49 protein-coding genes and 1 tRNA gene (1 of these 50 running past the window's edge) are annotated in these 56623 nt (G+C 73.0%); 14 read left to right on the top strand and 36 right to left on the bottom strand.

The window, feature by feature from the left end; all coding sequences use genetic code 11:
* Positions 1-6: 6 nt before the first annotated feature.
* Positions 7-1284, bottom strand: a complete 1278-nt coding sequence (locus tag ACZ5WK_RS05450; RefSeq protein WP_465545164.1) for an extracellular solute-binding protein — start codon at positions 1282-1284, stop codon at positions 7-9.
* A 308-nt stretch (positions 1285-1592) separates the two neighbouring features.
* On the opposite strand from ACZ5WK_RS05450, the gene ACZ5WK_RS05445 reads away from it, so the two are divergent.
* Positions 1593-2156 carry a GNAT family N-acetyltransferase gene (locus tag ACZ5WK_RS05445; RefSeq protein ID WP_465545162.1) on the top strand — a complete coding sequence of 188 codons (564 nt, stop codon included), beginning with the start codon at positions 1593-1595 and terminating at the stop codon, positions 2154-2156.
* On the opposite strand, the gene ACZ5WK_RS05440 is transcribed toward ACZ5WK_RS05445, so the two are convergent.
* Positions 2149-3231: an aldose epimerase family protein gene (locus ACZ5WK_RS05440; protein WP_465545160.1), complete on the bottom strand. Its 1083-nt coding sequence runs from the start codon at positions 3229-3231 to the stop codon at positions 2149-2151. The genes ACZ5WK_RS05445 and ACZ5WK_RS05440 overlap by 8 nt on opposite strands.
* 172 nt (positions 3232-3403) lie before the next feature.
* Positions 3404-6499 (bottom strand): ATP-binding protein, encoded by a 3096-nt coding sequence (locus tag ACZ5WK_RS05435; RefSeq protein ID WP_465545158.1) that lies wholly within the window; start codon positions 6497-6499, stop codon positions 3404-3406.
* Between the two features lie 291 nt (positions 6500-6790).
* Here ACZ5WK_RS05435 and ACZ5WK_RS05430 point away from each other — a divergent pair, with 291 nt between their 5' ends.
* Both ACZ5WK_RS05430 and exaC read left to right on the top strand, forming a co-directional pair.
* On the top strand, positions 6791-7738 hold the full coding sequence (locus ACZ5WK_RS05430; RefSeq protein WP_465545156.1) for a terpene synthase family protein: 948 nt from the start codon (positions 6791-6793) through the stop codon (positions 7736-7738).
* A gap of 383 nt (positions 7739-8121) precedes the next feature.
* Entirely contained in the window at positions 8122-9645 is a 1524-nt protein-coding gene (gene exaC, locus ACZ5WK_RS05425; protein WP_465545154.1) for an acetaldehyde dehydrogenase ExaC, read from the top strand.
* A 162-nt stretch (positions 9646-9807) separates the two neighbouring features.
* Here the strand turns inward: exaC and ACZ5WK_RS05420 are convergent, their stop codons facing one another.
* The gene (locus tag ACZ5WK_RS05420; RefSeq protein WP_465545152.1) at positions 9808-9948 is read right to left on the bottom strand and encodes an SHOCT domain-containing protein; all 141 of its coding nucleotides are present in this window, start codon (positions 9946-9948) and stop codon (positions 9808-9810) included.
* 144 nt (positions 9949-10092) lie between these two features.
* On the bottom strand, positions 10093-10521 hold the full coding sequence (locus ACZ5WK_RS05415; RefSeq protein ID WP_465545150.1) for a DUF6325 family protein: 429 nt from the start codon (positions 10519-10521) through the stop codon (positions 10093-10095).
* A 149-nt stretch (positions 10522-10670) separates the two neighbouring features.
* Between ACZ5WK_RS05415 and ACZ5WK_RS05410 the strand changes: the two genes are divergently transcribed.
* Positions 10671-10994: a nuclear transport factor 2-like protein gene (locus tag ACZ5WK_RS05410; RefSeq protein WP_465545148.1), complete on the top strand. Its 324-nt coding sequence runs from the start codon at positions 10671-10673 to the stop codon at positions 10992-10994.
* 84 nt (positions 10995-11078) lie between these two features.
* On the opposite strand, the gene ACZ5WK_RS05405 is transcribed toward ACZ5WK_RS05410, so the two are convergent.
* A complete protein-coding gene (locus ACZ5WK_RS05405; protein WP_465545146.1) occupies positions 11079-12332 on the bottom strand; it encodes a serine hydrolase domain-containing protein in 1254 nt (417 codons plus the stop codon).
* A 70-nt stretch (positions 12333-12402) separates the two neighbouring features.
* Here ACZ5WK_RS05405 and ACZ5WK_RS05400 point away from each other — a divergent pair, with 70 nt between their 5' ends.
* The 4 genes from ACZ5WK_RS05400 (at position 12403) to ACZ5WK_RS05385 (ending at position 18628) form a co-directional block, all read left to right on the top strand.
* Positions 12403-12909, top strand: a complete 507-nt coding sequence (locus tag ACZ5WK_RS05400; RefSeq protein ID WP_465545144.1) for an NUDIX hydrolase — start codon at positions 12403-12405, stop codon at positions 12907-12909.
* A gap of 23 nt (positions 12910-12932) precedes the next feature.
* Entirely contained in the window at positions 12933-13832 is a 900-nt protein-coding gene (locus ACZ5WK_RS05395; protein WP_465545142.1) for a TetR/AcrR family transcriptional regulator, read from the top strand.
* A gap of 141 nt (positions 13833-13973) precedes the next feature.
* On the top strand, positions 13974-16001 hold the full coding sequence (locus ACZ5WK_RS05390) for a hypothetical protein (RefSeq protein ID WP_465545140.1): 2028 nt from the start codon (positions 13974-13976) through the stop codon (positions 15999-16001).
* Between the two features lie 356 nt (positions 16002-16357).
* Positions 16358-18628 (top strand): glycosyl hydrolase family 18 protein, encoded by a 2271-nt coding sequence (locus ACZ5WK_RS05385; RefSeq protein WP_465545138.1) that lies wholly within the window; start codon positions 16358-16360, stop codon positions 18626-18628.
* 42 nt (positions 18629-18670) lie between these two features.
* Here ACZ5WK_RS05385 and ACZ5WK_RS05380 read toward each other — a convergent pair whose 3' ends face one another.
* The 11 genes from ACZ5WK_RS05380 to ACZ5WK_RS05330 form a co-directional block, all read right to left on the bottom strand.
* Positions 18671-19381 carry a spermidine synthase family protein gene (locus ACZ5WK_RS05380; protein WP_465545136.1) on the bottom strand — a complete coding sequence of 237 codons (711 nt, stop codon included), beginning with the start codon at positions 19379-19381 and terminating at the stop codon, positions 18671-18673.
* Between the two features lie 70 nt (positions 19382-19451).
* Entirely contained in the window at positions 19452-20507 is a 1056-nt protein-coding gene (locus ACZ5WK_RS05375; RefSeq protein ID WP_465545255.1) for a YeiH family protein, read from the bottom strand.
* Positions 20508-20520: 13 nt separating this feature from the next.
* Positions 20521-21087, bottom strand: a complete 567-nt coding sequence (locus ACZ5WK_RS05370; protein ID WP_465545134.1) for a cysteine dioxygenase family protein — start codon at positions 21085-21087, stop codon at positions 20521-20523.
* A gap of 156 nt (positions 21088-21243) precedes the next feature.
* Positions 21244-22158, bottom strand: a complete 915-nt coding sequence (locus tag ACZ5WK_RS05365; RefSeq protein ID WP_405362515.1) for a LysR family transcriptional regulator — start codon at positions 22156-22158, stop codon at positions 21244-21246.
* A 180-nt stretch (positions 22159-22338) separates the two neighbouring features.
* On the bottom strand, positions 22339-23208 hold the full coding sequence (locus ACZ5WK_RS05360) for an amino acid ABC transporter permease (protein ID WP_465545132.1): 870 nt from the start codon (positions 23206-23208) through the stop codon (positions 22339-22341).
* On the bottom strand, positions 23205-23849 hold the full coding sequence (locus ACZ5WK_RS05355; protein ID WP_465545130.1) for an amino acid ABC transporter permease: 645 nt from the start codon (positions 23847-23849) through the stop codon (positions 23205-23207). Before ACZ5WK_RS05355 ends, ACZ5WK_RS05360 begins: the two co-directional genes overlap by 4 nt.
* 10 nt (positions 23850-23859) lie before the next feature.
* Positions 23860-24747: a glutamate ABC transporter substrate-binding protein gene (locus ACZ5WK_RS05350; protein WP_465545128.1), complete on the bottom strand. Its 888-nt coding sequence runs from the start codon at positions 24745-24747 to the stop codon at positions 23860-23862.
* 9 nt (positions 24748-24756) lie between these two features.
* A complete protein-coding gene (locus tag ACZ5WK_RS05345) occupies positions 24757-25485 on the bottom strand; it encodes an amino acid ABC transporter ATP-binding protein (protein WP_465545253.1) in 729 nt (242 codons plus the stop codon).
* A 56-nt stretch (positions 25486-25541) separates the two neighbouring features.
* Positions 25542-25787, bottom strand: a complete 246-nt coding sequence (locus ACZ5WK_RS05340; protein WP_465545126.1) for a LapA family protein — start codon at positions 25785-25787, stop codon at positions 25542-25544.
* Positions 25788-25903: 116 nt separating this feature from the next.
* Positions 25904-27676, bottom strand: coding sequence for an ABC transporter ATP-binding protein (locus ACZ5WK_RS05335; protein ID WP_465545124.1), 1773 nt, complete (start codon positions 27674-27676; stop codon positions 25904-25906).
* Positions 27677-27824: 148 nt separating this feature from the next.
* The gene (locus ACZ5WK_RS05330; protein ID WP_465545122.1) at positions 27825-29597 is read right to left on the bottom strand and encodes an ABC transporter transmembrane domain-containing protein; all 1773 of its coding nucleotides are present in this window, start codon (positions 29595-29597) and stop codon (positions 27825-27827) included.
* 415 nt (positions 29598-30012) lie between these two features.
* On the opposite strand from ACZ5WK_RS05330, the gene ACZ5WK_RS05325 reads away from it, so the two are divergent.
* A complete protein-coding gene (locus ACZ5WK_RS05325; RefSeq protein WP_465545120.1) occupies positions 30013-30876 on the top strand; it encodes an aldo/keto reductase in 864 nt (287 codons plus the stop codon).
* A 266-nt stretch (positions 30877-31142) separates the two neighbouring features.
* On the opposite strand, the gene ACZ5WK_RS05320 is transcribed toward ACZ5WK_RS05325, so the two are convergent.
* Positions 31143-32039 carry a MarR family winged helix-turn-helix transcriptional regulator gene (locus ACZ5WK_RS05320; RefSeq protein ID WP_405362509.1) on the bottom strand — a complete coding sequence of 299 codons (897 nt, stop codon included), beginning with the start codon at positions 32037-32039 and terminating at the stop codon, positions 31143-31145.
* Between the two features lie 434 nt (positions 32040-32473).
* Here ACZ5WK_RS05320 and fabG point away from each other — a divergent pair, with 434 nt between their 5' ends.
* Positions 32474-33241, top strand: a complete 768-nt coding sequence (gene fabG, locus ACZ5WK_RS05315) for a 3-oxoacyl-ACP reductase FabG (RefSeq protein ID WP_396320088.1) — start codon at positions 32474-32476, stop codon at positions 33239-33241.
* Positions 33242-33547: 306 nt separating this feature from the next.
* On the opposite strand, the gene ACZ5WK_RS05310 is transcribed toward fabG, so the two are convergent.
* On the bottom strand, positions 33548-33736 hold the full coding sequence (locus ACZ5WK_RS05310; protein ID WP_396320087.1) for an I78 family peptidase inhibitor: 189 nt from the start codon (positions 33734-33736) through the stop codon (positions 33548-33550).
* A gap of 101 nt (positions 33737-33837) precedes the next feature.
* On the opposite strand from ACZ5WK_RS05310, the gene ACZ5WK_RS05305 reads away from it, so the two are divergent.
* Entirely contained in the window at positions 33838-34110 is a 273-nt protein-coding gene (locus ACZ5WK_RS05305) for a DUF6343 family protein (RefSeq protein WP_396320086.1), read from the top strand.
* A 64-nt stretch (positions 34111-34174) separates the two neighbouring features.
* Here ACZ5WK_RS05305 and ACZ5WK_RS05300 read toward each other — a convergent pair whose 3' ends face one another.
* From ACZ5WK_RS05300 to ACZ5WK_RS05230, 15 genes are all read right to left on the bottom strand, one after another.
* Entirely contained in the window at positions 34175-35617 is a 1443-nt protein-coding gene (locus ACZ5WK_RS05300; RefSeq protein ID WP_465545117.1) for an aspartate aminotransferase family protein, read from the bottom strand.
* Complete coding sequence (gene dxs, locus ACZ5WK_RS05295) at positions 35607-37517, bottom strand: 1-deoxy-D-xylulose-5-phosphate synthase (protein ID WP_465545115.1); 1911 nt, start codon at positions 37515-37517, stop codon at positions 35607-35609. Before dxs ends, ACZ5WK_RS05300 begins: the two co-directional genes overlap by 11 nt.
* 91 nt (positions 37518-37608) lie before the next feature.
* Positions 37609-38634 carry an adenosyl-hopene transferase HpnH gene (gene hpnH, locus ACZ5WK_RS05290; RefSeq protein WP_396320083.1) on the bottom strand — a complete coding sequence of 342 codons (1026 nt, stop codon included), beginning with the start codon at positions 38632-38634 and terminating at the stop codon, positions 37609-37611.
* Between the two features lie 2 nt (positions 38635-38636).
* Positions 38637-39329, bottom strand: coding sequence for a phosphorylase family protein (locus tag ACZ5WK_RS05285; protein ID WP_465545112.1), 693 nt, complete (start codon positions 39327-39329; stop codon positions 38637-38639).
* The gene (shc, locus tag ACZ5WK_RS05280; protein WP_465545110.1) at positions 39326-41419 is read right to left on the bottom strand and encodes a squalene--hopene cyclase; all 2094 of its coding nucleotides are present in this window, start codon (positions 41417-41419) and stop codon (positions 39326-39328) included. Before shc ends, ACZ5WK_RS05285 begins: the two co-directional genes overlap by 4 nt.
* Before the next feature lie 7 nt (positions 41420-41426).
* Positions 41427-42515, bottom strand: a complete 1089-nt coding sequence (locus ACZ5WK_RS05275; RefSeq protein WP_465545108.1) for a polyprenyl synthetase family protein — start codon at positions 42513-42515, stop codon at positions 41427-41429.
* A gap of 125 nt (positions 42516-42640) precedes the next feature.
* Complete coding sequence (gene hpnE / locus ACZ5WK_RS05270) at positions 42641-44074, bottom strand: hydroxysqualene dehydroxylase HpnE (protein WP_465545106.1); 1434 nt, start codon at positions 44072-44074, stop codon at positions 42641-42643.
* Between the two features lie 142 nt (positions 44075-44216).
* Positions 44217-45074 carry a presqualene diphosphate synthase HpnD gene (hpnD, locus tag ACZ5WK_RS05265; protein WP_465545251.1) on the bottom strand — a complete coding sequence of 286 codons (858 nt, stop codon included), beginning with the start codon at positions 45072-45074 and terminating at the stop codon, positions 44217-44219.
* A 41-nt stretch (positions 45075-45115) separates the two neighbouring features.
* On the bottom strand, positions 45116-46069 hold the full coding sequence (gene hpnC / locus ACZ5WK_RS05260) for a squalene synthase HpnC (RefSeq protein WP_465545104.1): 954 nt from the start codon (positions 46067-46069) through the stop codon (positions 45116-45118).
* Positions 46070-46431: 362 nt separating this feature from the next.
* Positions 46432-47241, bottom strand: coding sequence for an ABC transporter ATP-binding protein (locus ACZ5WK_RS05255; protein WP_465545102.1), 810 nt, complete (start codon positions 47239-47241; stop codon positions 46432-46434).
* Positions 47234-48175, bottom strand: a complete 942-nt coding sequence (locus ACZ5WK_RS05250; protein WP_465545100.1) for an ABC transporter permease — start codon at positions 48173-48175, stop codon at positions 47234-47236. Before ACZ5WK_RS05250 ends, ACZ5WK_RS05255 begins: the two co-directional genes overlap by 8 nt.
* Before the next feature lie 190 nt (positions 48176-48365).
* The gene (locus ACZ5WK_RS05245) at positions 48366-49211 is read right to left on the bottom strand and encodes a glycosyltransferase family 2 protein (RefSeq protein WP_465545249.1); all 846 of its coding nucleotides are present in this window, start codon (positions 49209-49211) and stop codon (positions 48366-48368) included.
* A 53-nt stretch (positions 49212-49264) separates the two neighbouring features.
* On the bottom strand, positions 49265-49999 hold the full coding sequence (locus tag ACZ5WK_RS05240) for a CDP-alcohol phosphatidyltransferase family protein (RefSeq protein WP_465545247.1): 735 nt from the start codon (positions 49997-49999) through the stop codon (positions 49265-49267).
* Between the two features lie 91 nt (positions 50000-50090).
* Positions 50091-51152, bottom strand: a complete 1062-nt coding sequence (locus ACZ5WK_RS05235; protein WP_396320074.1) for an iron-containing alcohol dehydrogenase family protein — start codon at positions 51150-51152, stop codon at positions 50091-50093.
* Positions 51140-51895 carry a phosphocholine cytidylyltransferase family protein gene (locus ACZ5WK_RS05230; RefSeq protein ID WP_465545098.1) on the bottom strand — a complete coding sequence of 252 codons (756 nt, stop codon included), beginning with the start codon at positions 51893-51895 and terminating at the stop codon, positions 51140-51142. Before ACZ5WK_RS05230 ends, ACZ5WK_RS05235 begins: the two co-directional genes overlap by 13 nt.
* A gap of 474 nt (positions 51896-52369) precedes the next feature.
* Here ACZ5WK_RS05230 and idi point away from each other — a divergent pair, with 474 nt between their 5' ends.
* Positions 52370-53029 (top strand): isopentenyl-diphosphate Delta-isomerase, encoded by a 660-nt coding sequence (gene idi, locus ACZ5WK_RS05225; protein ID WP_465545096.1) that lies wholly within the window; start codon positions 52370-52372, stop codon positions 53027-53029.
* A gap of 108 nt (positions 53030-53137) precedes the next feature.
* Here the strand turns inward: idi and ACZ5WK_RS05220 are convergent, their stop codons facing one another.
* Positions 53138-53623 carry an ATP-binding protein gene (locus ACZ5WK_RS05220; RefSeq protein WP_465545245.1) on the bottom strand — a complete coding sequence of 162 codons (486 nt, stop codon included), beginning with the start codon at positions 53621-53623 and terminating at the stop codon, positions 53138-53140.
* A 336-nt stretch (positions 53624-53959) separates the two neighbouring features.
* Here ACZ5WK_RS05220 and ACZ5WK_RS05215 point away from each other — a divergent pair.
* Both ACZ5WK_RS05215 and ACZ5WK_RS05210 read left to right on the top strand, forming a co-directional pair.
* A tRNA-Leu gene (locus ACZ5WK_RS05215) sits at positions 53960-54044 on the top strand.
* Positions 54045-54423: 379 nt separating this feature from the next.
* Positions 54424-56085: an APC family permease gene (locus ACZ5WK_RS05210; RefSeq protein WP_465545094.1), complete on the top strand. Its 1662-nt coding sequence runs from the start codon at positions 54424-54426 to the stop codon at positions 56083-56085.
* 152 nt (positions 56086-56237) lie between these two features.
* On the opposite strand, the gene ACZ5WK_RS05205 is transcribed toward ACZ5WK_RS05210, so the two are convergent.
* Positions 56238-56623 carry the 3' portion of a hypothetical protein gene (locus ACZ5WK_RS05205; protein ID WP_465545092.1) on the bottom strand. Its footprint extends 58 nt past the window's final position, so 386 of the gene's 444 nt are visible here — the last part of the coding sequence; its start codon lies beyond the right edge, outside the window; the stop codon is at positions 56238-56240.

The following is a 56623-nucleotide window of genomic DNA, read 5'->3' as shown; positions in this document are numbered from 1 at the left end:
GGGGTGCTACTTCGCGAAGCCCGGGAGGAGCTTGGCGTAGTCGGTGGCGACGGTGTTCAGGCCGTCCTGGGTGCCGGTGCCCTGGACCACCTTGCCGAGGTTGGTGCCGAGCGAGGCGAACAGCGAGCTGTACTCGGGCAGTTCGGGGCGGGGCCGGGCGCTGGTGAGCACGGCCTGGAAGCCGGCGATGCCGGGGTCGGCCTTGACCTCGGGGGTGAAGGCGTCGGCGCGGGTCGGCAGGGTGGAGTTCTTCTGCGCGATGAACGACTCGCTCTCGGCAGAGGTCATGAAGGCGGCGAACTTCTCGGCCGCGGCCTTGTGGGCCTTGTCCGATCCGGCGTAGACGGAGATGTTGTGGCCGCCGGTGGGGGCGCCGGCCTTGCCCCCGGAGCCGGCCGGGACGGGGGCGATGCCGAGGTTGTTCTTGTCGGCGAACGCGGTGCCCTTGTAGATGTTGGTGATCTCCCAGGGGCCCTGGATGATCGCCGCGACCTTGCCGCTGTTGAAGGCGTCCATCATGTGCGCGTAGGCGTCGGTGGTGACGTCGGCCTTGGCGGTGCCCGGCGAGGTGAACATCGTCTTGTACGTCTCGATGCCCTTGACGGCCTCGGGCGAGGTGACGGTGATCTTCTTGCCGGCGGCGTCGACGGTGTCGGTGCCCTCGCCGAACAGGAACGGCATCGCGTAGTAGCCGTCGGCGGCCTTCAGCCAGAAGCCGTCCACGCCGGCCTTCTCCTTGACGGCGGCCGCGGCGGTCTTCAGCTCGTCCCAGGTCTTGGGGGCGGCGGTGATGCCGGCCTTGGTGAAGAGCTCCTTGTTGTAGAGCAGGCCCAGGGTGTCGGTGACCAGCGGGACGCCGTAGAGCTTGCCCTCGTACTTGGCCTGCTGGACGAGGCTGGGCTGGAAGGCGCCGGCGTCGGCGGCGGCCGCGGTGCCGTCGAGCGGCTCCAGGTAGCCGGCCTTGGCGAAGGCGGCGGTCCAGCCGACCTCGGAGCGGAACACGTCCGGAGCGCCCTTGGCCCCCATGGCGGTCTGGAGCTTGTTCTGCGCCTGGTCGAACGGCACGTTGACGAAGTCGACCTTGACGTTCGGGTTGGCCTCTTCGAACTTCTTGACGAGAGCCTGGTAGTTCGGGGCCTCGTTGGTGGCGTTCGACGTGTCCCAGTAGGTGAGGGTGACCGGCCCGTCGGCCTTGCCGTCCGAGCTGGAGCCGCTGCTGCCACAGGCAGCCATCGAGACCGCGAGGGCCACAACGAGGGCAGAGGCCGCGATGCCACGCCGCATGAGAACTCCTTGGGAGGGTGGGGGTGCCCGAGATGTTGTGAGACAGGCGCATAATGGCTGCCTCGTGCCGACCGCACCGTTGCTGCCGTCGGGCTCGGAAGGAAGTTAACAGCGGCGCAATCATCACCGAAAGTCCTTGCAGCAAGTTTCTGCAAGAAATGGGGATCGTTACGCCCGCGTGTCCTGGACGTGGCCGCACGGTAGTTCACAGGCGGCGCTTCCGCTGCGGTTTGTCCGATTCACCCCGGTGTGGGACCCCGCCATTAATACGCTGCGTTGCGGAAATGTCTTGCAGCAGACTGGTCCCCATGCGCATCAGAGTCGCCACCAGGGAAGAACTGCCGCTGCTGGGCGAGCTGGAACGGGCCGCCGGGGCACCGTTCGCCGCCATCGGGATGCCGGAGATCGCCGAGGACGCCCCGCCCACCGTCGACGAGCTGGCGCACTACCTGGACGAGGGCACCGTGCTGGTCGCCCTGGCCGAGGACGGCGGCGCGCCCGTCGGCTACCTGCTGGCCGAGCCGGTGGACGGCGCGCTCCACATCGAGCAGGTCTCCGTCCACCCCTGCCACGCCCGCCGCGGCATCGGCCGGGCGCTGATCGAGCACCTGGCGGCGGGCACCGACGCGCCCGCCCTCACCCTCACCACCTTCGCCGACGTCCCCTGGAACGCCCCCTACTACGCCCGCTTGGGCTTCCGGCCGCTCGACGGCGCCGAGGTCACCCCCGGCCTGCGGGAGATCCGCCGCCTGGAGGCCGAGCACGGGCTCGACCGCTGGCCCCGGCTCTGCATGCGCAGGGAGCTCGGTGAGGTCGTCCCGCCGGTCTTGCCGGGCGTGCGCCGAACGGCCGGCCGGCCAGGACCTAGCTGATCCCCAGCCGCAGCACGGTGGTCGAGCGGAACTCCCCGCCCGGGCGCAGCTCGGTGCTCGGGAAGGCCGGGTGGTGCGGCGAGTCGGGGAAGTGCTGGGTCTCCAGCGCGACCCCCGCGAACGGCCCGTACGGCACACCGCTCGCGCCGGTCACCGCGCCCTGGAACTTGTTGGCGGTGTAGACCTGCACGCCCGGCTCGGTGGTCAGCACCTCCAGGGTGCGGCCGCTGGCCGGGTCCTCCAGCAGCGCCGCCCGGGCCGGGGTGCCGTCGGCCGGACGCGGGCGGAGCACCCAGTTGTGGTCGTAGCCGCCGGGCCCGGTCAGCTGCGGGTGCTCGTCGTGCACCGATTTGCCGATCGGCCGCGCGGTGGTGAAGTCGAACGGCGTGCCGGCCACCGGCTCCGTCCGCCCGTACGGGATCTGCCGGTGGTCGGCGGGGGTGTACTCGTCGGCGTCCAGGGTCAGCAGGTGGCCGAGGATGTCGCCGCTGCCCTCGCCGGCGAGGTTGAAGTACGCGTGGTTGGTGAGGTTGAGGACGGTCGGCTTGCTGGTGGTCGCGCGGTAACCGATCACCAGCTCGCCGGCGGCGCTCAGCGTGTAGTCGACGGTCACGTCGAGCGCGCCGGGGAAGCCCTGGTCGCCGTCCGGGCTGTGCAGGTGCAACCGGACGCCGTCGGGCAGCGGCCGGGCCTCCCACATCCGGTGCGCGAAGCCGTCCGGGCCGCCGTGCAGGGTGACGCCGCCGCCGGTCGGGGCGAGCGGGTGCTCCTCACCGTCGATGGTCACCTTGCTGGCGTCGATGCGGTTGGCGTAGCGGCCGACCACCGTGCCGTAGTGCCGGGCCGGGCCGAGGATCTCGGCGAGCCGGTCGCCGGCGAGCAGCAGCTGTGCGGGCCGGCCGGCGCGGTCGGGGGCGATGAGGGTGTGCAGGGTGGCGCCGAGGGTGAGCACGCTCGCCTCGTACGGGCCGGCCCGCAGCGTCCAGCGCTCGATCGCGGCGCCCGCGCCCGAGGGTTCGAGGGGTTCGCGCCGCACGCTGGTCTCCTGCGACCCGTTCGCCGGGGGCGTCGCCATGGCCTGCTCCTCACTGGCGGCCGCGGCACACCGCGACCCCCTGGTACCGGGTCCGTCCGGGGCTCGCGGCCCCGTGGGCCAGCGTAGTCAGCGGGGCAGCGGCGCGGGCGCTCCTGCCGCCCCGCGCGCCGCCGTCGCGCCGCCGTCCGCCGACCCCTCGAAAAGGCCGCCGTTACTCCGACGTACCGTCGCGCTGCTCCGCCGTTCCTTCGGGCCGCTCCGCCGTGCCACCCTGCGGGTCCGCCGCGCCCTCACGCCTCTGCGCCGGGCCCTCGCGCCGCTCCGGCGTACCGTCGCGCTGCTCGGGCGGCAGGCCGAGCGCCGAGGCGAGGCCGTCCGGGCCGCTGCCCGCCTTGCGGTACACGGCCGCGAGCCGACGGCTGACCAGGCTGAGGTGGACGCCCAGCTCCTCGGCGATCCGCTGCGGCGGCACACCCCGGACGGCGAGCCGGGCGACGTCCCACTCGGGCTGGCTGAGCATCTCCCGGACGTCGCCGAGGCGGTTGGGCCGCAGGCCGTAGTTGGCCAGCTCGCGGCGGGCCCGGTCGACCAGGCCGTCGGCGGCGCAGTGCTGGGCCAGCTCGATGCCCTGGTAGAGGAACTCCTGGGCGTCCTCCAGCCGGCCGACCCGGCGCAGCGCGGCGCCGAGGTCCACCAGGGCGACGGCGTGCTCGTAGCCGGCGGGCGACTGCCCGAGGTGGCGCACGGCCTCCTCCAGCAGCTCGACCGCCTGCTGGCCGTCCTCGATCTCGGCGTGCAGCCGCAGCGCGGTGCCGATGGCCGAGGCGGTGCCGAACCGGCGGGCGTCCCGGACGGAGCGCTGGGCGTACGCGCGGGCCCGCTCGGGCTCGTCCTCGGCGAGCGCGATGGCGAGGTGGCCGGCCCAGGGCGCCCAGACCGTGTTGTGCCAGCCGCGGGCGTCCAGCTGGGCGCCGGCCTCGGTGAGCGCGGCGGCGGCCCCGGCGTTGCGCCCCTTGGCGAGCAGCAGCTTGCCGTAGAGCGAGGCCGCGTCGGGCAGCACCATCGCGGTGGCGTGGTAGGGCGGACCGAACCCGAAGCCGATCGCGAGGTCCCAGGCCTCGTCGATGCGGCCGCGGGCGATCAGGGTGTCGACCAGGACGCCGACCGCGTCCCAGGCGAGCGGCAGCTTGGGGCCGATCCGCTCGGAGAGCCGCAGGGCCCGGCGCAGGAAGTCCTCCGCCTCGGCGAGCAGACCGCGGCGGAACCGGGCCAGGCCCATCAGGAAGTACGCGAAGCCCCGGTGGGCACCGCTCCAGCCGGCGATCTCGAACTGGACGATGGCGTCGCCGAAGAGCCGCTCGGCCTGGGCGATGCGGTCGCTGTAGGTGTAGGCGAGGCCGAGCGTGGCGGGCAGTTCGAAGCCCCAGGTGTTGTCGGTCCAGCCGAGGCCCTTGGGCAGCCGGCCCTGGTCGAGGACCTGGTCCGCGTGGCGCAGCACCTCGGCGGAGGACTCGCCGCGCAGGGTGAGGTCCCAGGCGCGCAGCGCGAGGACGGCCCGGTCGGCGGCCTCGCGGCCGGTGAGGCTGCGGCAGAGCGCGCCCAGCCGCGCGGAGCGGGCCGGCCCGTCCTCCTCGGACTTGCGGTAGGCGTGCCACATGAACGAGGCGGCCTCCAGCCGCAGCCGCCCGGCCGGGTCGTCGACCGTCTGCTCGGCCTCCTCCTGGCAGACCCGCGCGGCCTCGCCGAGCTGGCCGCTGTGCGCCAGCACCTCGGAGAGCCGGAAGGTGGCGTCGACGCGGAGCGAGGGGCGCAGCGGCCCCTCCTCGGGGTCGAGCGCGAGCTTCAGCTGGTTGACGGTGGCCATCGGGTCGGTCAGCAGTGCGGAGCAGCCCAGCTCGTAGAGCACCTCGGCGCGGATGTCGTCGTCCGGCGGCTCGGCGAGGGCGCGGTGCAGGCAGCGCTGAGCGGCCTCCGGGGCGCCGATCAGGAGGTGCTCGCTCGCCGCGCGGCGCAGCTTGCGGACGGTGCGGTCGTCACCCTCGCCGGGGAAGGTCTCGACCAGGTGGCGGGAGGCGGCGAGCAGGCCGAGCCCGGCGTTCTCGATCTCGGCGGCGGCCACGCCGTGCATGCCGGTCCGGGTGGACTCCTTCATCGTGTTGTAGATCGAGCTGCCGATCAGCGGGTGGACGAACTCGAGGTTCCCGTTGGGCGTCTGGGTGAGGACGCGCTGCTTGCGCAGTTGCTTGATGGACTCGCGGGAGCCCTCGGGGCTCTGGGTGGAGATCCGGGCGGCGAGGTCGGGCCGGATGTCGGTGCCGAGCATGGCGCAGGCCCAGGCGAACCGCAGGGTGCTGGCGCCGAGCCGCTCCAGCCAGCCGGTGAGGGTGGTCCCGGTGGCGTCGACGGCGAGTTCGCGCAGCTGCTGGGAGTTCTCCTCGACCGGGTCGAGCTCCTGGTCACGGACCTGGTTCAGGAGGGCGACGGCCTCGAAGGGGTTGCCGCTGACGACGTTCCAGAACTCGTAGCAGAAGGCGTCCTCGGCCTTGTCGCCGAGCTCGGCGCGGACCATGTCGGTGACGGAGACCAGGGTGAGCCGGCCGAGTTCGTGCCGGCGGGTGGCGAGCGCGGTGACGGCGGCCTGGTGCTCCTGGGCCTCGGGCTGCCAGTCCGCGATGTCGTCCCGGTAGGCGAAGACCAGCAGGACGGGCAGTTCGCTGGCGCGGAGGGCGAACTGGGAGAGCCAGGCGAGCGATTCGAGGTCGGACCAGTGCAGGTCGTCGACGATCATCACCAGCGGCGCCCGGCGCGGGGCGAGCTGGGTGAGGACGTAGTCGAGGCCGTCGCGCACGCCCTGCGGGTCGAGCCGGCGGGCACCGGCCTTCGGCTGCTTGAGGCCCATGGCCGGACCGACGACCTCCTCCCAGGTGCCCATGACCTGCCGGAACTCGGACGGGGCGAGGCCGCCGAGGACGGGCTGGAGCAGCTGGCGCAGGACGTGGTACGGCTCGTTGGACTGGCGCTCGCCGCCGCGGGCGAACAGGACGGTGGCGCCCTCGCGGAGCTTGGCGATCCGGCGGACCTCGTGCAGCAGGCTGGTCTTGCCGATGCCGGGCCGGCCGGAGAAGGTGAGCAGCTCGCCGATCTCGGTGCCGCCGGCGGCGAATTCGCGGCAGAGCTTCTCCACCGCGGCCTCGGCCGACCGGAGTTCGGCATCGCGGTCGCGCAGCCTGACCCGGCTCGGTGCGGCGTCCGACTCCCGCCCTCCGGTACCCGCCCCCGCCCGAAGTTCGTGTCCCTGCTCGGTCACCGTCGTGCCTCCGCCTCGCCGTACCCTGCTCGTGGAGCCGAGATTAGCGCCGCGGGGGGCGTGCTGTTCGGTGTTCGCCCAGGCTGGGACGGAGATTGAGGGTTCGGACAGTTTGCCAAGGGCAATTGCCCTATATCCCTAACGTCCGATCATTGCATCGGATACTCTACGGCCCGCCAGGCTAGTTGATCTTGCCATTTCCGACCCGCGCTGTCGAGTCCCGCCCCCAACTCCCCCACGCCCAGCACCAGCACCACCAGCGCCCCCACCCTCCGCCGCACCGGGAGTCCGATGTCTGACGACACCTCACTTCAGATTCCGTTCCCGCACCGTCGCAGTCCCCACGGGCCGTATGCCACCGAACTGCACCGCGAGTGGCTGACCCGGCACCCACTGCTCCCCGACCCCGCGCACCCCTCCTACGCGCACTGGGACGTGGTGGACCTCGCCGCCCTCGGCTACCCCGACTCCGGGCCGGACGAACTCGCCCTGGCCGCCGACCTGATGGGCTTCTACTTCCTCTTCGACGACCAGTTCGACGGCCCCCTCGGCCGCCGGCCCGCCGAGGTGGCCCCGATCTGCGAACGGCTCATCGCCGTCCTTCACGGCGCCCGCCCCGACCCGGGCTCCGCCGTCGAGACCGCCTTCGCGGACCTCTGGGAGCGCAGCGTGCGCGGCATGCCCGCACGCTGGCAGGCGCGCGCCGCTTACAACTGGGAGTGGTACCTGGCCAGCCACCCCGCCGAGGCCGCCGGCCGGATCTCCGAGCGGCCGCCGGACCGCGACGGCTACCTGGCCCTGCGCCGGGGCACCGCCGCGATGGAGACCATATTCGACATGGTGGAGCGCCTCGGCCACTACGAGGTGCCCGCCGCCGTCCTCCACCACCCGGTGCTCCGCCAGATCCGCCAGCTCGCCGCCGACATCCCCTCGCTCAGCAACGACGTCCGCTCGTTCCCGCTGGAGGAACCGCGCGGAGACGTCAACAACCTGGTGATGATCGTGCAACGGGAGCGCCGCTGCTCGGCCGAGGAGGCCTGCGCGGTGGTGATGGACGAGGCCCAGCTGATGGTCGAGCGCTGCCGCGAGCTGTACGACCGGCTCCCCGACGTCCACCGGGAGCTGGGCCTGGCGCGGGTCGAACGGGCCGTCGCCCAGCGCTACGCCGACGGCCTGGTCACCTGGCTCGCCGGATACCTCAACTGGGAGTCCCGGACCGGCCGTTACCTCACCGCCTGAGCCCGCCCGGGCCTGGCTGGGCCCGCCACCCGGCCCCCACCGGGGCCTGCCCGGGACACCGCTGGGCGCATCCAGGCCCACCCCAAGCACCTCCGGGCACGTCCGGGCCTGCCCGGGGCACCTCCGGGCGCGTCCGGCCCACGCGAGCCCGGCGGCGGAAAACGGCCGGAACACCGCACCCTCCGTGGAGGGCCGCAGTACGGACCGTAGCCGAAGCGGCCGTCCACGGCTAGGGTGCCAACCGGCGGTGCGCCCCGGCGGCGCCCGGCCCACGTGCGTGTCCGTTCCCTCCGCCGGGCCGCCGGGCCACCCGTCCGCGGTCCGGCGCACCGCCCGGCCCGCGCGCCGCGGCGGCGCCCCGACAACGAGGAGGCACCGAGAACATGACGGTCTACCAGCCCCCCGGCAGCCCCGGATCCATCGTCAACTACCGTTCCCGGTACGAGCACTGGATCGGCGGCCGGTGGACTCCTCCGGTCCGCGGCGAGTACTTCGAGGACCCCAGCCCGGTCACCGGCGAGGTCTTCACCGAGGTCGCCCGCGGCACCGCCGAGGACATCGAGGCCGCGCTCGACGCCGCCCACGCCGCCGCGCCGGCCTGGGGCCGCACCCCGCCCGCCGAACGCGCCCAGGTGCTGCAACGGATCGCGGACCGGGTTGAGGCGAACCTGGAGGCGCTGGCCGTCGCGGAGAGCTGGGAGAACGGCAAGCCGGTGCGCGAGACGCTGGCCGCCGACCTGCCGCTCGCCGTCGACCACCTGCGCTACTTCGCCGGCGCGCTGCGCGCCCAGGAGGGCGGCCTCTCCCAGCTGGACGAGGACACCGTGGCGTACCACTTCCACGAGCCGCTGGGCGTGGTCGGCCAGATCATCCCGTGGAACTTCCCGATCCTGATGGCGGTCTGGAAGCTCGCCCCGGCCCTGGCCGCCGGCAACGCGGTGGTGCTCAAGCCCGCCGAGCAGACACCGGCGTCGATCCTGGTGCTGGTCGAGCTGATCGCCGACCTGCTGCCGCCCGGCGTCGTCAACGTGGTCAACGGCTACGGACTGGAGGCCGGCCGCCCGCTGGCCTCCAGCAGCCGGATCCGCAAGATCGCCTTCACCGGCGAGACCACCACCGGCCGGCTGATCTCCCAGTACGCCAGCGCCAACCTGATCCCGGTCTCGCTGGAGCTCGGCGGCAAGAGCCCCAACCTGTTCTTCGCCGACGTCGCGGCCGAGCAGGACGCCTTCTACGACAAGGCGCTGGAGGGCTTCGCGATGTTCGCCCTCAACCAGGGCGAGGTCTGCACCTGCCCGAGCCGGGCACTGATCCAGTCCGCGGTCTACGACCGGCTGCTGGCCGACGGCCTGGAGCGGGTGCGGTCGATGCGCCAGGGCAACCCGCTGGACACCGAGACCCAGGTCGGCGCCCAGGCCAGCGACGACCAGCTGAAGAAGATCCTCGCCTACATCGAGATCGGGCAGGCCGAGGGAGCCAAGGTGCTGGCCGGCGGCGAACGCGCCGACCTCGGCGGGTCGCTCGCCGGCGGCTACTACGTGACGCCCACCGTGTTCGAGGGCGTCAACAGCATGCGGATCTTCCAGGAGGAGATCTTCGGACCGGTCGTCTCGGTCACCCGCTTCGAGGACTTCGACGACGGCATAGCGCTCGCCAACGACACCTTGTACGGCCTGGGCGCGGGCGTCTGGACCAGGGACGGCAGCACCGCGTACCGGGCCGGGCGGGCCATCCAGGCGGGCCGGGTCTGGACCAACTGCTACCACGCCTACCCGGCGCATGCGGCATTCGGCGGTTACAAGAACTCCGGCATCGGCCGGGAGAACCACAAGGCGGTGCTGGAGCACTACCAGCAGACCAAGAACCTGCTGGTCAGCTACTCCCCCGACGCCCTCGGCTTCTTCTAGGCCCACCCCCGGGAGCGTGGGGTGTCCGGCCTCACCCGGTGAGGCCGGCGCCCGGGAACGCGGAGTGGGAAGCCGGACCGGCCGACTTCCCACTCCGCCACCACTCCCCGTGGTCCGCGGCCGGGCACCCCGGACGGGGCGCCGGCGCGTTTTCTCCCGGGCTCACCCCCCGAGCAGCCGCGCCTTCGCCGCCGCGAACTCCTCGGGGGTGAGCAGGCCCTGCTGGGCCATGCGGCCCAGGTCGGCGAGCTTGTCGGCGATGTCCGGCGCGATGTCCGGCGCGCCGCCGGGCGCGGTCCGCACCGCCTGCGGGGCCGGTGCGGCGACCTGCTGGACGGGCTGGACCCACTGGACACGCTGGACCCGGACGGGCTGGGCCCGGGTGCGCCCACCGGCCGTATCACCCGCACCGGGCGGATCGGGCGCGAGGGTCGGAACACGGCGTCCTCACTTCCCGGCCGCGCGGTGCGCCTGGGCCGCACGGACGGCCTCGTCGATGTGCTCCGGCGGGATCCGGACGCCCGAGGCGATCCGCCCCCCGACCGCGCGCAGTGCCTCGGCGGCCTCCTGCGCCCAGACGTGTTCGATCAGCACCAGCAGCGCCACCGTCCCCGGCGCCAGCAGCTCCGCCGCCTCCTGGGCGTCCTCCGGCCCGATCAGCGGCAGTCCGGCGTTCCCGTCCGGGACGACACCGCACAGGTGCTCGAAGTCGGCGAGTTCGCCGTACGTCGTCTCGCCCTCCGGGTGCCGTGTCACCACGAGGGAGTCGAGCACGCGGATGTCGCCCGCGGTGCGCAGCTTGCCCAGTGCGGTGGCCGCCTCCACGGTGATGGTCTGCTGCGGGAACGTCAGGACGAGCAGTTCGGCCGGACCCATACGGGCCTCCCTTCTCCGCGCAAATCGCCCATAGCCGGATCTAAGTACACGAATTTGGAAAATATCCGACTCGCCGCCGACATTCCCGGACACGCCCGGGCGACGCAATAAACAGGAAGTCCACACCCGTCGTCCCCCTGGGAGACCCCATGACCATCGCCATCGCCAAACTGTCCGACCCGACCGTCCGCTCCTTCGTCGCCGCGGTCAACGCCGGCGACCGGGCCGCCTTCCAGGCGCTGCTCGCCCCGGGCGCGACCATGTCCGACGACGGATCCGACCGGGACATCGACGACTGGACGGAGCGGGAGATCTTCTCCAGCCGCGGCCGCATGGACGTCCAGTCCGAGTCCGACGGCGGGCACGCGCTGGTCGCCAACTACAGCAACGACACCTGGGGCGAGATGCGCACCGCCTGGCGCTTCGTCGTCGACAACGGGAAGATCTCGCGCTTCGAGACCGGCCAGGCCTGACGCGGGCCCTGCCTGACACCGGCAGGCCGCACGCGGCACGGCTCTGCCCGACGCCGGTCCGGCCCGGGCCGGCGAGCCCGAGCCCTAGGCGGGCAGCCCGAGGCAGCCGCGCACCGCGCGGATCAGGTTCCGCGAGCGGATGTCGCCCGTCACCCCGGGCTGCATGCCGTTGGTGACGTAACCGAAGCCCAGCCCCAGGTCCGGGTCGGCGAAGCCGAGCGAGCCGCCCCGGCCCGGGTGGCCGAAGCTCGCCGGCGAGGCCATCAGCGCGGTCGGGCCGTGCCGGAAGAAGCCGAGGCCGAACGTCGAGTTGACGATCAGCACCCGGTCCGGCCCGCTCACCACCGGCCCGGCCGCGCGCGTCAGCACCTCCGCACCGAGCAGCGGCGGCAGGGCCTCGCCCGCCCCGGAACCGTGCCGGTCGGCCGCGCCGACCAGCGCCGCGTAGAACCGGGCCAGCGAGCGGGCGGTGCCGATCCCGCCCGCCCCGGGGATCTCCGCGGCCTGCACCGCAGGGTCGTTGAGGTCCACCCCGGGCCGCACCGAGGCGAAGGCCCGGGCGGTCAGCGAGGCCGGGTCCTGGTAGGCGTCCCGGACCGACTGCTTGGGGCGCAGCCGCAGCCCGCTCGGCCCGGTCCGGGCGGCCTCCGGCGCGGGCAGGTCGACCAGCCTGCCGACCCGCGGCGCTGCGCCGGCCGGCAGCCCGATCCACAGGTCGAGGCCGAGCGGCCGGGCGATCTCCTCGGCGAAGTACTGGCCGACGGTGCGCCCGCTCACCCGCCGGACCACCTCGCCGACCAGCCAGCCGAAGGTGTACGGGTGGTAGCCGTGCGCGGTGCCCGGCTCCCAGGCGGGCGCCTGGGCGGCGACGGCAGCGGCCGCCGGCTCCCAGGTCAGCACGTCCTCCAGCCGCAGCGGCACGTCCAGTGCGGGCACGCCGGCCTGGTGCGAGAGCAGCCAGCTCACCGGCACCCGGTCCTTGCCCGCGGCCTTGAACTCCGGCCAGTACGAGGCGACCGGGGCGTCCAGGTCGAGCTGTCCGCGGTCGGCCAGCAGCAGCGCGGTGGTGGCGGTCAGGCCCTTGGTGACGGAGCGCAGCACCTGCGCGGTGTCGGCCGTCCACGGCACGGCCGGCGCGGGCCGTCCGCCGACCTCCGGCCGGGCGTCGCCGCCCCAGAGGTCGACCACCTTGCGCCCGCGCACGTACAGCGCGAAGGCCGCGCCCAGCTCGCCGTACTCGTCGAAGTTGCGGGCGAAGGCGTCCCGTACCGGCTCGAAGCCCTCGGCCGTCTCGCCCCAGATCTCCACCACCGCGCGCCGCCCAGACTCGTCCGACATTGGTCCAGTGTCCCGCGTTCGAACCGTTCGAGCCGTTCGAACCGGGCCCGGAAACCCTAACCTGTCCGTCATGACCAACCCTGCCGAAGAGCTGCTGGACGTCGTCGACGAGCACGACCGGGTGATCGGGACCGCCCCGCGCGGGGAGGTGTACCGGGACGGGCTGACGCACCGCTGCGTCTTCATCCTGGTCCGCGACCCGGCCGGGCGGATCTTCGTCCACCGGCGTACCGACACCAAGCTGTTCGCCCCGGGCATGCACGACATGTTCGTCGGCGGCGTGGTCGGCGCCGGCGAGACGTACGCGAGCGCCGCCGTCCGGGAGGCCGAGGAGGAGCTCGGCGTGCGGGGGATCGAGCCCCGGCCGCTGCTCAAGTTCCTGTTCCGCCAGGAGGGCCTCTCCTGGTGGTGCGACCTTTACGAGGCGGAGTGGGACGGCCCGGTGTCGCCGCAGGAGTCGGAGGTCGCCTGGCACGCCTGGCTCACCCCGGCGGAGCTGGACGAGCGGCTGGCCCGCGACGAGTTCGTCCCCGACGGGCTGGAGGCGTACCGCCGCTACCAGGAACTGCGCGGGTAGCGCGGCCGGATAGGGTGGCGCGCATGGCCTCCCGTACGCCGTCGGCGTCGCCCACGTCCGCGCGCCCCCGCCGGAGCCCCGGCCCCGACGCCGGGCCGGCCACCGGCAAGGGCACTGGCAAGGGCACTGGCAAGGGCACCGAGAAGGGCGCCGCCACGAGTACGGCAAAGGGTGCCGGAAAGGCCGCCGAGAAGCCCCGCCGGCGGCTCAGCGTCGACGAGCGGCGCGAGCAGCTGATCGCCGTCGCGCTGGAGCTGTTCAGCCGCCGCCCGCCCGAGGAGGTGTCGATCGACGACATCGCGGCCGCCGCCGGCGCCTCCCGGCCCCTGGTCTACCACTACTTCCCGGGCAAGCAGGCGCTGTACGAGGAGTCGCTGCGCAGGGCCGGCCAGGAGCTGGCCGGCCGGTTCGAGGAGCCCGCCGAGGGCCCGCTCTCCGAGCGGCTGCACCGGGTGATGGGCCGCTACCTGGACTTCGTGCAGAGCCACGGCCCCGGCTTCGCGGCGCTGCTGCGCGGCGGCTCGGTGGCGGCCAGCGCCGGGACGTCCGCGGTGATCGACGAGGTCCGGCGGGCCGCGGCCGACCAGATCCTGGCCCACCTGGCCGTTCCCTCGCCCAGCCCGGGCCTGCGGCTCACCGTGCGCGCCTGGATCGCCAACGCCGAGATCACCTCCCTGGAGTGGCTGGCCGAGCGCTCGGTACCGCTGGAGGAGCTCCAGCTCCACCTGGTCCAGGAGTTCGTGGCCGCACTGACCCTGACCGCCGCCCGGGAGCCCGCGCTGGCCGCCGAACTCGCCGGGTTCTTCGCCGGGGAGCGCCCCGACGGCCCGACCGGGCGGCTGGTGCGCGACCTCGCCGCCCTGTTCACCGTCCCCGGCCTCGCGGACGCCGTCGCCGAGCTGGCGGCCGGGCCCGCGAACTGACGGCCGGCAGGCCCTGCGCATGGCCGCCGGTTCTGCCCCGACCTCGGCCTCTGATAGGAATGTCCACGGATCTGACGGCACGCCGGTCACCGGCGCGCCCGGACCACCGAACGCAGACGGAGCAGAGCGGGGGCTCATCAGTTGACCCAGGACGGCCAGTTCACCACGGAAGCCAACCCCTTCGCCGCCGCGGAGCAGGTTTCCGCGACACTCGGCGCGCTCACCGACGCCCTCTTCTCACCGCAGGCCTCGCGCCACCCGGCGGCCTCGCTCACCGCGCTGCGCAGCGGCACGCACCCCGCGGCGGAGACGCTGTTCAACCTGCGGCTCGCCCCCAACGGCCCGGTGTACGACGCGGTCGACCGGCTGGGCACCGTCGTCACCGCCGGGACGGCCCGCCCCGGCACCGGCGCCCAGGTGGCCGCACTGGCCGCCGATGCGCTGCACGCCCGGTACGGCGGCGGCGCGTTGCGCGGTGCGGTGGCCGACCGGGGCACCCTCTCGGCCGCGCTGTTCGAGCTGCCGGTGGCCGGCGAGGCCGCCGACCCCAAGCTCCGCCCGCCCTTCGCCGCCGCGCTGGCCGCCCTCGCCTCCGGGCAGCAGACCCGGCAGCCGGTCGAGCTGGCCACCGGCGCCGGCGCCGAGGTCCGCCTCGTCGTGCCGCCCGGCTTCCACCCGCTGACCTCCCCCGGCGGCCCGCCCGGTGTCTCGGCCCGCACGGTGCCCGCCGGCCCGGCCGCCGGCGGCGCGGTCACCGTCCAGGGCGTCGACCCGGCCACCGCTGCGGCGGCCGCCGAGCTGACCGCCCATCTGGCCGAGGTCGCCGAGGAGCTGTTCAGCGGCACCGGCCCGGAGCCTCGCCGCGACTTCGCGGTGGTCGCCGCCTCCCTGGCGGACGCCTTCACCGCCTCGGGCACCGTCTACGCGGGCGTCTGCGCCGTCGAGGCGGACGGCCGCCCCAGCGACGCCACCCTGGTGGTCTCGCTCGCCCAGCACCCGCTGCCGATCACCGGGCTCGCGACCGAGCTGGCCACCGTCCGCCGACACGCCGAGGTCTGGACGGTGCTGCTGCCGGCCGGCCCGGCCGCCGTCCTGGTCGAGGGCCGCAGCGTCCCGGTGCCCGGCCCGCTGGCCGCCGACGGCCGACGGCGCTGGACGGTCACCGCGGTGGTGGAGGCGTTCGTCCCGCTGCCGGACGGCGTCTCGGTGCTCTGCGTCCAGCTCACCACCGGCCAGCAGCAGGACTGGGAGCTGTACACCGAGGTCTTCGCCGAGCTGCTGACGAGCGTGCAGTTCGGCTGGGACGGCGTCGCCGGGAAGCTCACCGCCCCGGCCGTCCCGGCTCCCCCCGTGCAGACCGCCGCCCCGGTGCTCACCCCGACCCCGGCCCGCGGCGTCCCGGCGGACCAGGCCCCCGCGGACCTCCCGCCGCTGCCGACGGTCTTCACCGAGCCCGCCCCGGCCGACGCGACGCCACTGCCGGTGCACCTGCGCGGTACGCCGGTGCGCGTCCCCCCGGCCGACTTCAACCCCTTCGCCCGGGTGGCCGACCCGACGCCGGCCCAGCCAATCCTGATCCCGGACGACGGACCGGCCGACAACCCCGCCGACGATCCGGACCGCACGCCCACGGGCACCCCGGTGGCGGTCCCGCCGCCGGACTTCGACCCGTTCGGCGTGCTGCCCCCGACGCTCACCGACACCGCCGTGCCGGGCGCCGAGGAGGACGACCGTCCCAAGGGCACCCCGGTGACGATCCCGCCGCCGGATTTCAACCCCTTCGCCTTCAGCCCGTCGCTGTCCGGGACGACCACGACGGACGTCCCCGCGGCCGCGCCGGCCGCCGCCCCCGTCACCGACCCGTTCGGCACGGTGACGGCCGACCAGCCGAAGGACCCGTTCGGTACCACCCTCCCGCAGGCCGCGGCCGTCCCGCCGCCGCCCTCGAACCCGCCGGCCGTCCCCGCGCCGAGCACGACCGCGACCACGGTCGCCGTGCCGACCGACGGGTCGCAGGAGGACGACGGCAAGCCGAAGGGCACCCCGGTGACGATCCCGCCGCCGGACTTCAACCCCTTCGCCTTCAGCCCGTCGCTGTCCGGGACGACCACGACGGACGCCGCCGAGGCCCCGCCGGCCGTCGCCCCGGAGAACAGCCCCTTCGGCTGAGGCCTGCCGCGTACGGAGGGCCGCCCCGCGTGGGCGGCCCTCCGTACGCTTCCACCCTCGTCCCGGACGCACGCGCGATCAGCCGCCGCCGGCCGCACCCCCGGCCGACCGCGCTCCCGCACCCGCGCGGTCATGCCCACGCCGGCCAACTGGTACAGACCTATTGCCAGTTGCCGGCCGGCTCCCTACCCTCGGGGAACACAGGATCCTCCGCGGCACCCCGACGGCCCGAGGTCTCCCGCTCCGCGCCGCCCCACGGCCGGAGCGCCCGCACGCTGCTCCACGCACCTGACACCTCCCCACAGGTAACGGGGCGACCCGGCATGCCCGGAGGCCCCGGGACAGGAGCCACATCCATGCGCAGACGTCGGATCAAGCTGCCCCTGCTGGCGGCCGGGACACTGCTCGTCCCGCTGCTCGCCGCCTCCCTCCCCAGCACCGCCGCGCACGCCGCCGGGTCCGCCACCGCGACCTTCACCAAGGGCAGCGACTGGGGCAGTGGCTACGAGGGCGGGTACACCATCTCCAACGGCTCCAGCACCACGGTCAACGGCTGGACGCTGGAGTTCGACCTGCCGTCGGGCAACACGGTCGCCTCGCTCTGGAACGCGACCTACACCACCGCGAGTTCGCACGTCACGGTCAAGAACCCGAGCTGGGCCGCCACCCTGCCGCCCGGAGGCTCGTACAACTTCGGCTTCAACATCGCCTATTCCGGCAGCTACAAGCCGCTGCTCAACTGCAAGCTGAACGGCCGGCCGTGCGACGGCACCGGCGGGGACCAGACCGCGCCGACCGTTCCGGGCGGTCTCACGGCCGGCAACGCCACGCAGACGACCGTCGACCTGTCCTGGACGGCGAGCACCGACAACGTCGGGGTCACCGGCTACGACGTGTTCCAGGGCGCCACCAAGGTCGCCACCACCGGCGGCGGCACCACCGCGCTCACCGTCCAGGGCCTCACCGCCGACACCGCCTACCAGTTCACCGTCCAGGCCTTCGACGCCGCGGGCAACCGCTCGGCCGCCGCGGGCCCGGTCAGCGTCACCACCAAGCCGCCCGTCGACCCGGACAAGCAGGCGCCGACCGCTCCCGGCACCCCGGGCGTCACCGGGTCGGACGCCAACAGCATCTCGCTGACCTGGGCGGCCAGCACCGACAACGTCGGCGTCACCGCCTACGACGTCTACAACGGCACCGCCCTCGCCGCGACCGTCACCACGCCGTCCGCCACCGTCGGCAACCTGGCGCCGGACACCTCGTACACCTTCACCGTGAAGGCCCGCGACGCGGCCGGCAACGTCTCCCCCGCCTCGGCCCCGGCGACCGGCAAGACCAAGCCCGGCGGCACCAACCCCGGCGCGCTGAAGATCGGCTACTTCACGCAGTGGAGCATCTACGCCCGTGGGTACAGCGTGAAGAAGCTCGACACCTCCGGCTCGGCGGGCCGGCTCACCACGCTCAACTACGCCTTCGCCAACATCCACCCGACCACCAAGCAGTGCTTCATCACCAACAAGGCGGCCGGTCCGGACAACGACCCGAACGCGGGCGACGGCGCCGGTGACGCCTGGGCCGACTTCGGCAAGGGCTGGGACGCCGGCAGCTCGGTGGCCGGCACCACCGACACCTGGGACCAGCCGCTGGCCGGCAACTTCAACCAGCTGAAGCAGCTCAAGGCCAAGTACCCCAACCTCAAGATCCAGATCTCGCTGGGCGGTTGGTCGTACAGCAAGTGGTTCTCCGACGCGGCCGCCACCGACGCCTCCCGCAAGGCGCTGGTCAGCTCCTGCATCGACATGTACATCAAGGGCAACCTGCCGGTCATCGACGGCCGCGGCGGCGCGGGCAGCGCGGCCAACATCTTCGACGGCATCGACCTCGACTGGGAGTGGCCGGCCTCCGGCGGGCACGACGGGAACATCTTCCGGCCCACCGACAAGGCCAACTACACGCTTCTGGCCCAGGAGTTCCGCCGTCAGCTGGACGCGCTCGGTGCCACCACCGGCAAGCACTACACGCTGAGCGCCTTCCTCCCGGCCGACCCGGCGAAGATCACCGCGGGGATCGACGTCCCCGGCCTCTTCGGCGCCTTCGACTTCGCCACCGTCCAGGGCTACGACTACCACGGCGGCTGGGAGATGAGCACCAACCAGCAGTCCGCGCTCAAGCTCGCCGCCGGCGACCCGTCCACCCCGGACCGGCAGTTCAGCTCGGAGATCGCGATCAACGCCTACGTCAACGGCGGCGCCCCCAAGAGCAAGCTCACCCTGGGCATCCCGTTCTACGGACGCGGCTGGACGGGCGTGCCGCGCGGCACCACCAACGGCCTCTTCCAGAGCGCGACCGGCCCCGCGCCGGGCAGCTACGAGGCCGGGTTCGAGGACTACCACAAGCTCAAGGACCTTGCCACGAGCGGCGGTTACACCCTCTACCGCGATCCGGTGGCCGGCTTCGCCTACCTCTACAACGGATCGGTGTTCTACACCTACGACGACCCGACCGAGATCGCCCGGAAGGCCGCCTGGATCAAGTCCCAGGGGCTGGCCGGCGCGATGGTCTGGGCCTTCGACGGTGACACCGGCAACGGCGAGCTGATGGCCGCGGTGGACAACGGCCTGAAGTAGCACGCCGGTTCGGCCGGAAACGGCGCCTGGTCCGTCGCCCGCTCAGTCGTCGCGGCGGGCCAGGTGCACCACGTCCGGCACACCCCGGGCGACCGGGATCTCGTGGGTCACCACGTCCGAGAAGCCCGCCGCGCGCAGCGCCTGCTCGAAGGCCGGGGAGGGCTGCGCGCTCCAGACCGCCAGCACCCCGCCCACCTGCAGCCGGTGCCGGAGCACCGCGAGCCCGTCCGCGCCGTACAGCCCGGCGTTGGAGTCGGTGACCGTCCAGTCCGGGCCGTTGTCGATGTCGAGGCAGAGCGCGTCGTAGCGCTCGCCGTCCGCCCCCGCCAGGTACTCCAGCAGGTCGGTGTGGAGCACCGCCACCCGCTCGTCCTCCAGCGCGCCCGCCGAGAAGGCGGCCAGCGGGCCGGTCCGGTGCCAGTCGATGATCGCGTTCTCGCGCTCGACGATCGCGATCCGCCCCCACCGCCGCTCGGCCACCGCGTACGCCAGCGAGAAGCCGACGCCGAGCCCGCCGATCAGCACCGACGGCCGCTCGACCACCACGCCCGTCCGGTCCAGCTCGTCCAGCGCCGCCTGGATCAGCAACCGCTCGGAGCGCCCGTCGGCGGTGTCCATCAGGAAGCAGCCGTTGGCGATGATCTCGAAGTGCCGGCCGCGCTGCCGCAACACCACCTCGCCGAACGGGCCCTCCCGCCGGTCGAGCGTGACGACGGCGTCGTTGCCGTCCCGTGCGGGCAGTGCGGTGGCCATCCGGATTCCTCTGCGTACTCGGGTGTGCGGACTACCCGCCCGACAATAGCGGAGGCCGGCCGCGGTCCGGTCATGTCGTGAGCAGCACCCCCGCGTAGCTGACCCCCGCCACCATCACCCAGGAACCGAGGCCGAGCAGCGCGATCCGCCCGCCCGTGCGCATCAGGGTGGGCAGGTGCACGGCGCTGCCGAGGCCGAACAGGGCGGCCGCCAGCAGCAGCTCCTGGGCGTCCCCGGCGAGCGTCAGCGCCCGGTCGGGCAGCACCCCGGTGGAGCGCAGCGCGATCATCACCAGGAACCCGGCCACGAACAGCGGAACGATCGGCGGCCGCGTGCCGGCGGCCGCGGCCGTGCCCTCCGTACCCTCCGCGCCCTTGCGCGCCCGCCGCACCGCGACGGCGACCCCGGCGACCAGCGGCGCCAGCAGCACCACCCGCATCAGCTTGACCAGCACCGCCTCGCGCAGCGCCCCCGCCCCGCCGGTCTGCGCGGTGGCGACCACCTGCCCGACGTCGTGCACGCTGGCGCCGACCCAGCGCCCGAACTCGGCCTCGCCGAGCCCGAGCGGCTGCTGGAGCAGCGGGAGGACGGCGATCGCGAGGGTCCCGCAGAGGGTAACGAGGGCGACGGAGGCGGCGACGTCCTCCTCCTCGCTGCCGGCGGCCTGGCTGACCGCGCCGATCGCCGAGGCCCCGCAGATCGAGTACCCGGTGGCGACCAGCAGCGGCTGGTCGCCGGGCAGGCCGAGCCGGCGCCCCAGCCACCAGGTGCCGGCGAAGGTGGCCGCGACCACGGCGAGCACCATCGCGACGGTGGCCCAGCCGAGCCCGAGCACGTCGTCGAGGCTGAGCTTGAGGCCGAGCAGCACGATGCCGAGCCGCATCAGCCGCCGCCCGGCGGTGGAGAGGCCGGGCCGGGCGACGCCGCGGACCACCGGCCGCAGCCCGGGCAGGTGGGCGGCGGCGATGCCGAGCACCACGGCGGCGGTGAGCTTGGGCACGGCGGGGACGGCCTGGTGGACGCCGAGCGCGGCGGCCACGCCGAGGGCGGCGAGCAGCAGGCCGGGGGTGTCCCCGCCGAGCGGGGGCAGCAGGCGGGTGCGGACGCGCCGCTCCCGGACGGTCAGTGCCACGGCGCGATCACCGCTGGTCGTCGGCGGGGAGCCGGTAGACGCGCCGGATGCTGGTGCCCAGCCGGGCGACGTCGGCGCCGTAGACGTGGATCGAGATGGCGGTGGACGTACAGGCGTTGCGGACCAGGTGGATGTCGCCGGGCGGGGCGAAGGCGGCGACGGTGCCGGCCGGCCCGACCACGTGCTCGGTCTCGACCAGGTGCGCGGTGCGCCCGTCGGAGACCAGCCGGTAGCGCGTCTCGCTCTCCTGGCCGCGATGGACCCCGGCCACGCACCAGGAGACGTGATCGTGGATCGGAGTCTGCTGGCCGGGCAGCCAGACCAGGGCGACGACCGAGAAGCTGCCGTCGCTCTCGGCGTGCAGGACGTGCTGGCGGTAGCGGTCCGGGTCGCCCTCGCGCTGGGCGTCGGTGAGCAGGTCGTCGTCGCCCAGGTGCGGGGCTAGGCGTTCGCCAACCAGGTAGGCGGTGAGTTCGGGTGGCAGGCCGCGGTCGACGACGGCGCGGATCTCGCCGACCAGGGCCGTCATACGCTCGGTGAGCCGGTCGCTGCCGACCGTGGCGGAGGGTGTCATGACAGCAGGTTCGGGCCGGGCGACCTATCACGTCCAACGAGGGTTTGTTAGCTCTACCCCAACGCGGGCTTATCGATCAGTGTGGCTCAGCAGCCGTCCGGCAGCCGCTCGGCAGCCGTCCCGCCGCCGTCCCGCTGCCTGCCCACAGCCCGCCGCTCAGCAGCCCACCCGCGCCGCGGCCGCCGACCGCAGGTGGTCCAGCACCAGCGCCGTGGCCGGAATCCGGCGGTGCTCGCGCAGCACGTACGCGCAGACCTGCCGGCGCAGGTGCGGCTCGACGGCGCGCCCGGTGACCTTGCGGTGGCACATGAAGGAGAGCACCAGCGCGGGCATCAGCGCGATCCCGACCCCGGCGGCGACCAGACTCTGCACGGCGAGGTTGTCATCGGTGGAGAAGACGATGTCGGGGGCGAAGCCCTCCTCCGCGCAGACGTGCAGCAGGTTGGCCCGGCAGCGCGGGCAGCCGGCGATCCAGCGCTCGCCGTCCAGGTCCACCAGCCGGACGGCGTGCCGGCGGCCCAGCGGGTGGCCGACCGGCAGCAGGACGGTGAGGAGGTCCTCCATCAGCGGAATCTCGTCCACCCCGTCCGGCACCTCGGTGGTCGCGCCCGGGTAGCGGAAGGCCAGCGCGATGTCGCACTCACCGCGCAGCAGACGCTGCACGGAGTCCGGTGGCTCGGCCTCCAGCAGTTCGACCCGGACACCGGGGTGCTCGGCGAGCAGCCGCGCCATCGCCTCGGGAATCAGGGTGGCGTTGGCGCTGGGGAAGGCGCAGACCCGGACGCGGCCGGCCCGCAGCCGGGCGAGCGCGGCGAGTTGCTGCTGGGCGGCGGAGAGGCTGCCGAGGATCAGCTCGGCGTGCCGGGAGAGCGCCTCGCCGGCCTCCGTGAGCCGCAGACCGCGCCCGGCCCGGGTGAACAGCGGCACCCCGACGGAGCGCTCGAGCGCCTTCATCTGCTGGGTGATGGCGGGCTGGGTGTAGCCGAGTTCGCGGGCGGCCGCCGAGTAGGAGCCCGCCCGGACGACCTCGTGGAAGGTCCTGATGTGCCGTGAGTCGAATACCGGCTCCACTGCCCCTCCGCCCGCCCGCGCCCGTGCCGTCCGGCAATCATAAGCAGACTTTGGAGGCCGCTGACATTACCCCGAGCGCACCTATGGTTTACGGACGAACCGCCCGCCCCGCCTCTCCCACCATCGAGCGCCCGCGCCCGCTGCCACCGCTCACTACCCTTGCTGCTTGCTGCTTGCTGCTTACCGCTGGACGGACGGCGGCAGCCCCATCACCACCTCGGCCTTGGCCACCGGCGCCCCGCCGCGCACGCTCGGGCTGCGCCTGCTGCGGCGCTCGACCCAGCGGGCCAGCCAGGAGAGCAGCAGGCACATGCCGATGTAGATCGGCGCGATCACCATCACCACCGGGATGAACGGCAGGTCGTAGTCCAGGTTGGTGGCGACCAGCTTGCCCGCGTGCAGGAACTCCTCGTAGGTGATCAGGAAGCCCAGCGAGGTGTCCTTGAGCGCCACCACCAGCTGGCTGATGATGGCCGGCAGCATCGCCCGGTTGGCCTGCGGCACCAGGACGTACGCCATCACCTGGGTCTTGCGCATGCCGAGCGCGTACGCCGCCTCGCGCTGCCCGGCGGGCACCGCCAGCACGCCGGCCCGGAACACCTCGGCCAGCACCGAGCCGTTGTAGAGCACCAGGCCGGCCACCAGCGCCCAGAGCGGCTCCACCTTGAGCGCGACGAAGATGAAGAAGATCATCACCAGCAGCGGCATGGCCCGGAAGAACTCCACCACCAGCGTGGAGAGCCGGCGCACCACCCGGTGGTCGGAGAGCCGCCCGGCCGCGAACAGCGCGCCGAACGGCAGTGCGAACAGCACCGTCCAGCCGAAGGCCTTCAGCGTGTTGGCCAGCCCGCGCAGCAGGAGGTCCCGGACCCCCTGGTACTCGAAGGCCATCCACTTCTCGTAGGTGAACTGCTGGGTGTGGAACAGCATGTAGACGATCCACCCGATCAGCGCGGCGATCGCCACCAGCGCGACCAGGCCGTACGTCCGGTGCCGGGCGAGCGCCCTCGGGCCGGGGATGTCGTAGAGCGCCGAGGATTCCGCCGTCATCGCGCCACCGCCACACGTCGTTCCAGCAGGTTGAAGACGGCGCTGACGGCCAGGGTGATGATCAGGTAGCCGACCGCGATCCAGACGAAGGTCCAGACGATTCCGTACCCCAGCTCGTTGATGGTCCGGTAGGTGCCCAGCAGTTCGGTCACGCTGAACGCGCCGGCGATCGCGGTGTTCTTGGCCAGCGCGATCATCACGCTGCCGATCGGCCCGACCACCGACCGGTACGCCTGCGGCAGCACCACCAGGCCCATCGTCTGGCCGAAGGTCATCCCCAGACTGCGGGCCGCCTCACCCTGGCCGGTCGGCACCGTGTTGACGCCCGATCGCATCGCCTCGCAGACGAACGCCGAGGTGTAGCAGCCGAGCGCGAGCACCGCGAAGACGAAGAACGGCAGGGTGATGTCGAACCGCGGCAGGCCCAGCACCACGATGAAGAACAGCAGCGTCAGCGGGGTGTTGCGCAACAGCGTCACCCACGCGGCGCCGAAGACCCGCAGCGGCTTCACCGGCGAGACCCGGAAGCTCGCGATCAGCACGCCGAGCACCAGCGCCAGCACGGCGCTCACGACGAACAGCGAGAGGGTGCCCAGGAACCCGTGCCAGTAGGTCGACCAGTTGTCGATCAGCGTCCTCACAGCGGCCCTCTCAGTACCGGTCGATCGGCGGCGGGGTGGGTGCCGGGACCCCGGAGAGGCCGAGGGTGGCGTCGTAGGCCTTCTTCCAGTCGCCGTTCTCCTCGTGGTGTGCCAGGGCGTCGTTCAGCGCGCCGCGCAGCACGGTGTCGCTCTTCGGCGTCCCGATCCCGTACGGCTCCTGGGAGAACAGCGGTCCGACCACCTTGAGCTCGTCGGGCACCTTGGCCGCGTAGCCCATCAGGATCGTGTTGTCCGTGGTCACCGCGGCCACCTGGGAGGTGATCAGGTTGTCCACGCAGGCCGAGTAGCTGTCGTAGCCGATCAGCCTGGCCTGCGGATAGTCCTTCTGGATCCGCTGGTACGGGGTCGAGCCGGCCGCCGAACAGACCTTCCTGCCGCTGAGGTCCTGCGGGCCGTGGACGGCGTTGTCGTTCCTGCGCACCAACAGCGACTGGCCGGCCACGTAGTACGGGCCGGCGAAGCCGACCAGCTTCTTCCGGTTGTCGTTGATGGTGTACGTGCCGACGTAGTAGTCCACCTGACCGTTCTGCAGCGCGGTCTCACGGTTGGCGGAGGCGATCGTCCTGAACTCGATCTTCTCGGGGGTGAAGCCGAGGTCGGCGGCGACCATCTTGGCGATCTCGATGTCGAAGCCCGAGTACTGCCCTGTCGCCGGGTTCTTCTGCCCCAGGTAGGGCTGGTCCTCCTTGGCGCCGACCACCAGGTGGCCACGACCGCGGGCGGCGTCCAGGGTGGGTGAGCCGGTGATGCCGGTGCCGCTCTCCACCTGATAGCTGGGCAGCGCGCTGGGCTGCGGGCCCTTCGGCGGCGGGGTGCCGGCCTTGCCGCAGCCGGCCAGCAGCACGGTCAGGACCGCGAGGGTCACGATCTTCTTCACGGCGCGGCCTCAGTGCTTCAGGATCTTCGACAGGAAGTCCCGGGCACGCTCGCTCTCGGGGGCGCCGAAGAAGTCCTCGGGGGCGCGGTCCTCGACGATCCGTCCGTCGGTCATGAAAACCACCCGGTTGGCCGAGGCCCGGGCGAACCCCATCTCGTGGGTGACCACCACCATGGTCATGCCCTCGTGTGCGAGCCGGCGCATGACGTCCAGCACCTCGGTGATCATCTCGGGGTCGAGGGCGGAGGTGGGCTCGTCGAAGAGCAGCGCCTTCGGGTCCATGGCGAGCGCGCGGGCGATCGCCACCCGTTGCTGCTGACCGCCGGAGAGCTGGGCCGGGTACTTGTCGGCGTGCGCGACCAGCCCGACCCGCTCCAGCAGCGCCCGGGACTTCGCGTCGGCCTCCGCCCTGGGCCGTCCGCGGACCTTGATCTGCGCCAGGGAGACGTTCTGCATCACGGTCTTGTGCGCGAAGAGGTTGAAGGACTGGAAGACCATCCCGACCTCGGCGCGCAGCCGGGCCAGCCCCTTGCCCTCCTCGGGCAGCGGCCGGCCGTCGATCGCGATGGTGCCGGACTCGATCGGCTCCAGGCGGTTGATCGCCCGGCAGAGCGTGGACTTGCCCGAACCGGACGGCCCGATCACCACGACGACCTCGCCGCGCCCGACCGTCAGCTCGATGTCCTGCAGCACGTGCAGGTCCCCGAAGTGCTTGTTCACGCCGCGCAGCTCGATCAGCGGCGTGAAGGAGGACGCCCCGCGCGCGGGTTCGGGAGCCGCCTCGCGGGCGTCGGTCACTTTCCGCGCCGCCCCTTCATCAGCCAGCCCACCACCCCGCCCGCCACCAGGGTGGCCAGCAGGGCGATCCAGAGCGGCGCGGTGACGGTGAAGACCCAGAACTGGATCCTGACCTTGTCGAGGTTGGCGAACAGGAACCACACCGCGAGCACGACGAGGACGCCGATCCCGATGTACCGGGTGGGAATGCCACCGATCTCACCGCGCTTGGCCCCGGACGAGCCGTCTGAAATCTTGGTCACACGCGCAGTCTGCGGGCCGGTCGGTTGATTTGTGCGGCTCACGCGCCCGGGGTTAACCCGCACGGGGCAAGCCTGCCCCGTGCGGGTTTGCGCCGGTCAGCGGGTGCCGGCCACGGCTACGGCTCGTCCCTCCAGGAGCGCCAGAGGGCGGCGTACGGGCCGCCGGCCGCCACCAGCTCCGGGTGGCTCCCGTACTCGCTGATCCGCCCGCCCTCGACCACCGCGATCACGTCCGCGTCGTGCGCGGTGTGCAGCCGGTGGGCGATGGCGATCACCGTCCGGCCCTCCAGTACCCGGGAGAGCGAACGCTCCAGGTGCCGCGCGGCCCGCGGGTCCAGCAGCGAGGTGGCCTCGTCGAGCACCAGGGTGTGCGGGTCGGCCAGCACCAGCCGGGCCAGGGCCAGCTGCTGCGCCTGCGGCGGGGTGAGTGCGGCGCCGCCCGAACCGACCTCGGTGTCCAGGCCCTCCGCCAGCGCGTCCACCCACTCGCCGGCGTCCACGGCGTCCAGCGCGGCGCGCAGCTGGGTGTCGTCGGCGCCCGGCGCGGCCAGCCGGAGGTTGTCCCGCAGGGTGCCGACGAAGACGTGGTGCTCCTGGTTGACCAGCGCGACCTGGGCCCGGACCCGCTCGGCCGGCATCCGCGCCAGCGCCGCCCCGCCGAGCGTCACGGTGCCCCGGCCGGGTGCGTAGATCCCGGCCAGCAGCCGGCCCAGGGTGGACTTGCCCGCACCGGACGGCCCGACCAGGGCGACCCGGCTGCCCGGGGCGACGTCCAGGCTGATGCCGTGCAGGACGTCGGCGCCCTCGCGGTAGCCGAACCGGACGTCCTTCGCCTCGACCCGGCGGCCGTCCGGCCGGGCCTCCTCGTCGCTCTCCTGCTCGGGCACCTCACGGACCCCGACCAGCCGCGCCAGCGAGGCCTGCCCGATCTGCAGTTCGTCGTACCAGCGCAGGATCAGGTCGACCGGGCCGGTGAGCGCCTGGGCGTAGAGCACCCCGGTGGTCAGCTGGCCGACGGTGATCCAGCCCCGCAGCGTGAACAGCCCGCCGAGCACCAGCGTGCCGAGCACGGCCAGGGTGTAGACCGCGTCGATGGTCGGGAACCAGACCGAACGCAGCCAGAGGGTGTACCGCTCCCAGGCGAGCCACTCGCCGAGCTTGCGGTCGGTCAGCCGGACCCGCTCGTCGCCGAGGCGCAGCGCCTCGACCGTCCGCCCGGCGTCGACCGTCTCGGCCAGCACGGTGTTCACCGCGGCGTACCCGGCCGACTCGTTCCGGTAGGACTGCGGGGCCCGCCGGAAGTACCAGCGCGAGGTGGCCAGCAGCAGCGGCAGGCCGATCAGCGAGGTGAGCGCGAGCAGCGGCGAGGTGACCACCAGGGCGCCCAGGACCAGCAGCAGCGAGACCACCGCCACGGCCAGCTCGGGCACCGCCTCGCGGACCGACTTGTCCAGCCGGTCGATGTCGGTGGTGCCGCGGGAGACCAAGTCCCCCGTGCCGGCCCGCTCCAGGACCCCGGTGGGCAGGGTCACCGAGCGGACCAGGAAGTCCTCCCGGAGGTCGGCCAGGACCCGCTCGCCGAGGATGCTGCCACGCAGCCTCGACCACCAGGTGAAGGCCGACTGCACGACCAGCGCCAGCAGGTACCAGCCGACGGCGACCGCGATGGTGGACTCGGCGGTGCCGGTGGCCAGCGACTCGACCAGGGTGCCGAGCACCCACGGCCCGACCAGCCCGGCGACGGTGGCCACCGAGTGCAGCGCCACCACCGAGGAGAACCCGGCCCGGTGCCGCCGGGCGAGCAGCCGCAGGTAGGCGCGGACGGCGGCCGGGGAGCCGACCGGAAGGGTGGTGGCCGGCCCCTGTTCCTGTTGGACGGGGGGCTTCATACGGTGCTCCTCGGTTGGTCTGGTGGCCGGACGGGTGCGGCGCTCCCCGGCGGTGCCGCCCGCCGCGGAGCCGGGTGCGGCAGGGTCGGGTGCGGGTTCAGGGGCGGGGTCGGGGTCGGGGTCGGGGTCGGCTGCGGGGTGGTGGCGTTCACACGCTCTCCCCGACCGTGGCCGGCTCCTCCTCGCGGGTGACCACCGCGCGGTAGGCGGGCTCGGTCTGCATCAGCTCACGATGCCGACCGGCGGCGACGGCCCGGCCGCCCTGGAGCAGCACCACCCGGTCCGCCCGGTCGAGCAGCAGCGGGCTGGTCGCGAACACCACGGTGGTGCGCCCCTCGCGGTTCTTGCGGAGCCCGGCCGCGATCCGGGACTCGGTGTGCGCGTCGACCGCGCTGGTGGGCTCGTCCAGGACGAGCACCGGAGGATCGGCCAGCAGCGATCGGGCGAGCGCCAGCCGCTGGCGCTGGCCGCCGGAGAGCGAGCGGCCTCGCTCGGTGATCCCGGCCCGCATGGCATCCCCACCGCAGTCGGGCGAGCCGTCGACCAGGGCGTCCAGGACGTCCTCGGCACGGGCGGCGGCCAGCGCCTCGGCGGGCGTGACCCGGCCCGAGGCGGGGATGTCGAGCAGGGCGGCCAGGGTGCCGGAGAGCAGCACCGGCTCCTTGTCGTGGACGAGCACCGCCGCCCGTGCCTCGGCCAGCGGGACGGCGTCCAGCTCGGTACCGCCCAGCCGCGCGGACGGCTGCGGCTGATCCCCGTCGGCCGGAGGCACGTGCCCGCCGAGCCGCTCGGCGAGCTCGCCGGCGACGTCCGGGTCGCCGCAGACCACGGCCGTCAGCTCGCCGGCCCGGGCGGTGAGCCCGGAGGCCGGGTCGTACAGGTCGGACTGCCCGGGCCTGGTCAGCTCCGCGTCCGGGGTGCCGGTGGTCCGGCTGAGCGAGAGCACCCGGACGGCGCGCCCGGCGGAGACCCGGGCGACGCTCCATGCGTGTGCCGCCTCACCGAGGATGCGCAGCGGCGCGGCCAGGAACGCGGTGGAGCCGTAGACGGCGATCAGGGTGCCGATGCCGATCCCCCCGGTGGCGGCCAGATGGGCGCCGTACCAGGTGACGCCGACCACGAACAGGCCGGGCAGCAGCACCTGTTGGGCCTGCATCAGCGACCAGACCCGGGCCGAGCGGACGGCGGCGGCGCGGACCTTCTGGGAGGCCGCCCGGTAGCGGGCGAGGAACAGCTCCTCGCCCCCGATGCCGCGCAGCACCCGGAGCCCGGCGACGGTGTCGGCCGCCAGCTCGGTGGCCTTGCCGCCGAGCGTGCGCTGCTCGGTGTAGCGCCGCTCGAACGGGCCGAGCAGCGGCCAGACCGCGGCGGCCAGTACCGGGACGCCGAGCAGGACGGCGAGGCCGAGCACCGGCTCGGTGACCAGCACCGCGGAGCTGACGGCCAGCCAGACGATCACCGCGCCGCGGACCCGGGCGACCAGCTCGACGTACCAGCCGATCTTCTCGACGTCGCCGCTGCCGACCGCGACGATCTCGCCGGTGGCGATCCGCCGGGACAGCCCGGTGCCGAGGTGCGAGGCCTGGCGGGCCACCAGCTGGCGGACCTGGGTGGCGGCGTGGATCCAGTTCCACACCGCCTGGCGGTGCAGCAGGACGGTGCCGAGCGCGGCCACGGCGGCGAGGGCGAGCGCGGCGGCGCCGGCCCGCCAGATTCCGCCGGCGTCACCGTCGACGGCGGCCTGGACGCCCAGGCCGAGCGGCACCGGCAGGGCTGCCTGGCAGCCCATCTCGAGCAACGCCCAGCAGGTGGCGAGCACCTGGCCGCGCCGCTGGCTGCGCTGGAGCCAGCGCAGGAAGGCGAGGGGAGAGGAGAGGTCTGGGCCGCCGGGATCGGCCAGCGGCAGGGTCTTGAGCGGCATGACGCTCCGTTGCGGGTGGTACGGGCAGGTGGCGCAGAGGGCGCGGGTCGCGCGCGGATGCGAGGGGGCGAGGTGCGGCCGGTATGGTCACGGCCGGGCTGGTCAGGAGGTCATGACAGGGAGCCTGCCAACCCGAATGTGACCTACGCAACAGGTTTTCGGCGGCGCGCGCCCCCGCTCACGCCCCCACCACAGCCGCCCCGAAGCCGCCCCGGACCCGACCGCCACCCCCGCCCCGGCCCGACCCCGGGCCCGCCTACCACCCCCGCGCCACCCGCCCACGGCCCGCCCAAAGCCCGCTGCATGCGCCGGTACACCGCGTCAGAAAATTCTTTTCCGGTCCGGGAACAAACCGGGACACCGCACAGGTTGCCCCAGTGGAAGCAGATGGTCGACCAGGAGGGCACCCCGTCCCGTGAGCAGCATCCCCACCGTCACCCTCAACGACGGCTCGCAGATCCCGCAGCTGGGCTTCGGCGTCTGGCAGGTCCCGGACGCGGAGGCCACGGCGGCCGTCCGCACCGCCATCGAGACGGGTTACCGCTCGATCGACACCGCGGCCATCTACGAGAACGAGACCGGCACCGGCCAGGCCGTCGCCGAGGCCCTCGCCGGCGGCGTGGCCCGCGAGGACCTCTACATCACCACCAAGCTGTGGAACTCGGGCACCCGCGACTGGACGGGCGAGCAGGGCCGGGACGCGGTGCTGCGCGAGTTCGACGCCTCGCTGGCCAAGCTCGGGCTCGACTACGTGGACCTCTACCTGATCCACTGGCCGCGCCCGATGCACGGCAGCTACCTCAACGTCTGGAAGGCCTTCGAGCAGCTGCTCGCCGACGGCCGGGTGAAGTCGGTCGGCGTCTCCAACTTCGGTACCGAGCAGCTCACCCGCCTGCTCGACGAGGCCTCGGTCAAGCCGGTGCTGAACCAGGTCGAGCTGCACCCGTACTTCCCGCAGGACGAGCTGCGCGCCTTCCACGCCGAGCACGGCATCGCCACCGAGGCCTGGAGCCCGCTGGGCCAGGGCAAGGAGCTGCTCTCCGAGCAGGCCCTGGTGAAGATCGCCGAGAAGCACGGGCGCACGGTCGCCCAGGTGGTGCTCCGCTGGCACCTGCAGAGCGGCGTCATCGCGATCCCGAAGTCGGTCACCCCGTCCCGGATCAAGGAGAACCTGGACGTCACCGGCTTCGAGCTGGACGCGGCCGACCTCGCCGCGATCGCCGGCATCGCCACCGGCAAGCGGATCGGCCCGGACCCGCAGGAGTTCGACTGGAACTGACGCGCCCGCCCGGGAGCGTGTCCGGCAGCCCCGCCGGGCACGCTCCGGCCGGCCCCGGGGCCGTTGAACAGAGTCGAGCCGGACCGGGTCGAACGGAGCCGTCCGGCAGAACCGTCGAACCGCGCCGTCGAGCCGAGGGGTCGTCAAGCACCGAGCGGCAGTCAGGCACCGAGGGCAGTCAAGCCTGAAGGCCGCCTTCCCCCTTCCGGGTCGGCGGCCTTCAGTGCGTTGGCGAATCGTTTTGGCGGGAGCTCGGAGCGCGAAGCCTAGAGCCGACCCGCCTTGGCGATCAGCGCGAGCGCGGGCTCGTGCTCGTGCTCGTCCAGCGGAGCCAGCAACAACCGCTGGACCTGGGCGACGCCCGCGGCCGAACGGTGCAGCAGGTCCTGACCCGCCGGCGAGAGCGACAGCAGGTTGCGCCGCCCGTCCGAGGGGTCGCGCCGGCGCTGGACCAGACCGCGCCGGACCAGCCGGCTGACCATCTCGGCCATCGTGGCCTTGTCCAGCGAGGCCAGCTCGCCGACCGTGCGCTGGTCGGCGCCCGGCTCCAGCTCGAGCGCGTCGAGCACCGCGTACTGCGGCGCCGTCAGCTCCGAACCGACGTGCTCCGACCAGAGCTTGGTGTGCACCTGCTGGCTCACCCTGATCAGGTAGCCGATCGCCCGCTGGGCGTCCAGCATCGGCCGCGCGTCGGTGAGGACGGCGACCGCAGCGGGCTCCAGCCTGGCTATCTTGGCCATCACGCGGACGATTTCCAGCTGCTCCTCGGCCGTGAGCGGCTCGAAGAGCGTGCGCTGCACACGGACCACACCGCCGGTGGCCTCGCGCACCGCCTGGGCGCCACTCTGCGAGAGAGCGAGCAGTTTGCGCCGGCCGTCGGCCGGGTCGCGGCGTCGCAGCACCAGGCCACGCCGGACCAGCCGGGCGACCATCTCGGCCATCGTGGCCTTGTCCAGCGAGGCGCGCTCGCCGACCGTCCGCTGGTCAGCACCCGGTTCGAGGGCGAGGACCAGCAGTACGGCGAACTGCGGAGCCGTGAGATCGGCTCCGACGTGTTCGGACCACAGACGGGTGTGAACCTGCTGTGCAACGCGGATGAGGTGACCGGGCGACTGCTGCAGTCGCGCGGACACGCGGGTCGTCGGGATCTCCCCCAGCACCATGTATCCGTCCCGATGTCACACCCGGTGTGTGTGGGACACCCGGGTGGGGCAGTAACGGCGAGTGGGCGTCCCGCTGTGAGGGAGGGCGCTCCAGCCGTGCAGCCGGTGGCTGCTGGCGGACACTATACAAACGGCGGGCCCTCGCTGGCAGGCGGGGGCGGATAGTAGACGCAGGTTCGGCAACATTGGCATATTTACGCGCCGTGCCGACCCGGCAGTAACCCGTTCGCAGGAGAAAGCCGACCGGCCGGTCCTTACCCTCGGTCACCTGCGACTTCCGCCCTGGCCGCGCACCTTACTCGCCGGTAGGGTATGGCCACCCGGCGGTCCGCCCCGGGACGAGCCCCCACCCGGCCGCCCGCGGGACCGCCGGACGAGGCTCCGAGCCAGACCGAGCCGGACCTCAGCGACATCCGAGAGAGACGAGAGCGAGCATGACCGAGCAGACCACCGCCCCCAGGGTCGCCGTCGTGACCGGCGCCGCACGCGGACTGGGCGCCGCCACCGCCGAGCGCCTGGCGGCCGACGGCTACGCCGTCGCCGTCCTCGACCTGGACGAGGCGGCCGGCAAGGACACCGTCGACCGGATCACCGCGGCCGGCGGGCGGGCCGTCGCGGTCGGCGCGGACGTCTCGGACGCCGCCCAGGTGCAGGCCGCGGTCGACCGGATCGCCGCCGAACTCGGCGCCCCGGTCGTCCTGGTCAACAACGCCGGCGTGCTGCGCGACAACCTGCTCTTCAAGATGTCCGAGTCCGACTGGGACACGGTCATGAACGTCCACCTGCGCGGCGCCTTCCTGATGACCCGTGCGATCCAGAAGCACATGGTGGACGCCGGCTTCGGCCGGATCGTCAACCTGTCCTCGTCCTCCGCCCAGGGCAACCGCGGCCAGGCCAACTACTCGGCGGCCAAGGCCGGCCTCCAGGGCTTCACCAAGACCCTGGCCATCGAGCTGGGCAAGTTCGGCATCACCGCCAACGCGGTCGCCCCCGGCTTCATCGCCACCGACATGACCGCCGCCACCGCCGCGCGGGTCGGCATGGACTTCGAGGACTTCAAGAACGCCGCCGCCACCCAGATCCCGGTCCAGCGGGTCGGCCTGCCCGAGGACGTCGCGCACACCATCTCGTTCCTGGCGAGCGAGGGCGCCGGCTTCGTCTCCGGCCAGGTCATCTACGTGGCCGGCGGCCCGCTCGACTGAGGCACCGAACCTACACAGGGTTACCACGGAGTGGGAACCGGCCCGGCCGGTCTCCCACTCCGTTCGCTTTGCCCGCCCTTGGGAAAAGATTCCCCAACACCGTACTGGCATTCGACGGGAGAATATCGGAAAACCGCCCCCGAGTGCGCGGATTGCAGCCGCATCGACGCATTGTCGGAGAATTCCGAATTCCCCGGAGAACGCCGCCGACCTGCTGGATTACGGCGACCGGCCCGCAAGCGCCGAGTGCATTGCCGGAGAGCCTGACCACCCGCCGCGAGCGCCCGCGCCAGGCCGCCACGGCCGCTACCCCTCCCAGCTCCGTTCCACGACCCCGTCGCGCACCGCGAGGTTGAGCCGCCCCTCCCGGTGGTCCATGGTCATCATCGCCCCCGGGAGCAGCACCCGGACCGACGCCCAGCCGTGCCGGCGGGCCAGTTCCTCGGCCCGCTCCACCCGCAGCCCCGCGTAGCCCTCCGCGTCCGTCTCCGTCATGACCCCTCCCCGTCTCGTGCCCCGGACGTACGCTGGAATCGTAGACCGGAAGGCCGCGTGAACCGCGGCGGAAGCCGGACTTCAGGAGGAGGTGACCGGGCATGCGCGCCACCACCCCGCGCCGGTGGCGGAGCGGCACCGAGCCCGCCACCGCCCGCAGCGATCTCAAGCTGCGCTATCTGCTCGCCCTGACCTTCACACCGCTGTTCGCCCTCACCACCGTGGCCTTCGCGGTCTGGGCCGCGAACGCCCCCGTCGTCGGTGCCCCCAGCCGGGGGACCCTCACCGGCTTCGCGGTGGCCTGCGGGATCCTCACCGTGTTCGCCGTCGTCGATCTCGTCGTCGTCATCCGGCGCCGCCGGACCGAGCTCTGACGCGGTATCTCCCACGGAGTGGGAAGCCGACCGGGCCGGCCTCCCACTCCGCCGCCGTTGCGGCTCAGCGGTTGCCGACCGCCTGCTTCACCAGCGTCCGCCCGAAGTCCCACATCAGGCCGCTCCCCCGGTGCGCGTCGTCCATCACGTCGGTGAAGGCGTCGACGAACCGGTCGACGTCCCGCTCGGTGATGATCAGCGGCGGGATCAGCTTGATCACCTCCAGGTGGTCGCCGGAAACCTGGGTGAGAATCCGGTGCCGCTGGAGCAGCGGGACGACCACCATCTGGGCGAACAGGCCCTTCCGCGCCGCCTGGAGCGCCGCCCAGCCGGTCCGCAGCTTGAGCGACTTCGGGCGGCCGAACTCGATGCCGATCATCAGCCCGCGCCCGCGGACCTCGGCCAGCAGCTCGTACTTGCCGACCAGCGCGGCCAGCCGGTCCCGGAAGAGGTCACCGACCCGGCGGGCGTTCTCCACCACCTTCTCGTCCCGCATCACCTCCAGGGTCGCCAGTCCGGCCGCCATCGCCTGGGCGTTGGAGCCGAAGCTGGCCGAGTGCACCAGCACCCGGTCCATCGAGGAGTACACCTTCTCGAAGATCCAGCTCTTGCCGAGCGTCGCCCCGACCGGCACGTAGCCGCCGGAGAGCGCCTTGGCCGCGCAGACCAGGTCGGGCAGCACGCCCTCCTCGTGCTGGTAGGCGAAGAACTCGCCGGTCCGGCCGATCCCGGTCTGCACCTCGTCGCAGATCAGCAGCGCCTTGTGCTCGTGCAGCAGCTCCTGCGCGGCGCGCAGCCAGCCGGGCGGCGGCGCCTGCACGCCCTTGCCCTGGATCGGCTCCACGATCAGCGCCGCGACATCCCCCTTCTTCAACTCCTTGGCCAGCGCCACGAGATCGCCGAGCGGGATGGCGGTGTCCGGCAGCAGCGGGTCGAAGCCCTTGCGGAAGCCGCTCTCGCCGTTGACCGAGAGCGAGCCGGTGGTCAGCCCGTGGAACGCGTGGTCCGCGTAGAGGATCCGGCGGCGACCGGTGGCGTAGCGGGCGAACTTGAGGGCCGTCTCGACCGCCTCGGTACCGCTGTTGCCGAAGAAGACCCGGTCCAGCCCGGGCGTGTAGGAGAGCAGCCGCTCGGCGAGCAGGCCGGGCAGCGGCGAGCAGTCGAAGCGGACGAGGTCGGGCAGGTCGAGGTCCATCACCTGCTGGACGGCCGACCGCACCACCGGGTGGTGGCGCCCCAGCGCGAAGATGCCGAAGCCGGCCAGCATGTCGAGGTACTCGTTGCCCTCGGCGTCATAGAAGTACGGGCCCCGGGCCCGCTCGTAGTACTTGTCGAAGCCGATGGTGTGCAGCATCCGCGGCAGCTGCGGGTTGAGGTAGCGGCTGTGCAACTCGTAGCGCTCCGCGCCGCGTTCGGCGATCAGGGCGGCCAGGTCGAAGTGGGCCCCGGAACGAGCCCCGGTGCCGGCTTCGGTACGTGCTTCGGGTGCGTCGGGGTCAGCCGGCATGGCGCTGGTTCGCTCCTCGGGTCGGTAGCAGGTTCTTGGCGAAGGCGGCGGTCTGGGCGGCGACCCCGGTGCCGGTCAGGCCGGTCTCCTCCAGGATCTCGCCGCGGGCGGCGTGCCCGAGGAACTCCTGCGGCAGGCCGAGCACCCGGAGCGGGACGTCCACCTCGGCGTCCCGCAGCGCCTGGGCGATCGCGGCGCCGACGCCGCCGGTCCGGCCGTTGTCCTCGACCGTGACGACCAGCCGGTGTGCGGCGGCCAGCACGGGCAGCGCCGGGTCGACCGGCTTGACCCAGCGCGGGTCGACGACGGTCGCGGTGAACCCCTCGGCGAGCAGCAGCCGGGCCGCGTCCAGCCCGGCGGCCGCGGTGGTGCCGACGGCGACCAGCAGGATCTCCGGCAGCTCCCCGGTCCGCAGCAGCACGTCCACGCCGCCGATCCGTTCGACGGCGGGGACGGCCGGCCCGATGTCGGCCTTCGGGAAGCGGACCACGGTCGGCGCGTCCGCCACGTCCACCGCCTCGCGCAGCTGCGCGCGCAGCTGGTCGGCGTCGCGCGGTGCGGCCAGCCGCAGGCCGGGGACGACCTGGAGGATCGACATGTCCCACATGCCGTTGTGCGAGGCACCGTCCGGCCCGGTCACCCCGGAGCGGTCCAGCACGAAGGTGACGCCGAGCCGGTGCAGGGCGACGTCCATCAGCACCTGGTCGAAGGCCCGGTTGAGGAAGGTGGCGTACACGGCGACCACCGGGTGCAGCCCGCCGGTGGCCAGCCCGGCGGCGCTGGTGACGGCGTGCTGCTCGGCGATCCCGACGTCGAAGATCCGCTCGGGGTACGCCTTGGCGAACTTGGCCAGGCCCACCGGCTGGAGCATCGCGGCGGTGATCGCGACGACGTCCGGCCGCTCCGCGCCGAGCGCGAGCATCTCGTCGCCGAAGACGGACGTCCAGGAGACCCCGCCGCTGGGCGAGATCGGCAGGCAGGTGTACGGGTCGATCGGGCCCACGGCGTGGAACCGGTCCGCCTCGTCCTGCTCGGCTGGCTGGTAGCCGCGGCCCTTGACGGTCAGGCAGTGCACGATCACCGGCCCGCCGAAGCCGCGCGCCTGGCGCAGTGCCTGCTCCACGGCAGCGAGGTCGTGACCGTCGATCGGCCCGAGGTACTTGAGCCCGAGGTCCTCGAACATGCCCTGTGGGGCGAAGGCGTCCTTGAACCCCTTCTTGGCGCCGTGCAGCGCGTCGAAGATCGGTTGCCCGACCAGCGGGGTGCGCTGGAGCGCGCCCTTGCCGAGGGCGAGGAAGCGCTCGTACCCCTGGGTGGTGCGCAATGTGGCGAGGTGGTTGGCGAGGCCGCCGATGGTCCTGGCGTAGGAGCGCTCGTTGTCGTTGACGACGATGACCAACGGCCGGTCCCGCGCCTCGGCGATGTTGTTGAGCGCCTCCCAGGCGAGCCCGCCGGTGAGCGCGCCGTCGCCGATCACCGCGACGGTCTGCCGGTCGGGCTGGCCGAGCAGCTGGGCCGCCTTGGCGAGCCCGTCGGCGTACGAGAGGGCGGTGGAGGCGTGCGAGTTCTCGACGAGGTCGTGTTCGGACTCGGCACGCGAGGGATAACCGGAGAGCCCGCCCTTGCTGCGGAGTCCGGAGAAGTCCTGGCGGCCGGTGAGCAGTTTGTGGACGTAGCTCTGGTGGCCGGTGTCCCAGACGATCCGGTCGTAGGGCGAGTCGAAGACCCGGTGCAGGGCGATGGTCAGCTCCACCACGCCGAGGTTCGGGCCGAGATGGCCGCCGGTCCTGGTGACGGCGTCGATCAGGAAGTCGCGGATCTCGTCGGCGAGGAGCGGGAGGTCGGCGGCCGGGATCTTCCTCAGGTCGGCCGGGGACTTGACGCTGGAGAGCAGTGACATGTGTTCACCTCAGGACTCGGAGCTGTGTGGCGGCCCCCCTGGGCGGGGTCGTCCGGCACGGGAGGCTGCTCCCGTGCCGGACGGGGTGCGGTCAGTGACCGCGGTTGGCGCCGATGGTCTCGGTGACGGCGCGCAGCGACTCCTTGAGCGAGCCCATGGTGGCGAGGACGGCGGTCGGCTCGTAGCCGCAGTGCGCCATGCAGTTGGCGCAGCGGGCGTCCTTGCCGCGGCCGTACTTCGACCAGTCGGTCTTCTCGATCAGTTCGCGGTAGGTGGGCACGTACCCGTCGGCCATCAAGTAGCAGGGGCGCTGCCAGCCGAAGAGCGAGTAGTTGGGGATGCCCCAGGCGGTGCACTCGAAGTCGACCTTGCCCTCCAGGAAGTCCAGGAAGAGCGGGCTGTGGTTGAGCCGCCAGCGCCGCCGGTTGCCGCCGGCGAAGGTCTTGCGGAAGAGCTCCCTGGTCTGCTCGACGCCGAGGAAGTGCTCCTGGTCGGGGGCCTTCTCGTAGGCGAACGCCGGGGAGATCATCATCTCGTCGACCTTGAGGTCGTCGTTGAGGTAGTCGAGCACGTCGATGATGGTCTGCGGGGTGTCGGTGTTGAAGAAGGTGCTGTTGGTGGTGACCCGGAAGCCCCGCCGCTTGGCCTCCTTGATCGCCTCGACGGCCTCGTCGAAGGTGCCCTCCTTGGCCACCGAGGCGTCGTGCCGCTCGCGCAGCCCGTCGATGTGCACGGTGAAGGTGAAGTACGGCGAGGGCTTGAACTTGTCCAGCTTCTTGCGCAGCAGCAGCGCGTTGGTGCAGAGGAAGACGTACTTGCGGCGCTCGACCAGCTGGCGCACGATCTCGTCGATCTGCGGGTGCATCAGCGGCTCGCCGCCGGCGATCGAGACCATCGGGGCACCCGACTCCAGCACCGCGCCGACCGCCTGGGCCACCGGCATCCGCTGCTTCAGCACGCCCGCCGGGTGCTGGATCTTGCCGCACCCCTCACAGGCCAGGTTGCAGGCGAAGAGCGGTTCCAGTTCGACGATCAGCGGAAACTTCTCCCGCCGCTTGAGCTTCTGCTGCATGAGGTAGGTGCCGACTCGCACGGTCTGGCGCAGCGGCATGGCCATGGCTAGCTCGCCTCCTGAGGGAGCGTCGAGGATGTGGGGTGGTTGCTGGTGCCGGGCGCCGGGCGAGGCCGGACCGGCTGGTTCGTTTCGTGCCAGTCGACCAGGGCGGGCACGGTGGCCCGCAGCGTCCGCCAGGCCCGGACGCCGGCCGGCAGGGTGCCCGGGCGCAGCAGTTCGTGCTCGGGGGTGTCGACCACCACCCGCAGCACGGCCGCGGGCAGGGCCGGACGGAGCTCCTGGAGGGCGGCGAGGACGGCGGCGGCCTCCATGTCGACGGCGAGCGCGCCCTGCAGGTGCAGGGCGCGCCGCTCCAGGCCGCGCACCACGTGGTCGGCGGTGTGGTGCACGCCGGTGTGGGCCGTCAGGCCGAGCACCTTGAGGGCCCGGGTGAGTTCCGGGCCGGAGTCGACGGCGAAGAGGTTCCCCTCGGCATCGCGCACCCCGTTCGCGACGATGACGTCACCGGGCGCCATTCCCGGTGCGACGGCCGCGCCGAAGCCGGCCACCACGACGGCGCCGTAGGCGCCGGGGGCCGAGGTGAGCAGCCGTCGGACGGCGTGCGAGGCCCGCCGGCGGCCCACGCCGGTGCGTACCAGCACCGGTGGCCCCCCGGCCGCGCCGTGCCAGTCCCCTCGGCGCAGGGCCCAGACCTCGGGGCCGAGCGCGCAGAGCACCAGCAGGGGAGCACGGTTCACCGGGACGCCCCGATCGCCGGGGTGCCGGTCGTGTCCCGGCCGGTGGCGGGGCTTCCGTGCAGGTACCGGCCGAGCGCGGTGACCGGGAAGACCAGCCGGTACAGGTGGTAGTTGATGGAGAAGTCCCACGGGAAGCCCGTCCCCGTGAACTGCGGCTCGTCCCAGGTGCCCTCGGGCAGCTGGGTGCGGACCAGCCAGTCGACGCCGCCCTCGACCGCCGGGTTGGCCCGGCCGTCCGGGCCCTCGCCGGCCGCGAGCAGCGCCATCAGCGCCCAGGCGGTCTGCGAGGCGGTGGAGTCACCGCGCCCGGCCCAGCGGGCCGGGTCCTCGTAGGAGCGCATGTCCTCGCCCCAGCCGCCGTCGGTGTTCTGCCGGTCCTCCAGCCAGCGGACGGCGCGGCGGATCGCCGGGTGCTCGTCCGGGACGCCGGCGGCGACCAGGGCGGGCAGCACCGAGCCGGTGCCGTAGATGTAGTTGGTGCCCCAGCGGCCGAACCAGGATCCGTCGGCCTCCTGGTTGCGCAGCAGCCACTCCACGCCCCGGCGGGTGCGCGGGTCCTTGCCCTTGCCGACCTCGGCGAGCATCTCCACCACATGGGCGGTGACGTCGGCGGACGGCGGGTCGACCACCTCGCCGAAGTCGCAGAACGGCAGCTTGTTCGGCAGGGTGCTGGTGTTGTCGACGTCGAACGCGCCCCAGGCGCCGTTCTTGGACTGCATGCCGAGGTTCCAGCCGACGCCCCGGTCGACGGCTCCGGTCACCTTGGCGGGGTCGGGGTGGGCGACCCGGCGCAGCGCGAGCACCACCTCGGCGGTGTCGTCGATGTCGGGGTAGGTGTCGTTCTCGAACTCGAAGGCCCAGCCGCCGGGGGCCAGCGTGGGCCGCTGGACGGACCAGTCGCCGCGCCGGGTGATCTCCTCGGCGAGCATCCAGTCGACGGCGGAGACCAGCGCGGGGTGGTCGGCCGGCACGCCGGCGTCGGCGAGGGCGATGGTGGCCAGGCAGGTGTCCCAGACCGGGGACTGGCAGGCCTCCAGCCAGCGGCGGCCGTCCTCGGTGTGCACGGTGAAGCGGTCGAAGGAGGAGAGCCCGGCCTGCATGACCGGGTGGTCGAGCTCGTAGCCCTCCAGGTGCAGGGCGATCAGCGAGTAGACCGCGGGCGGCTGGATGCCGCCCCAGCAGCCGTCCGCCTCCTGCCGTTCGACGATCCAGCGGCAGGCCTGGGAGAGGGCGAGCCGGCGCAGCGGGCGCAGCGCCCGGTGGTGGTAGGCGTGCAGCACCTTGTCCAGGCGTTCGAACAGGCCGTCCCAGGTGGTGGCGGGGGCGAGCGGGCGCTCGGGGAAGGGGTGCTCGGGGTCGGTGTGCAGCTCGGTGAGCGGGAAGGGCGCGGGGCGGACCGGGCGGTGGGCCGAGACGATGGTCAGCGGCACGATGGTCTGCCGGGCCCAGCAGCCGAAGGCGTAGATGTTCAGCGGGAGCCACTTGGGCACGAAGATGATCTCGGGCGGCATCTCCGGCAGCCGCTCCCAGGGCCACCAGCCGAAGAGGGCGAGCCAGATCCGGGTGAAGACCCGGGCGGCCGCGATGCCGCCGGCGGACCGCACGTAGCGGGCGGCGGCGAGCATGTGGGGGGCGTTCGGGTCGTCGCCGGCCAGCTTGAGGGCGACGTACGCCTCGACGGTGGTGGAGAGCTCGGCCGGTCCGCCGTGGAAGGTGGACCAGGTGCCGTCCTCCCGCTGCTGGGAGCGGATCCACTCGGCGGTGGCCTTGGTCTGGTCCTCCGTCCGGATCCCGAGGAACTGTCGGAGCAGTAAGTCCTCGGCGTCCATGGTGACGTTGGTTTCGAGGTCGCCCTTCCACCAGCCTTCGGAGCTCTGCAGTGAGAGCAGGTGGGTGGTGGCGCGGGCCAGCGCCTCCTCGGCCGAGGCCGGCCCGTGTTGCTGCTGGTCGGGGCGGTCGGCCGGTCCGGCCGGCTCGGCCCCCGCGGGCTGCCACCGCCCGGCGCTCAGCAGCGCCGGGGGGCGGTCGCCCACCGCGACCGGCTCGGAATCGTACTCAGGGTCGAGCCGGCCGTCCGCGGTTGCTGTCAACGTAACGTCACCTCTCTCGTACCACCACGAATTCGGCGAGCGCGACGAAGTGCTCGCGCACCGCGTCGGGCATGGGCACCTCGTCCAGGGCGGCGAGGGCAGTCGTGTGCTGGCGGCGGGCCTCCTCCTGGGTCCAGGCGCGGCCGCCGGCCTCCTCGATCAGGGCGGCGCGGGCGGCCAGCTCGGGCTCGCTCTCCTCGCCGCGGCCCTTCGGGTCGGCGAGCTCTCCGGCGAGCCGGCGGGAGGCGGCGCCGCCCTCGGCGAGGGCGGCGGCGACCGGCAGGGACTTCTTGCGCTGGCGCAGGTCGCCCCAGTGCGGCTTGCCGGTGACCTCGGTGGCGCCCCAGATGCCGAGCAGGTCGTCCACGGCCTGGAAGGCCAGGCCCAGGTGGTGGCCGTAGCGCTGGAGGGCGTCCGAGACGCGGTCGTCGGCGCCGGCCAGGACGGCGCCGATGGCGGAGGCGGCGGCGAGCAGGGCGGCGGTCTTGCCGCCCTCCATCTCCAGGCATTCGGCGACGGTGACGCTGTCGCGCTGCTCGAAGGCGACGTCCATGGCCTGGCCGTCGATGAGCCCGCGGGTGGCGGTGGTGAGCAGCCGGACGGCGCGTGCGGCGTCGGTGGCGCTCGCCCCGCCGGTCAGGCCGGCGTCGAGCAGCACCTCCGTACCGAGTGTCGCCAGGGCGTCGCCGACCAGGATCGCCTGGGCCGGACCGAAGACCGTCCAGGCGGTGGCCCGGTGCCGTCTGGTCTCGTCACCGTCCATCAGATCATCATGGAGCAGGGAGAAGTTGTGCACCAGTTCAACAGCCACCCCGCCGGGCACTCCGGCCTCGGCCGGGGCGCCGACGGCCTGGGCGGAGAGCAGCGCCAGGGCCGGGCGGACGGCTTTGCCGCCGTCCCCCGCGGACGGTGTGCCGTCCCGGTCGATCCAGCCGAAGTGGTAGGCCGCGACGGTGTCCATCGGTGCGGCCAGACGGGCGACGGCGGCCTTCAGCGGTGGGGTGCAGAGCGTGCGGCTGCGGGCGAGCAGCTCCGGCACCGAGACCGGTTCGGCGTGCGCCGTGCCTCCGACGGCAGTGCCGGTGCGTGACTCCACGTGCGTTCCCTCTCCCTGGTGGTGCCGGGCCGCACGGGACGGCCGGGCGCTGGCGATGTCGATGAGACCGGTACGGGCGGCGGGGCCGGCGGCTCTCGCGGGGTCACCGGCGGCGGGGCCCTGCGTCACCTGGGCCACCTCCCGTCGGCGCGGTCCACCGGAAGGCGGGTGCCGGCGCCGGCGAGCGCGGCGTCGGCCGCGGCGTGGCCGCTGCGGACGGCACCTTCCATGGTCGCGGGCCAGCCGGTGGCCGTCCACGCGCCGGCCAGCAGCAGGCCGGGGACCTTCGTCCGGGCGGACGGGCGCAGGGCAGCGGTGCCCGGGGCCGGGTCGAAGGTGGCGGTGCGCTCCCTGGTGACGAAGAAGTCCAGCACCTCGGCCCCGCCGGCGGCGGGGAGCAGCCGGGCCAGCTCCGGCAGGTAGCGGCGGCGCAGCTCGGCGACGGGCAGGTCGATCTCGTCCTGCACGGCGGACTGCGAGAGCGCCAGGTACTGGGCGCCGGGGTGGGCCCGGCCCGCTTCGGTGCCGGCCAGGCCGGAGTGCGCGGTGCGGTCGAACACCCACTGCACCGGGGAGCCGAGCGCGGCGAAGAAGGGACGGCGCAGCACCTTGCGGTCGTAGATCACGTGGACGTTGAGGATCGGCGCGGTGCCGAAGCCGGCGAGCCGCTGCTGCCCGTCGACGGCGTCCGGCGGCAGCAGGGCGGCCGCGGTGTCCTGGGCACCGGCCAGCACCACGGTGTCGGCGGTGAGCAGCTCGCCGCCCTCCAGCCGGACGGCGTGCTGCGGGGCGGCGGGCTTGAGCTCGGCCGCGCGGGCGCGCAGCAGCACCTTCACGCCGGCCCGCTCCAGCTCGGCGAGTGCCCGGTCGTGGTGGATCGCGCCGAGCGGGACGGCGGCCATGCCGATGTCGGAGGCGCCCGGGTCGGAGAGCAGACCGGTCTTGAAGACCATCGCGGCCAGGGCCAGGGACACCTGGTCGGCCCGGGCGTTCAGGGTGGCGACACCGACCAGGTCCCAGAGCGCGGCGATGGTCCGCGCGTTCTGCCCGTTGCCGCGCAGCCAGTCGCCGAAGGAGACGGCGTCCAGCGCGGGATCGGCGAGGTCGAGGCCCTGGAGGGCCAGCGCGCCGCGGACCACCCGGGCCCGGTCGGCCGGGCCCAGGTGCGGGTAGCGGGCCAGGCTGCCGGCCAGGTGCAGCGGGACGGGCAGGCCGGCCCGGCGGAGCCGGCCCAGCGTGCGCGACGGCGCCCCGGCGGGCCCGGAGACACCGAGCACCGGGACGTCGAGCCGGTCCTGGAGGTGGACCAGCCGGGCCGCGCCGAGCCGCTCGATCAGGCCGCGGTAGGCGGTGCAGCAGCGCAGGTAGACGTGCTGGCCGTTGTCGACGGTCAGCTCGCCGCGCTGGAACGAGAAGGCCAGCCCGCCCAGCCTGGGTCGCCCCTCGACCAGGGTGACCCGGTGGTCCGCCTCGGCCAGCCGCAGGGCGGCGGTGATGCCCGCCAGGCCGCCGCCGACCACGACAGCGGCCGGGCGCGCGACATCGGCTCGCCCGGTCATCGGCCCTCCCCCTCGTGTCCTGCGCCCGGCCCTGTCCCGCCCGGAGCGCTCGTGGTCGACTTCGTGCCCGTCACGGTGGACAACACAGGACCACCCAGCAGTGATTCCCCGCTGACACAGCGTGACAGAACTGCGGTGAGAATCAAGAACGCCCCCCGGCGAGCCCGGAAAGCGCGACGTACGCCTTCTCCCAGCCCGGAAGCGAGACCCGGCCGCGCAGGACGGACTCCGGGTCGGCGGCGATCCGGCCGAGCAGCCGGTGGTAGATGCCGGCCATCGCCGCGGTGCAGGCCCGGCTTCGGCGGTCGAGCATCGGCAGCAGCCGCAGGCCCTCCTCGAAGGCGGCCTGGGCCCGGGCGGCCTCGAACGCCACCAGGCCGGTGAAGTCCGCGCCGACCGGCGGCTCGGGCAGCGCGAAGCCCTGCTCGCAGCCGAACCGGACGAGGTCCTCGGAGGGCAGGTAGGTGCGGCCGTTCAGAGCGTCCTCGCGCAGGTCGCGCAGGATGTTGGTGAGCTGCAGGGCCAGGCCCAGGGTGTCGGCGTAATGCGCGCCGCGCTCCGGGTCGTCGCAGCCGTACACGCCGAGCGAGAGCCGGCCGATCGCGCCCGCGACGCAGCGGCAGTAGACCTGCAGCTCCTCGTACGTCTGGTACTCGGCGCCCTTGAGGTCCATCTCGACGCCGTCGATGAGCTCGTCGAAGCCGCCGAGCGGGATCGGGAAGCGCCGGGCGGCGTCCGCCAGGGCGATCTTGATCGGGTCGGTGTCGTCCTCGGCGACCGCGCCGGCGCGGACCTCGTCCAGCAGCTCGCGGGTGCGCAGGAGCGCCTCGGCCTTGCGGTCGGCGGGGAGGTCCCCGTCGCCGATGTCGTCGACCCGGCGGGCCAGGGCGTACAGGGCCGACATGGCCAGCCGCTTCGGCTCCGGCAGCAGGCGGATGCCGTAGCTGAAGTTGCGGGCCTGCAGTCCGGTGACTGCCTCGCAGTACCGGTACGCCGCCATGACCTGCGCCGACGCCAGTGGTGATGCCGCCACTCGGGCGTTCACCTTCCCTTCGCGAAGATGGCCGCCGCCTTCGCTGCGAGGCGGCGCTTGTCGGGCTTCGCCTGCTGGGCGAGCACGTCGTACCCGGCGTCCTCGATGGCTGCCAGGGCCGCGTACCCGCCGGCGGTGAATCCCGCCAGGAGCAGTCGAAGCCTCCCCCGAACCGTACCTACCAATGGCGCGCCGCGGTCGAGCAGGGTGCGGGCCCGGGCGACCTCGAAGGCGACCAGCTCACGGACGGCGCCGCTCGCGGTCGGGGCGGCGAGCTCCTCCTCGGTGACGCCGAAGCGGGCCAGGTCCTCGGCCGGGAGGTAGATCCGGCCGCGGGCGAGGTCCTCGGCGACGTCCTGGAGGTGTTCGACCACCTGGAGGGCGCTGCAGACGGCGTCGGACAGCTCGATCCGCTCCGGGGTGGAGACGCCGGCGATCGCGAGCACCAGGCGGCCCACCGGGTCGGCGGAGAGCGTGCAGTAGCCGAGCAGGTCCTGGTAAGTGGCGTAGCGGGCAGTGGTCTGGTCCACCCGGTTGGCCTCGATCAGCCGGCGGAACGGCTCCGGGGTCAGCCCGTGCCGGTCCACCAGCGGGACGAGGGCGCGCAGCAGCGGGTGGCGGGGGCCCTCGGCGGCCCCGGGGTGCAGCGCCGCCTCGAACACCCGGTCGAGGTCCTGCTCCAGCCCGTCGAGCAGCGCAAGGCGGAACGCCACCTCCGCAGGACCGGGCGGGCCGCTCTGGGCCGAAGGGGTGACCGGGGTCGTCGCCGGAGCCCCGCCGGGGGGCCGCTCGGCGATCCCGAGCAGGCGGGCGGCGCCGGCCGGGTCGGCCAGGTCGCCGTCGCCGGCGTCGTCCACCAGGCGGGCGAAGCCGTAGACCGCCATCAGGTCGTCGCGCCAGGCGGCGGGCAGGAAGAACGGGGCGACCGGGAAGTTCTCCGCGCTCGCCTTGTCCAGCGTCACCCCCGCTGAACGGTCCGCTGGCTCACTACTGGGCTGGGCCGAAGCCGACACTGCTGTCACTCCCCCGTTCTACACCGCTCCGTACGACCGGCCCGAGTCGGACACGCGTCCGATACCGGGAGTCCCGTCCGACACACCACCCCCGTGACTTACAGCCTGACACCACCGACCTCGCCGGGAAAGACCGCCCCACCCGGCGCGCGGGCCGCTCACCCGCGCAGCGGCGGGCCACCCGGGGTACCCCCGGGGCGCGCGAGGGGCGCGCGGCCGGCCGGGCGTGCGGGCACGGGGGCGCACGCACGACGGAGGGCCGGCGGCCGGGCTGACCCGGTCACCGGCCCTCCGTTCGGGCCAGGCAGGCGTTACGGGCGCTCGCCGCGCTCGTAGCGGCCCACGACCTCCTCGGTCGGGCCGTCCATCACCAGCTCGCCGGCCTCGATCCAGATGGTCCGCTCGCAGACCTCGCGGATCGAGTTGTTGTCGTGGCTGACCAGGAAGACGGTACCGGCGGACCCGCGCAGCTCGTCGATCCGCTTCTTGCTGCGCTGCTGGAACGCCTGGTCGCCGGTGGCCAGCGCCTCGTCGATCAGCAGCACGTCGTGGGTCTTGGCAGCCGCGATGGAGAACCGCAGGCGGGCACCCATGCCGGAGGAGTAGGTGCGCATCGGCAGCGAGATGAAGTCGCCCTTGTCGTTGATGCCCGAGAACTCGACGATGTCGTCGTAGCGCTCCCGCACCTGGGCGGGCGTCATCCCCATCGCCAGGCAGCCGAGCACCACGTTGCGCTCGCCGGTCAGCTCGTTCATCAGCGCCGCGTTGACGCCCAGCAGCGAGGGCTGGCCGTTGGTGTAGATGCCGCCCTTCTCGGTCGGCAGCAGGCCGGCGATGGCGGCCAGCATGGTCGACTTGCCGGAGCCGTTGGAGCCGATCAGGCCGATCGCCTCGCCCTTGTAGGCGGTGAAGCTGATCCCGCGCACGGCGTGCACCTCGCGCACGCCCGCGGAGCGCTTGCGGCTGATGATGCGGCTGATGGCGGAGGTGGCGCTGCCCTTGCCGGAGCCCGCGCCGTGCACCCGGTAGACGATGTGCACGTCGTCGACGACGACGGTGGGCTCGCGGGCCACCTCGGTGTCCTGCACGGTCTGGCCCTTTCCCAGGTCGGTGTCAGCCACGGCCGTACTCCTCCTCGGCCTTCCAGAAGAAGACGTATCCGATCACGAACATCCCGACCGCCCAGCCGATGCCGTACACCCACTGGTGCGGCGGGAACTGCTGGTGCTGCAGCTGGTGCTTGTTGTAGATGACCGGCGCGAAGGCGTGCCGGACCAGGTCCATGTAGACCGAGGCCGGGTTGAGCTGCATCACCTTCTGCCAGAACGGCGGCCAGGTGCTGATCTTGTCCTGGATGCTGAACATCACGCCGGAGAGGAACATCCAGGCGCGCATCGCGAACGGGATCAGCTGGGAGATGTCGCTGGTCTTGGCGCCGATCCGCGCCATGACCAGGGCCACACCGGTGTTGAACATCGACTGCAGGAGCAGCGCCGGGACCACCGCCAGCCAGGTCCGGCCCGGCGCGATCCCGCTCGCCAGCACGACGCCGACCAGCACCACCATCGAGATCAGCAGCTGCTGGAGCTGGATCACCGTGAAGGCGATCGGCAGCGAGGCCCGGGGGAAGTGCAGCGCGCGGATCAGCCCGAGGTTGTCGGAGATCGCCCGGGTGCCGGACTGCACCGCGTTCTGGGTGAACTGGAAGACGAAGACGCCGATGCAGAGCCAGGCGGTGTACGTGCCGGTCGGGAAGTTGTCCTTGCTCTGCAGGATCACGCCGAAGACCAGGTAGAACACCGCGCAGTTGAGCAGCGGGGTCACGACCTGCCAGAGCTGGCCGAGCTTGGCGTCGGTGTACTGGGCCACCAGGCGGGCGGTGGCGAACGCCCAGATGAAGTGCCGCCGGGCCCAGAGCTGCTTGGTGTAGGCGACGAGGCCGGGCCGTCTGCCGCTCACCGCCAGACGGTACTTGTCCGCAAGCTGCTTGGGGGTCAGGCCCGCGTCTGCCCCCCTCGGGGCCGAGAGGCTGACGGGTTCACTCACTGTCGACACATTCGTCCTTCGCGCGGGATCGTCGGGGCGGGCCGGTCGGCGGGGGGTCCGCCGGCCTTGCGCCGAGGGGGATCCACTCGGATCACGGGGGAGTCCGGCCGGTGTGTGGCCACCGGCCGCTGCGATCGGACGACCGTACGACGTCTGAACCGTACGGTTCAAATCACCGCACAGCCGCCCAACCATACGATCAGATGACCGGTGGCCGGCCCAGCCTGGTCAGTTGCCAAACGGTACGCCATCGCATGGGCCGCCGCGTACCGCAGGGTTCGCGCCAGCCTGCCCGGAACCCGCCCCACCAGGCCTTCAGCGCCTCCGGGGAGGGGCGGCGGGCCACGGTGAGCAGGAACCAGGTTCCCAGGTAGAGAGGCACGAACAGGGCCGGAAGGTTCCGTCGGGCGAGCCACACCCTGTTGCGGGCCACGTTGTGGAAGTACGAGGCGTGCCTGGCCGGCGAGGTGGTCGGGTGGTGCAGGACCACGTCCGCCCGGTAGTCGATGGCCCAGCCGGCGTCCAGCGCGCGCCAGGCGAGGTCGGTCTCCTCGTGCGCGTAGAAGAACTCGGCGGGCAGCTGGCCGGCCTGCTCGAACACCGCGCAGCGCACGGCGCTGGCGCCGCCCAGGAAGGTGGTCACCCGGGAGGAGCGCAGCGGGTCGCTGGCGCGCAGCCGGGGCACGTGCCGGCGCTGGGTGACACCGGTGTCCGGGTCGGCGATCCGGAAGCTGACGATGCCGAGCTCCGGGTCGGCGGTGAAGGCCTCGCGCAGCAGCCGGGCGGAGTCGGTGCCCGGCAGCCGGCCGTCGTCGTCCAGGAAGAGGACGGCGTCGACGTCCCGGCCGTTCTTGCCGAACAGCTCGATGCCGACGTTGCGGCCGCCCGGGATGCCGAGGTTCTCCGGCAGCTCGACGGCGCGCACGTCCGCCGGGAGCGGCGGCAGCGCGGCGCCGTTGGCGACCACGGCCAGCTCGACGGCGGGGCCCTCCTGGGCGCGGACCGACTCGATCAGGGCGTTCAGCTCGTCCGGGCGGTTGCCCATCGTGATGATGACCGCGCCGAGCCGGAAGGTGTCGGTGGTCGTGCCCACGGCGCTCACCGCAGCCTGCTGGAGAGGACGATGCTCAGCAGGTGCAGCACGGTCTGCAGCATGGCGATCGCGGCCAGCACGACCACCGCGAGGCGGGTGAAGAACAGCCCGCCGTGCACCGCGTCGGCGACGCCGGCGGCGAGGATGAACAGCGAGGCCTCGACCGCGCCGACCAGCCGGTGGAACTTCAGCAGGGACGCCGCCCGGCGGGCCTTGGCGATGCCGGCCGAGCGCGGCACCGAGGCGCTGTCCTCGACCGCCGTCATGCCGCTGCGGGCGCGGGCCACGTCGACCAGGTCGGTCTCGGACTTGATCAGGATGGCGCCGAGCGCGGCCAGCGTGCCGAGGAAGGCCCACTCCCAGTGGGAGCCGCCGCCGCGGTGGAGCAGGTCGGTGGCGCGCAGCCCGAGGCCGGTCAGCAGGGCCGCCTCGGACATGTAGTGGCCGACCCGGTCCAGGTAGACGCCGGTGAGCGAGGTCTGCCGGCGCCAGCGGGCCACCTCGCCGTCCACGCAGTCCAGCAGCAGGTAGACCTGGATGAGCAGGGCGCCGAGGACCGCGCCGGCGAGGCCGGGGACGACCAGGGCGACACCGGCCAGGACGCCGGTGAACATCATCAGGTAGGTCAGGCCGTTGGGCGTGATCGCCGTCACGGTGGAGAGCACGCGGGTGATCCGCAGCGAGATCTTCCGCATGTAGAGGCGGCCGGCCCAGTGCTCGGCGCTGCGGCGCTGGAGCATGCCCTCCGGGTGGATCACCGCGCGCAGTTCCTCGATCGAGGGGCGGCGGGTCAGGTCCACCGGGGCCGGGGAGGAGCCCTTCGTGGAAGGGTCAGCTGTTGACGGCTTGGACATAGTCGGCGTACGCGTCCCTGATTGCGGAAGGGGAGAGGTCGAGGTGTTCAAGGATGGTGAAGCGGCCCGGGCGGGTGTTCGGAGCGTAGTGCACCGCTTCGGTGAACTCCGCCTCGGTGAAGCCGATCTGAGCTGCGGTCACCGGCAGTCCGTGGCGCGCCAGGCGCTCCACGATCAGGCCGGTCAGCTCGCGCTCGCCCCGCAGGAAGCTGGCGAAGGCGGCCCCGAGGCCGACCTGCTCGCCGTGCTGGGCGGACCGCTTGGGATACAGCACGTCCAGGGCATGCGAGATCTCGTGGCAGGCGCCCGAGGAGGGCCGGGTGCTGCCCGCGATGTTCATCGCGATGCCGGACAGTACCAGGGCTTCCGCGAGCGCCGTGAGGAGGTCCTGATCCTGAAGGTTTCCTGGGTGCCGCAGCAGGTTCTCGCCCGCCGAACGGGCCATCGCGACGGCCAGTCCGTCCACCGGCTCGCCCGTCTCGGCGTGCGAGAGCTCCCAGTCGGCGCAGGCCGAGATGTTGGAGATGACGTCGCCGATGCCGGCCGCCACGAACCGCGGCGGGGCCTGCCGGATCACGTCCAGGTCGACCACGATGCCGATCGGGCTGGGCACCCCGTAGGAGCCCCGGCCGGCGTCGTTGTCGAGGGTGGAGACGGGTGAGCAGATGCCGTCGTGGGCGAGGTTGGTCGCGACCGCGACCAGCGGCAGGCCGACCCGGGCGGCGGCGTACTTGGCGGCGTCGATGATCTTGCCGCCGCCGAGGCCGACGATGGCGTCGTAGTGCCCTCCGCGCATCGCCTCGGCCAGCCGGACCGCGCTGTCCAGGCTGCCGTCGTCCACGTTGTACCAGTCGGCACCGGGCAGGGCCGGCTCCAGCCGCTCGCGCAGCACCGCCCCCGAGCCGTTGCTGATCGCCACCGCGATCCGGCCCGAGGCGGAGAGCCGCTGGTCGGCGAGTATGCCGCCGAGCGCGTCCAGCGCGCCCGAGCGGATCTCGACGAAGACCGGCGACGGCACCAGCCGGGTCAGTACTGGCACGCGATCTCCCGCGCCTTCGCCAGGTCCTCGTGGTTGTCGACCTCGACCCAGGAGACCTCGCCGATCGGCTGTACGTCGATCCGCAGGCCGCGCTCGACCATCTCCTGGTAGCCGTCCTCGTAGTACAGCTGCGGGTCGCGCTCGTAGGTGGCGCGCAGCGCGTCGGTGAGGTCGGCGGCGGCGGCGGGGTTGATCACGGTGACGCCGATGTACTCGCCGGTGGCCTCGGCCGGGTCCATCAGCTTGGTGATGCGCCGCATGCCGGCGGCCGGGTCGACGACGACCTTCATCTCCTCGTCGGCGAGCTTCTTCACCGTGTCGAGGGCGAGCAGGACGCCGGGCTCACGGCCCTCGGCGGCCAGCCGGGCGTTGCCCTCCAGCATGGTGCGCTGGACCGAGGCGGGGTGGACGGTGTCGCCGTTGGCGAGCAGCAGGCCCTCGGCGAAGAGCTCGCGGGCGCACCAGAGGGAGTAGGCGTTGTTCCACTCCTCGGCCTTGTCGTTCTCGACCAGGGTGAGCTTGACGCCGTACTTCTGCTCCAGCGCCGCCTTGCGGTCGTACACCGCCTCCTTGCGGTAGCCGACGACGATCGCCGCCTCGCGCAGGCCGACCTCGGCGAAGTTGCCGAGGGTGAGGTCCAGGACGGTCCGCTCCCCGTCGACCGGCACCAGCGCCTTCGGCAGGGTGTCGGTGTACGGGCGCAGCCGGCGGCCGGCGCCGGCTGCCAGAACGAGGCCGATCATGCGGGGGTCTCCTGATCCGTCGTGCTGTGCTGATCCGTCGGGCCGTGCCAGTCCGTCGGGCCGTGCCGCCCCGTGGGCGGTGCGCTGCCGCGGGCCGTCGGGTGGCACGCCGATGCCGGTGAGAATGCGGGCACCGTGTCGTATGTGATGGTAGGCGACCGCGGCGACCGGCCCGAACGCGGCCGGGGGCGGCGTCCGGGCCCAGGGGGGGCGGTGAGCACGGCGGTCGGGGGCGGCCGTGAAGGAGGGGTGGCGCCGAAGTGTCGGTTCTCCGTACGTATGCCGCCGGATCGAACGCGCGCCGAACGAATCCCGAACGGATCTGCTAATCCGGCGCCCATTCCGACACCAGGAATGTGCCGGGATCGGTCATGATCCGCCCGGTTGTGTGTGGGACCCCTGCGGACCGCCACCCGTACGGCAGACTGGGGCACGACGCCACCGGTGCTCCCATTTGCCCCCGAAAGAGGCCTCATGCCCCAGAGTCTGCCGACCAACCCGACGCACTTCACCTCCGAGATCGACACCGGTCTCGACGTGGAGACCGACGTGACGGCCGACGTGACGTCCACCCCCGAGGCCGGGGCGTCCGAGGGGACCGGGATCCTGCTGGAGCTCGTCGACGACGAGGGCGTCACGATCGGCACCGCCGAGAAGCTCTGGGCCCACCAGCAGCCGGGCCGGCTGCACCGGGCGTTCTCGGTGTTCCTCTTCGACCGGCAGGGCCGGCTGCTGCTCCAGCGCCGCGCCCTGGGCAAGTACCACTCCCCCGGCGTCTGGTCGAACACCTGCTGCGGCCACCCGTACCCGGACGAGCCGCCGTTCGTGGCCGCCGCCCGGCGCACCGCGGAGGAGCTGGGCGTCGCGCCGGCGCTGCTCTGCGAGGCCGGCACCGTCCGGTACGACCTGCCGGACGAGGCCTCCGGCCTGATCGAGCGGGAGTGGAACCACCTGTTCGTCGGCCTGGTCACCGCGCCGGTGCAGCCGGCCCCGGAGGAGGTCGACGACGTCGCCTTCGTCACCGCGCAGGAGCTGCGGGAGCTGCAGGCCGAGCGGCCGTTCTCGGTCTGGTTCCAGACGGTCTTCGAGGCGGCGCTGCCCGGCATCCGCGAGATCGCCGGCCGGGACTGGTAGCCGGAGCGGGGGCCGGGACCGGGAGTGGGAGCCGGGGCCGGCCGCCGGGACGGGCGGGACCGGCAGCCGGCCGTCTCCTCTCCCCGGCGTCACTCCACGTCCTGCGCGTTACTCCGTGTCCTTGCGGGGGATGGGCAGTGAGGCCCAGATGACCTTGCCGCCCTCCCCCGTCCGCTCCACGTCGCAGACCCCGCCGGCCTGCAGCGTCACGCTCTTCACCAGCAGCAGCCCGCGCCCGCCGGTCCGCCAGGTGTCCGTCTCCAGCGCCTTCGGCCGGTACGGGTCGCCGTCCTCGACCGACACCCGCACCCAGCCGCCGCGGACCGCCAGCTCGGTGGTCACCTCCGGGGACAGCTCGGCGGCGTGCGTCACGGCATTGCTCACCAGCTCGGAGACGATCAGCAGCACGTCGTCCACCAGCTCCTGGTAGCGCACCCCGGCCATGCCCTGGGCGAGCAGCCGGTCCCGCACCGCGTGCCGGGTCCGGGGCACCGAGGCCTCCGCGGCCGGTACCGCGAACCGCCACACCCCCTCGGCCGGCCCGGCCGCCACCCGTCTCGGCTCGGCCTCTGCCGCCCCGCTGATCTGCTCCAGCTCCACGTCCAGCCGCCCTTCGTCCGCGACCCCGGGAATCAGGCGTTCCGCTCATGGCGCCCTCGGTCCACAGAGGCTAGGAGAGCCGCCCCCGGCTCCGTGGCACCGTCGACAACTTGGCCGTGTCGGATCACCCGCGACCGGTTCCGACCGTCAGCCGGTCGCAACCCGACCGCTTCTCGCCCTTGAACCACCGATTCGCTCACCTTCGCGATCCATCCCTGCCACCCCGGCGATCCCCGCCGGGGAAACGCAGGTGAGAAGCACTCCGGAAGCCTGGTAATGTTCTCTCTGTCGCCGAGGGGGCGAGAGAAAAGCCCCCGAAGCACACACCCCGTCCGGGTGGCGGAATGGCAGACGCGCTAGCTTGAGGTGCTAGTGCCCTTTATCGGGCGTGGGGGTTCAAGTCCCCCCTCGGACACCGCGATTCCCCGTGGGAACTCGAAAGAGTTCCCACGGGGAATTTCTCTTTTCCGGCCGCCCGGGCCTCCCCGGCCCCGTCGGCGTTTTCCCCGGCGTTTCCCCGGCGGGTTGTCGGCCGCTTGTCGGCCGCTTGTCGGCGAGGGCCCCGCTCCCCCTTCCCGCATCCCCCTCGTGAGCCCCCCATGGCCGCTGACCTGCGGACATCTGGATCCGATAGTCGGACACGAGATGGCAACGATCGAACGATCTGAGCTTTATCTGAGGCTTTGGTCCGTTTTCGCACCATAGTCTGCTGTGCGTTTGTCCGGACCCATGAGCTGAGCCCGGAACCGGACGAGGACCTGACGAGAACCCCGACGAGACAGAGGACCGAGACGTTGAGCGCGCCTGAGCCGACGACGGCATCCCATCAGCACTATCGCCGCTCGCTCGGCACCATCAGCCTGACGGCCGTCGGGCTGGGCTCGATCATCGGGTCGGGCTGGCTGTTCGGTGCGGAGCGGGCGGCGCGGCTCGCCGGGCCGGCGTCGATCGTCGCCTGGGTGATCGGCGCGGCGGTGGCCCTCACCATCGCGCTGACCTACAGCGAGCTGGGCTCGATGTTCCCCAAGGCCGGCGGCATGGTGCGGTACGGGCAGTACTCGCACGGCTCGCTGGCCGGCTACCTCGCCGCCTGGGCCAACTGGATCGCGATCGTCTCGGTGATCCCGGGCGAGGCGACCGCCTCGGTCCAGTACATGAGCTCCTGGCACTTCGGCTGGGCGCAGGGCCTCTACGACGGGAAGGAACTGACCCTCAGCGGGGTCGCGCTGGCCAGCGTATTGCTGGTCGGCTACTTCGCGCTGAACTGGTTCGCGATTACGCTGTTCGCCAAGACCAACACCGCGATCACCGTGTTCAAGGTCGTCGTCCCGACGCTGACCGCGGGCGCCCTGCTGCTGGCGCACTTCGACACCGCCCACTTCACCGACCACGGCGGCTTCGCCCCGAACGGCTGGAGCGCGGTGTTCACCGCCGTCGCCGTCTCCGGCATCGTCTGGGCGTTCAACGGGTTCCAGTCCCCGCTCAACCTGGCCGGTGAGGCGCGCAACCCCGGCAAGTCGCTGCCCAAGGCGGTGATCGGCTCGATCCTGATCTCCCTGGTGATCTACGTCGCGCTGCAGATCGCGTTCCTCGGCGCCGTCCCGGCCGCCGACCTGTCGAACGGCTGGAGCGGCCTCGGCTACACCTCCCCGCTGGCCGACCTGTCGATCGCCTGGGGCATGAACTGGCTGGCCCTGCTGCTGTACGCGGACGCCTTCGTCTCCCCCAGCGGCACCGGCATGATCTACGCCGCCACCACCTCGCGCATGATCCACGGCGTGCAGGAGAACGGCCACCTGCCGAAGCTGTTCGGCCGCGTGGACGCGAAGACCGGCATCCCGCGCCCGGCCCTGCTGCTCAACCTGCTGATCGCCTTTCTCTTCCTCGCCGTCTTCCGCGGCTGGGGCTCGCTCGCCGAGATCGTGTCCGTCGCCACCGTGATCTCGTACATCACCGGCCCCGTGGCCGTGATGGCGCTGCGCCGCCTCGCCCCCGAGCTCCCCCGCCCCGTCCGGCTGCGCGCGATGCCGGTGATCGCCCCCGTCGCCATGGTCTTCGGCTCCCTGGTGCTCTACTGGGCCCGCTGGCCGCTGACCGGCAAGGTCATCCTGCTGATGGCCGCAGGCCTGCCGATCTGGGCCTGGTACGAGCTGCGCAAGCCGTGGGCCGAGCTCAGGCCGCACCTCAAGGCCGGCGCCTGGATGGTCGCCTACCTCTTCGTGATGGCCGCCGTCTCCTGGGCCGGCTCGACCGACTTCGGCGGCCAGGGCTACCTGCCCGAGGGCTGGGACCTGCTGGTCGTCGCCGCGATCGGCCTCGCCTTCTACCGCTGGGGCGTCGCCAGCGCGTGGGACAACCCCTCGCTGGCCGACGTCAAGCGCGAGCTGGCCGACGCGGCCGAGGCCGACGGCACCGCCACCATCCCGCACCAGAGTGGCGAGCCCTCGCGGGTCTGAGGCATCTGACGTCTGTCACGCAAAGCGCCGGCCGAGTTCTCTCGGCCGGCGCTTTGCCGTGGCGGGGGGGGTGGAGCGGCACCGGGCTCTGCGCTCCGGGGCGGGGGCGGTCAGGCCTGGACGGGGGCGGTCAGACTCCGGGACGGGGGCGGTCAGGCCGGGGTGCGGGACGGGCGGGTGAGGCGGGCGGCGAGGCCGAGGTGGAGGAGGGCGAGGAGGGTGCCGCCGGCGGCCATGCCCGGGTTGTGGGCGGAGACGCCGATGGCCGCGTCGGCCACCTGGACCGCGCCCGAGACCAGGAGCAGCGGGGCGAGGCCGCGGCCGGTCCGGCTGATCAGCAACTGGTGCAGGAGGGCGGCGCCGAGCGGGAGGGCGCGGGCGGCGTACGCCTGGACGTAGAGCTCGGCGAGGGGGCCGGCCGGGCCGGTGGAGCCGGGCAGGGCCAGCTCCGGGGAGAGCAGGCCGACGATGCCGGACGCCATCGAGAGCGCGGCGCCGGCCGCGTTGGCGATCACCAGAGCGCGCATGCCCCGACCGG

This window comes from Kitasatospora sp. NPDC032757 (genome assembly GCF_055579305.1).
The sequence above is the reverse complement of the archived record's forward strand: the minus strand, read 5'-3'. Positions and strand labels throughout refer to the sequence as shown.

What these genes read in the sequence shown, in the direction of transcription:
- ACZ5WK_RS05450 (WP_465545164.1), bottom strand. Translation starts at nt 1,284, where the DNA reads ATGCGGCGTGGCATCGCGGCCTCTGCCCTCGTTGTGGCCCTCGCGGTC.
- ACZ5WK_RS05445 (WP_465545162.1), top strand. Translation starts at nt 1,593, where the DNA reads ATGCGCATCAGAGTCGCCACCAGGGAAGAACTGCCGCTGCTGGGCGAG.
- ACZ5WK_RS05440 (WP_465545160.1), bottom strand. Translation starts at nt 3,231, where the DNA reads ATGGCGACGCCCCCGGCGAACGGGTCGCAGGAGACCAGCGTGCGGCGC.
- ACZ5WK_RS05430 (WP_465545156.1), top strand. Translation starts at nt 6,791, where the DNA reads ATGTCTGACGACACCTCACTTCAGATTCCGTTCCCGCACCGTCGCAGT.
- exaC (WP_465545154.1), top strand. Translation starts at nt 8,122, where the DNA reads ATGACGGTCTACCAGCCCCCCGGCAGCCCCGGATCCATCGTCAACTAC.
- ACZ5WK_RS05415 (WP_465545150.1), bottom strand. Translation starts at nt 10,521, where the DNA reads ATGGGTCCGGCCGAACTGCTCGTCCTGACGTTCCCGCAGCAGACCATC.
- ACZ5WK_RS05410 (WP_465545148.1), top strand. Translation starts at nt 10,671, where the DNA reads ATGACCATCGCCATCGCCAAACTGTCCGACCCGACCGTCCGCTCCTTC.
- ACZ5WK_RS05405 (WP_465545146.1), bottom strand. Translation starts at nt 12,332, where the DNA reads ATGTCGGACGAGTCTGGGCGGCGCGCGGTGGTGGAGATCTGGGGCGAG.
- ACZ5WK_RS05400 (WP_465545144.1), top strand. Translation starts at nt 12,403, where the DNA reads ATGACCAACCCTGCCGAAGAGCTGCTGGACGTCGTCGACGAGCACGAC.
- ACZ5WK_RS05395 (WP_465545142.1), top strand. Translation starts at nt 12,933, where the DNA reads ATGGCCTCCCGTACGCCGTCGGCGTCGCCCACGTCCGCGCGCCCCCGC.
- ACZ5WK_RS05385 (WP_465545138.1), top strand. Translation starts at nt 16,358, where the DNA reads ATGCGCAGACGTCGGATCAAGCTGCCCCTGCTGGCGGCCGGGACACTG.
- ACZ5WK_RS05380 (WP_465545136.1), bottom strand. Translation starts at nt 19,381, where the DNA reads ATGGCCACCGCACTGCCCGCACGGGACGGCAACGACGCCGTCGTCACG.
- ACZ5WK_RS05370 (WP_465545134.1), bottom strand. Translation starts at nt 21,087, where the DNA reads ATGACACCCTCCGCCACGGTCGGCAGCGACCGGCTCACCGAGCGTATG.
- ACZ5WK_RS05360 (WP_465545132.1), bottom strand. Translation starts at nt 23,208, where the DNA reads ATGACGGCGGAATCCTCGGCGCTCTACGACATCCCCGGCCCGAGGGCG.
- ACZ5WK_RS05335 (WP_465545124.1), bottom strand. Translation starts at nt 27,676, where the DNA reads ATGAAGCCCCCCGTCCAACAGGAACAGGGGCCGGCCACCACCCTTCCG.
- ACZ5WK_RS05330 (WP_465545122.1), bottom strand. Translation starts at nt 29,597, where the DNA reads ATGCCGCTCAAGACCCTGCCGCTGGCCGATCCCGGCGGCCCAGACCTC.
- ACZ5WK_RS05320 (WP_405362509.1), bottom strand. Translation starts at nt 32,039, where the DNA reads ATGGTGCTGGGGGAGATCCCGACGACCCGCGTGTCCGCGCGACTGCAG.
- fabG (WP_396320088.1), top strand. Translation starts at nt 32,474, where the DNA reads ATGACCGAGCAGACCACCGCCCCCAGGGTCGCCGTCGTGACCGGCGCC.
- ACZ5WK_RS05310 (WP_396320087.1), bottom strand. Translation starts at nt 33,736, where the DNA reads ATGACGGAGACGGACGCGGAGGGCTACGCGGGGCTGCGGGTGGAGCGG.
- ACZ5WK_RS05305 (WP_396320086.1), top strand. Translation starts at nt 33,838, where the DNA reads ATGCGCGCCACCACCCCGCGCCGGTGGCGGAGCGGCACCGAGCCCGCC.
- ACZ5WK_RS05300 (WP_465545117.1), bottom strand. Translation starts at nt 35,617, where the DNA reads ATGCCGGCTGACCCCGACGCACCCGAAGCACGTACCGAAGCCGGCACC.
- dxs (WP_465545115.1), bottom strand. Translation starts at nt 37,517, where the DNA reads ATGTCACTGCTCTCCAGCGTCAAGTCCCCGGCCGACCTGAGGAAGATC.
- hpnH (WP_396320083.1), bottom strand. Translation starts at nt 38,634, where the DNA reads ATGGCCATGCCGCTGCGCCAGACCGTGCGAGTCGGCACCTACCTCATG.
- hpnE (WP_465545106.1), bottom strand. Translation starts at nt 44,074, where the DNA reads ATGACCGGGCGAGCCGATGTCGCGCGCCCGGCCGCTGTCGTGGTCGGC.
- hpnD (WP_465545251.1), bottom strand. Translation starts at nt 45,074, where the DNA reads ATGGCGGCGTACCGGTACTGCGAGGCAGTCACCGGACTGCAGGCCCGC.
- ACZ5WK_RS05245 (WP_465545249.1), bottom strand. Translation starts at nt 49,211, where the DNA reads ATGGGCAACCGCCCGGACGAGCTGAACGCCCTGATCGAGTCGGTCCGC.
- ACZ5WK_RS05240 (WP_465545247.1), bottom strand. Translation starts at nt 49,999, where the DNA reads ATGCTCCAGCGCCGCAGCGCCGAGCACTGGGCCGGCCGCCTCTACATG.
- ACZ5WK_RS05230 (WP_465545098.1), bottom strand. Translation starts at nt 51,895, where the DNA reads ATGATCGGCCTCGTTCTGGCAGCCGGCGCCGGCCGCCGGCTGCGCCCG.
- idi (WP_465545096.1), top strand. Translation starts at nt 52,370, where the DNA reads ATGCCCCAGAGTCTGCCGACCAACCCGACGCACTTCACCTCCGAGATC.